The following is a 56796-nucleotide window of genomic DNA, read 5'->3' on the forward strand; positions in this document are numbered from 1 at the left end:
ATCAGCGCGGCGCCGAGCACCAGCACGGCCATCAGCGCCCACGTGAACACGATGGTGGCATTGAGCTTGAAAAAGCCGTACTGCCAGAAGATCCAGGCATCCGGTGTCAGGCGCATGGCGGCGCTCCGGAGGCAGGTGGCGCGTTCAGCGCGGCGCGTGGTTGGGTCATGCGCAGGACGGCGGTGCGGGCAAGCAGGAACCCCAGCAGGCACAGGGCCAAACGCAGCGGCTGGCCGCTACCGACGAAGTAGAACCCCAGCAGCACGATGGCCGTGCGCGCGATCAGGCTGGCGAAGAACCAGAGCGCCGGGTTCGCCGCCCCGGCTCCCCGGCGCACGGTCCACCACAGCCCGCCGAAGAACACCGCGCCCAGCAGGGCGCCGCTCACTACCGTCACGGCCCACATCCAGGGCCCACTGCCAAGGTCAATCATCACCCTCCTCCTTGTCTGCCGATTCGTCGTGCATGGCCTGGTCTTCCCGCGCCACCCAGCGCCAGGCGTTCAGGCAACCGAGGGTTAATCCCGCCACCAGCAAGGCCAGGGTCCAGGAGCGCCCGTTCGAATAATGTTGATCGAGCCACAGGCCAAGCGCGGCGCCGAGCAAGGTCGGCACGACCACTGACCAGCCGATCAGCCCCATCATGCCCAAGCCGAACCAGACCCCGGGCGTGCCATTGCGCCGCGCTTTGAGTTTGCGCGCCGCTTTGGCGCCCACCTGTTCGGCCAGGGTCGGGCTGGCGGTTGGCGCAGGGGGCGGTCTGTCCTTGGCGTCGTGCTTCATCAGCGCTGCTCACGAAACGAAGCGAAGCGGCGCATGAAGCCGGTTTCCAGGCGCCCCATCGCCTCGCGCAGGGCTTGCTCCTGCGCATCGAGGGTGAGGAACTGCTGCTCCACCGCCTCGCGCAGCCGCGACAGATCGGCGCCCCGCAACGCCCGTCGCGCCGAGATCACGACATCGGTTCCGGTCTTGACCAGCACCCCGCCGTCCAGGGCCAGGAACACCTCGCCCTGGGATTCAAGCTCGACACTGAGGATGCCCGGCACCAGCGCCGCCACGCAGTCCAGGCGCCTGGGCAACAGGCCGAATGATCCCTGGGTGGTTTCGACGACCATGCGCGACACCCGAGGTTCGTCGGCAAAGACCTCGAACGGCAGCAGCACCTTAAGTGTCATCCACAGCATGGCGCTGCTCCTTGGGCGTCTGCGCGGCGCCGGCAGATTGGGCGCTCGCCTTGGCTTTGGCGGTGGCCTCGTCGACCGCGCCGATCATGTACAGCGCGCTCTCCGGCAGGTCCTTGAACTCATCCGCCAGAATACGCTCGCAGCCCTGCAGCGCATCATCCAGGCTGACCAGCTTGCCGCGCAGGTTGGTGAACTGTTCAGTGGTGAAAAACGGCTGGGTGAGAAAGCGCTCTAGGCGCCGCGCCCGGGCCACCACCTTGCGGTCCTCGGGCGACAACTGTTCCAGGCCGAGCATTGCGATGATGTCCTTGAGTTCGGCGTACTGGGCCAGCGTACGGCGGATCGCCTGAGCCAGCCGGTAGTGACGCTCGCCAACGATGCCAGGGGTGAGCACCTTGGAGTTGGACTGCAGCGGGTCGATGGCTGGAAACAGCCCTTCACTGGCCCGCTTGCGCGACAGCACGATCGACGCGGACAGGTGCGAGAAGGTGTGCACGGCCGCCGGGTCGGTGAAATCATCGGCAGGCACATACACCGCCTGGATCGAGGTGATCGCGCCGTTGTCGGTGTTGGCGATGCGCTCTTCCAGCGCCGCCAGCTCGGTGCCCATGGTTGGCTGGTAGCCCAGGCGCGACGGCATCTGCCCCATCAGCCCCGAGACTTCCGAACCGGCCTGGATGAAGCGGAAGATATTGTCGATCAGCAGCAGGACATCGCGGTGCTCATCGTCGCGAAAGTATTCCGCCATGGTCAGCGCCACGTGCCCCACGCGAAACCGCGCGCCGGGTGGCTCATTCATCTGGGCGAAAATCATCAGCATGTCGGGCAACACCCCGGCGGCCTGCATCTCGCGGTACAGCTCCTCGCCTTCTCGCGAGCGCTCGCCGATGCCACAAAAAATGCTCACGCCCTCCTGGTGGCCAATCATGTTGTGGATCATCTCCGCCAGCAGCACCGTCTTGCCGACACCGGCGCCGCCAAACAGGCCGGCCTTGCCGCCACGCTCCAGCGGCGTCAGCACGTCAATGGCTTTGATGCCGGTTTCGAACACCTGCGACTGGGTTGAGCGGCGCACCAGCGGCGGTGGCGGCTGGTGCACGGAGCGCCATTGCACCGCGTCCAGCGCCGGCTGGCGGTCGATGGTGTTGCCAAAGACGTCGAACATGCGTGACAAAATCTGCTTACCCACCGGCGCTTGCAACGGCGCACCGGTATTGTGTACCCGCATCCCCCGCTCCAAGCCTTGCGTGGGCGTCAGGGCAATGCCGCGTACGTGATGTGCGTCGCGCTGGGCCAACACTTCTATGGCGATCTGATTGGCTGCGCCGGCGCGTAGCAAGGTGTGGATGTCCGGCAGCGCGCCATCAAAGCGCACGTCGACAACACTGCCGCGCACCGCAGCCACCTCGCCGAAGTTCGCCGTCTGACGGTCGTTGGTAACCGGGCCTTGGGGCATCCGGGCGCCTCCTTGGAATCGTGGTGCCGCGCCTAGCAGCAGGCTTAGCTTAGTCAGTCGGGCCGCACTTTCCACCTGCCCGACCGCGGCAATGGGTCACGCGGCGCTGGTCAGTGGCGGGGCCATCGGTTCATGGCTTTCGCCGGGCGTAGGGCAGCAGCCGCTCGGTTTCTTTTCTGACCACCGCGTAACACTCGCAACTCAACGCCTCAAGCTGCGGTCGGTCGAGCACGGTGATCAGCCCGCGGCAGTACTCGATGACCCCGAGCTTCTGCAACTTGCGAGCCGCCTCGGTGACGCCTTCGCGGCGTACGCCCAGCATGTTGGCGATCAGTTCCTGAGTCATCGCCAGCTTGTTGCCCGGCAGCCGGTCCAGCGAGAGCAGAAGCCAACGGCACAGTTGCTGGTCGATCGTGTGGTGACGGTTGCAGACCGCGGTCTGGGCCATCTGGGTGATCAACGCCTGGGTGTAGCGCAACATCAGATGGAGCATTGCGCCATGGCGGTTGAACTCGTCCTTGAGCAACTGGCCCCGCAGCCGATAAGCATACCCGGCGCTCTGCACCACCGCCCGGCTGGAGGTGCTTTCACCGCCCATGAACAACGCCACACCAAGCAGCCCCTCGTTACCGACCACCGAGATCTCCGCCGATGCGCCGTCTTCCATCACGTACAACAGAGAAACGATGGAGTCGGTGGGGAAATACACGTAGCGCAGCACATCCCCGGATTCATACAGGACGCTGCCCAAATCGAACCTCACCCGCTCCAATTGCGGAAACAGCCGCTGGCGCACTTCGGCCGGCAACGCGGCGAGTAGGTGGTTTTCCTGAGGATGGGGGGATTCAGGCATCGCACTCACCTGGAGGGGCGCAACCAGATGCCTGGTCGGTATCGTGCTCATGATAGCTGCGAGCCATTGCGCTGTGGGGGTGTCGTGGTCCATTGCCAGTCGCGCACGTGGGGCAGGTCTTCGCCATGCTCGCTGATGTAGCGCTTGTGCCTTTGGATCATCGTCCAGTAGCGCTCGCGGGCGCGGGGCACCTCGTTGCGCAGCCGCGCAATTCGCTCAATGGCGTCCAGCGCCAGTCGGTAGCGGTCCAGGTTGTTGAGCACCACCATGTCGAACGGCGTAGTGGTGGTGCCCTCGTCACGGAAACCGCGCACATGAAAGTTGTCATGGTTGGCGCGCTTGTACGTCAGCTTGTGGATCAGCGCGGGGTAACCGTGAAAGGCGAAAATCACCGGTCTGTCGAGGGTGAACAGTTCGTCGAAATCACCGTCCGCCAGGCCATGGGGGTGCTCGCTGCTGGGCTGCAGCACCATCAGATCGACCACGTTGACCACCCGGATGCGGATGTCGGGAATGTACTCACGCAACAGCGTCACGCTGGCCAGGGTCTCCAAGGTTGGTACATCGCCGGCGCACGCCATGACCACATCGGGACCATCCGCCGTTTCATTCCCGGCCCAGGCCCAGATACCGGCGCCGGCAGTGCAATGACGCACCGCCGACGGCATGTCCAGCCACTGCCACTCTGGCTGTTTGCCGGCAATGATCAGGTTGATGCAGTCGCGGTTGCGCAGGCAGTGATCGGTGACCGACAACAGGCAATTGGCATCCGGCGGCAGGTAGATGCGCACCGTGTCGGCTTTCTTGTTGGCCACATGATCGATAAAGCCCGGGTCTTGGTGCGAAAAGCCGTTGTGATCCTGCCGCCAGGTGTGTGACGTCAGCAGGTAGTTGAGCGAGGCGATCGGCTTGCGCCAGGCAAGGCCCTGGGTTTCCTTGAGCCATTTGGCGTGCTGATTGAACATCGAATCAATGATGTGGATGAACGCTTCGTAGCAAGAAAATAGGCCGTGACGCCCGGTCAGCAGGTAGCCCTCCAGCCAGCCCTGGCACAGGTGCTCGCTCAAGACCTCCATCACGCGTCCATCGGCACTGAGATTGATATCGACCTCGCTGGTCGCCGCCATCCAGGTTTTGCCACTCACCTGGTACACCGCGTCGAGCCGGTTGGATGCGGTTTCGTCGGGACCGAACAGGCGAAAGTTGGCCGATTGCAGATTGCGCTGCATGACGTCACGCACATAGGTGCCCAGCACCCGAGTCGCCTCAGCCTTGATCGCACCAGGCGTAACCACGGGCACTGCGTACCGCTGAAAGTCCGGCAGCGACAACGGACGCAGCAGTTCTCCGCCATTGGCGTGGGGGTTGGCGCCCATTCGCTGATGCCCGGTGGGGGCCAAATCAGCCAACTCGCTGCGCAACTGGCCATTGTGGTCGAACAACTCATCGGGTCGATAACCGAGCAGCCACGACTCCAGCTGTTTGAGGTGTTGTGCCTGGCTGAAATCGGCAATCGGCACCTGATGCGCCCGCCAGGTGCCTTCCACCGGCAACCCGTCAACGTATTGCGGTCCGGTCCAGCCTTTGGGCGTTCGCAAAATAATCATCGGCCAGATCGGGCGCTGTGGGTGTTGACTGTCGGGGGCCTGGCGGGCAACGCGCTGAATCTCGGCGATGCGCTGCATCACGCGATCGAGCGTGCTCGCCAGGGCCTGATGCACCGCCATGGGCTCATCCCCCTCAACAAAATAAGGCTCGTAACCGTAGCCGCACATCAGCGCGATCAATTCCTCCCGTGGAATCCGCGCCAGCACGCTGGGGTTGGCAATCTTGAAACCGTTGAGATGCAGAATCGGCAGGACCGCGCCGTCGCGAATCGGGTTGAGGAACTTGTTCGAGTGCCAACTGGCAGCGAGCGGCCCGGTCTCGGCTTCGCCATCGCCAATCACGCAAGCCACGATCAACTGCGGATTGTCGAATGCGGCCCCGAAGGCGTGCACCAGGGAATAGCCCAGCTCCCCACCCTCGTGGATGGAACCGGGCACCTGCGCCGAGACATGACTGGAGATACCGCCGGGCCAGGAAAACTGCCGGAACAGCCGGGTCAGCCCGTTGCGGTTTTGCTCGATCGCCGGATACCGCTCGGTGTAAGAGCCTTCCAGGTAGGTTTGCGCAACGATCCCCGGGCCACCGTGGCCGGGGCCGGTGATGAGGATCATGTCCAGGCCCAGGGCCTTGATCACGCGATTGAGGTGCACATACAGCAAGTTCAAACCCGGTGTGGTGCCCCAATGCCCCAGCAACCGCGGCTTGATGTGTTCGCGCAGCAACGGCGCTTCAAGCAAGGCGTTGGCTTGCAGGTAGATCTGACCGACTGACAGATAATTGGCTGCTCGCCAATACGCATCCATCGCCAGCAACTGCTGAGGAGTAAGTTCCTGACCCATCGTTTGCTCCTTGGCCGAAGGCTCGCTGCGGTAGCGCTCACTGCAGAGTCCTTCAACTTAAGTGCCTGGGGCCCGACTGGATAGCCTCGGAAACTACCCACGCACCGGGCTCAAGAAGGTGCTCTCGGGCAGCGTGCCAAACCGACTGGCGGACGCTTGGGCGTACCAGCTACCGGCCAATACCGCGCCGGGGCCGGCAAACCAGGCGCACGCTGGGGAAACTACCTAGGCCCTGCCCGCCCAGCCCCGAGAACCCGGCGCAGCGCCGGCCAGTGTGGGCTCGAACAAGCCTGGTTTCAGCGGCGCCCCGGGGCAGTCCGTGCGCCGGGCAAGCGTCCCGCCTGCACCAGTGCTGGTGCCTCGCCACCTCGCCCTGCTAGGCTAGCCCGCGCGCTGCCACTATGAGCCAGCGCCACTTGTGGAGCCGCCCATGACCCTAACCGCGCACTTCTGGCGCGACAGCCATCTGCCTTACGTCGAAAGCCGCCGAGCCTGTGACAGCCGCATCAACTACAAGATCCACAGCCATCCCACGCTGTCCATCGGCGCGGTGGATTGTGGCCTCAGCGTGTTCAGCGGCGCCGCCGAGGGACCGATGCTGATCCAGGCAGGCAGCGTGGTGTGGGTTCCGGCCGATTGCGTGCATGCCTGCAACCCCGCGCCCGACAGCGCCTGGAGCTACCAGATGCTGCACCTGGACGCCGACTGGGTGCAGCGCCTGCGCCAGGAGTCGCATCCGGACGCCGGGGCATCGCAGCAGGTGCGGCTTAGCAACGATCGCGGGCTGTACCAACGGTTCTGCCAACTCAACGACCAGCTGTTTTCCACGGCCCACTGGCAGGACAAGGAAGCCGCCCTGATCGAGTTCATCACGGACTTCCCGAGCCAAAACCAGCCAGCGATCAGCCCGGCCGCCGATCCGGCGCGGGCCAGTGCGGGGGTGCGTCAGGTCATGGCCTGCCTGCAACGAGACCCGCAGGCCCTTCACCCTCTGGAGCAATTGGCGCAACAGGCCCGTCTGAGCCGTTACCAATTGATCCGGGCCTTTCGCACGGCCACCGGCATGACGCCCCATGCCTACCAACTGAACCTGCGAATCATCCAGGCCCGTGTCTCGTTGCTGGCCGGAGAAGCCCCGGCAGCCCTGGCCCAGCGCCTGGGTTTTGCCGATCAGGCGCACTTTCAGCGGGTGTTCAAGGCCCATGTCGGAATCACTCCGGGGCGCTACAAGGGCTGAAGGCCGCGCAATTTTATTCAATACCCAGGCCCTGCGCCGCCGCAGACTTGCCGCTACTCAGGTTTGTGGACGTTTTGCTCATGTTTCAACAGTTTTTGCTGGTTGCCGCCGCGCACTTTCTCGCTCTGCTGTCCCCCGGGCCGGACTTCTTCGTGGTGGCGCGCATGTCCATCGCCGCCGGCTGGAGGCCGGCCACCGGCGCTTGCCTGGGCATCGCCCTGGCCAACGGCCTGTTCATTGGCCTGGCGTTCGGCGGGGTCTCGGTGTTTCGCCCGGACAGCTCACTGTTTTTGCTGATCCAACTGGCCGGTTGCGGCTACCTGCTTTACCTGGGCGGGCTGTTTATCGGCCATGCCGGCGGCAGTTCCCTGGCCACCGTGGCCAATAACGGCGCCAGCCGTGGCTTGAACCGCGCCACCTGGTGGCGCGGCCTGGGCATGGGTTTTTTATCCGGGATGCTCAACCCCAAGAACGCCTTGTTCTACGTCAGTCTGGCGTCCTTGCTGGGGGCACAGACCGGCCCCGGCTGGAAGCTGATCTACGGTGTGTGGATGTTCAGCGTGGTGCTGCTATGGGACCTGGTGGTGGCGCTGGCCATCGGCAATGGCGCGCTGCGCGAGCGTTTTTCCCGCGGGCTGCCCTGGTTGGAAAGAATCACCGGAGCGATCCTGATCCTCCTGGCGCTGCTGGTCCTGACAAGCATGGCGCTGGGTTCTTGAGCGACAAAAGCCGGTCAACGACCTGCGACTTATAGCCGCAGGCGTTGGTCTAAATTGCCCGCCGCCGCTTGCGTCCGTTTGCTACCATGCGCGGGTTTTTGCCTGTGAGGCTGTTCAAAGGGCGTTATTTCATGAGTGTTTTGCTGACTCGCCGCACCCTGCTCACCAGCGCCGGGGTGCTCGGCCTGGGCCTGCTTGCCGGTTGCGACAACAGTCCCCGACTGTCCTTCAAGTACGGCAAGGACCTGAGCAATCAGATTCTCGGCCGCACCTTCAAACTTACCGACTCCCAAGGCGAAACCAAGTCGCTGTCCAGCTACCGTGGCCTGATGCCGATGATCTTCTTCGGCTTCACCCAGTGCCCGGCGGTCTGCCCCACCACCCTGGCCCGCGCCGCCCAGGCCAAGAAGCTGATGGGCCGCGACGGCGACCGCCTGAAAGTGGTGTTCATCACCCTGGACCCGGAGCGCGACACGCCAGAAGTGCTGGACGCCTACGTCAAAGCCTTCGACCCGAGCTTCGAGGCGCTGTACGGCAGCCTGGAAGAAACCGCAGCCACCGCCAAAGAGTTCAAGGTGTTCTACGAGAAGATCCCCAGCGGCTCGACCTACACCCTGTCCCATACCGCCACCAGTTTCGTCTACGACTCCCGGGGCACCCTGCGCCTGGGGCTGTCCCAGTCCCTCAACGCCCAAGAGTGCGCGGAAGACCTGCTCACCGTCATGGAGGTTTGTTAATGAATGCCCACCAGCGCCCGTCGCGCCTTAAATCCGCCCTGCTGCTGATCTCTCTGCTGGGCCTGGCTGGCACCGCCGGCGCGGCGACCCAAGTGGACAACGCCTGGGTTCGCGCCACAGTCCCCGGCCAGCACGCCAGCGGCGCCTTCATGGACCTCACCGCCAGCAGCGATAGCAAGCTGGTTGAAGTGCGATCGCCCGCGGCCAAGAACGTGCAGATCCACCAGTCGAGCATGCACAACGACGTGATGAGCATGCAGCAAGTGGACGCCATCGCCCTGCCGGCCGGGAAGAAGGTCAGCCTGGACACCCACGGCTACCACGTGATGCTCATGGAGCTCACCGGCCAGATCAAGGCCGGCGACACAGTGCCTCTGACCCTGATCGTGGAAAACGCCCAGGGCGAGCAGGAAACCATCAAGGTCCAAGCCCAGGCCCGAGCGCTGAATGCGCCGGATCACAGCATGATGAAGCACTGAGTTCGATACACCAGCATGCCCCAAGTCGCCTAAAAGAAGCGCCGGTTCTGTTCGCAGCTACCGGCGTTTTTTGCTCCACGGCTGGGTAAAGGCTTGGCCGGCCTGAGCCTTCAATCGACCGCGGGCCAGCCAAGCGGGAAAAAAGGAGGGGCCAGAGCCTGTTATGCTTGCGCGGTTTGCCGCGTCCTGTACGCCCTTGATATCCCCCTTGCGCCTTGGTGAATGCCCCCCATGTCGTCGATGTCCTCCCCGACCGAGAAGCATAAACCCGGTGCCAGCAGCGCCCTGTCTCGCTTGCTCAAGCGTGGCGCGCTGATCTTCGGCGTTGCCGCATTCACCCTGCTGGCCTGGCGGGTTTACGACAGCGAGCAGGGCCCGGCACTGCAACCCTGGCACCTGCGAGTGCCCCATGAATTGAGCCGTGAGCAGATCGATCGCGCCGACTGGGCGGCATGGCTGCAGGCCGAAAATCGCCTGTTCGCCGAGGTCAAACGCGATGTCACCGATACTCTGGACCCCGCCCAGGTCCCACCCTTCAACCGTTATCGCGTGGACAGCCGGGTCTACCCGCCTCGCTTTGCCACCGACTGGAACCGTTCCTACCTGCTGCGGCCCTCAGGTACGCCTCGCGGCGTGGTGGTGCTGCTGCATGGTTTGACCGACTCGCCCTACAGCTTGCGGCACATTGCCAAACGCTACGTTGCGCATGGCTATCTGGCCGTTGGCCTGCGCCTGCCGGCGCACGGCACAGTGCCGGCGGCGCTCACCGACGCCCACTGGCAGGACTGGCTGGCCGCCACGCGCCTGGCCCTGCGTACCGCCCGAGCCGAAGTCCCGGCTCCGGCGCCCTTGCACCTCGTCGGTTACTCCAACGGTGGCGCCCTGGCGGTCAAGTACGCCCTGGACGCCCTCGGCGATCCGCAATTGCCCCGGGCCCAGCGCCTGGTGCTGATTTCACCGATGATCGGCGTCGCCCCGTCGGCACGCTTTGCCGGGCTGGCCGCCTGGCCGGCGGTGTTTCCGGCCTTCAGCAAGGCCGCCTGGCTGAACCTGCGTCCGGAATACAACCCGTTCAAGTACAACTCGTTTCCGGTCAATGGCGCACGCCAGTCGTGGCTGCTGACCGATGCCGTGCAAAGCCAGCTGCAGGCCCTGGCGGGCGATCCGCGGCTCCAGCAACTGCCACCGGTCCTCGGTTTCCAGTCCCTGACCGACGCCACGGTCAGCACTCAGGCGGTGGTGACGGGCCTGTTCGCCCGGCTTCCGGCCAATGGCAGCGAACTGGTGATCTTCGATCTCAACCGCACCAGCGACTTTGACGGCCTGCTGGACCCGTCCAGCCTTACCTCCCTCACCGGCCTGCTGCCGGCGTTGCCGGGCAACTACGCCACCCAAGTGCTGAGCAACGAAGGCACCGGCACCTCGCAGTTGGAAGAAATCAGCCGCGCTGCCCAGAGCCTGGAGAGCACACGGCGCCTGCTGGATCTGAACTACCCGGCGGGGATGTTTTCTCTGTCTCATGTCGCCTTGCCGTTCCCTGTCGACGACGCCTTGTACGGCACCCAACCCTCTGCCCGCGAGGACTTCGGCGTGCACTTGGGCACCGTCGCCGCTCGCGGAGAGCGGGGCGTATTGGTGGTGCCCATGGATGAACTGATGCGCCTGAGCGCCAACCCGTTCTACCCCTACCTGATCCAGCGCATCGAAGCGCTTATAGATCAAACTACAGTTTCCTCATTGATCCAGTGAATGGGCAGGTGTTAGCGTCAGCTCCCTTTTGCCCCCTTGACTTACGAGGGGCACAACTGCCGCCACGTCCGGGAACCGCAATGAAACCAATGACCTCAACCTGGGCCCTGGGCCTGTCCTCCTTGCAACGTTGGGTGTCTCGCTCCCCTATCCCCCTGGCCTTCGGCTTGCTCGCAGCCGCTGCAACCGCACAGGCAGGTCAACCACAGAACTTCTGGTTGGTGCAGACCAGCGTCTACACCAATCACTGGAGCAACGACCCCGATCACAACAATCATCAGGACCTGATCGGCCTGGAGCGCAACTACGCCGATGGCCAATTGTGGGGGCTGAGCACCTTTCGCAACTCCTTCTCGCAACGCTCTTACTACGCCTATGTCGGCAAAGCCTGGGAAAATGCCGACTGGCCGGTTTACGCCAAACTCAGCGGCGGTTTGATCCAGGGCTACAAGGGGGACTACAAGGACAAGATTCCGCTGAACCACTTCGGCGTGGCTCCCGCGCTGATTCCGTCCATCGGTGCACATTACGGTCCGGTGAACGGCGAATTGGTGGTACTGGGTGCTGCCGCGGTGATGGTTAATGTCGGTTATCGCTTCTGAAGGCGGTGCCCCCCCTGATCGACTGGAACCTGGGTCGAGTATTCCGTCGATTGCCAGATGGCACTGAGCATCACTTTCAGACAAAGGCAAAATGACATCATCAAGCTTTATCGGATCCTTCGTTCTGGTCATTGAAATTTCAAGAGTTTTTCTCATCAGGCAGGACGTGCGACCCACAGTAGCGAGTGTCGGGAGGTACCCAGGGCGTGGTACTGACGGGCTACTGGCACCAGATATTCCAGGTCATGCTGGAGTTCGACACCGTGAACCACCGCGGCTTCAAGAACGGCTCGGCCAAAGGCGCGCAACTGAGCATAGAGCCCAACGGCTCGGTATTCGCCTGCAAGGCTGGCTCGACCTTGCTGGGCAACATTCGTGAAGGTGAAAACCTGCTGGCCTCCAAGCCCGACATCGAACATGCCCGTCTACGGCGCAATAATCCGGCCTTTTGCGAGAGCTGCGATATCGAAGGGTTCTGTGAAGGCTCGTGCCTGGGTCCGCTGGAGAACAAATACGCGACAGTCAATGTGGTTGGGCCCTCGGCCTGTGACTTCGACCGCGGCATCACCCGCAAGCACACCGAGTCGCTCAAACCCTATGAGATCGCCCCATTCGATCTATAACCCATTGATTATTAAACATTTTTAAAAAATGAAGATTGTCCATGCTGACAGTCGTCGCAAAACAACCAGAGCTCGGCACCGCCAACAGCGATTATTTGCACCAAGGTTTCTGCGTGATTGACATGCCCCGCAGGAGCAGGCGCGCCTAGAGCAGGAGGCCGGGTTTTGAGCCCGCACATCCTCATCGACCAAGCCCTCGAAGGCGTTGCCGATCCCAACAGCCAGTCCGACATCGATGCAGTGGTTCAAGGCCTGATCACCACCGCCGCTCTCGGCGCCGCAGCCTACTTTGCGGTGATGCACCTGGCCAGCGTCGGCTGACCTGTTTCTCGTGTACCGCCAGCGTTTGTGCCAGCGCCATCGAGGCGCTGGCAGCGCGTGCTTGCCTGGCATTGCCGAAAGCGATTTCGTTGCGCGGGGCGATTGCCTTGCTCGGTAAGAGCTGAGCGCGACTTGCCCACGGATCAGCGCAGACATCAACGGAATGCCCCCGATAATTTGACGAATTTTTCTGCTTGAGCGTTCTAGATTACAGATGGCCCTCACCTGCCGATAAACGACACACAGGCAATCCGTAACGTCTTGAACAAGGATTGAACGATGACTGATCCTGCCAACAAAGCAGACGACGTCCTGATGATGCAGGCCGCCCATTGGTGCATGCGCCTGCAGGAAGCCGATTGCAGCATTGAAGAGCGCCAGGCTTTCAAGGACTGGCTGCAGAGCGATCCAAGCCACGCGTTTGAATACGCGAAAATGCTCGAGGCCTGGGATCTCACCGCGCAGCTCATGCCCAGCATACCGACGTCCTGAACCGGCGCCACGCTACAGGTCGAAGCGGTCGATGGCGCGACGGCGCTCATTGTCGTCGCGCATGTCATAACTGGCGGTGGTCTGGATATTGGTGTGGTGCGCCAGTTTCTGGGCGATCGACAGGTCGTGTTCCTCGATCACCCGGGTGATGAACGAGCGGCGAAAGTCGTGGGGCATGATCCGCACCCCGACCTGGGCACCCCGCTGGCGAGCGATGTAGTAGATCGCGTGCTTGCTGATGCGCTCACGGGTGATATGACCGCCACGGCGAATCCGGTTGAACAGAAACAGATCGTCCTGCTGCCCTTCGGGCAAGCACGAACGCCGCAGTTCCAGCCAGGCCTGCAACTTGTCGAAAGCCCAGGTGGGCGCGTACTTGACCAGTTGTTTGTTGCCCTTGGCCAGTACCAGCAGGCTGCGCTGGGTGAAATCCACCTGCGCCAGATCCAGGTTCACCGATTCGGACTTGCGCATTCCCGAGCCATAGAGCACGGCAATGATCGCCGCGTCGCGCACGCCCTGGGGCCGCGGATCGGCGGCGCACACCGCCATCAACTCCTGGATCAGGCCGCGCTTGAGGTTACGTCCCCGGGACAGCCGCGTACCGCCAAGGGCCTTGACCGAACGCATTTTCAGCAGGTGGTCCTGGCTGATCAGGCTGGCGCGCCAGGCTTCGTTCATCACCCCGCGCAGGGCATTGACGTACAGCGATGACGTGTTCGGCGCATAGCCATCGCGGCGTAGCGTGGCCACCAACGCGATAACCTGCTCGGGCTGTAACTGGTGCCAGGGAATGTCCTCCAGGTTGCGGTCCTCGTAACCCAGGCGGTCGGCGGCGTCCTGTAGCACATAGCGCAGGGTCGACTGGCTGGAGGGCGCCAAGCGGGCCAGGTAAAGGCACATTGGATTAGGCGTGGCGACGCTGTCGACGGCGCTGTGCCGCAACGAATTCATAGATCCTCCGGAGAGTGGGCTGGCCCGTGACAGGCGCTAAGACCGCCTTCAACGATCATTGAAAAAAACACTGAGACAAGCACTGGCCATCGAGTTGTTAACTCCGTTGTAAGCAAACTGAACACCAGCTGTCAGGCCCTCAGAAAAACGGACTTTTACCTTATTTTTCATATTCGTTTCACATTTTTGCGCTTAATCTCAGCCCCCGACAGCTTGCCTTCACAGCGCAGACTTTTTCTCAGATTGCCAAGATAACACCCTGATCTACGTTTACTTTTCATAAACCTAATCTTTACTGATTCGCAGTATGGAGCGCCCCTTTGGCTCACAACCGGATGTGCCTGAATGACTGCATGACTCCCCTGCGTTCCATGCGCCGCCCGCGCTCTTGCTGCACCCCGCACTTCCAGCTTTTGCACTGTGTAAACCCGAGGTAACCATGAACCAGGCTTTCCTTCCTTTCTCGCGCCCGAGTATCGGCGAAGAAGAGATTGCTGCTGTTGAGCAGGTTCTGCGCTCCGGCTGGATCACCACCGGCCCGAAAAACCAGGAACTCGAACAGCAGTTCGCCGAACGCGTCGGCGCCCGCCACGCCGTGGCGCTGTCCTCGGCCACCGGCGCCATGCACATCACTCTGCTGGCCCTGGGCATCGGCCCGGGGGATGAAGTGATCACCCCGTCGCAGACCTGGGTCTCCACCGCCAACATGATCTGCCTGCTGGGGGCGACCCCAGTGTTCGTCGATGTCGACCCCGACACCCTGATGAGCGACGCTGCCACCATCGAGGCGGCCATCACCCCACGGACCAAGGCCATCATCCCGGTGCATTACGCCGGCGCCGCCTTCGACCTGGATCCGCTGTATGCCCTGGCGGACAAGCACGGTATCCCGGTGATCGAAGACGCCGCCCACGCCGCCGGCACCAGCTACCGCGGCCGGGCCATCGGCGCCCGGGGCACGGCGATCTTCTCCTTCCACGCGATCAAGAACATGACCTGCGCCGAGGGTGCGATGTTCGTCAGCGACGACCAGGCCCTGGCCGACCGGGTGCGCATGCTCAAGTTCCATGGCCTGGGGGTGGACGCCTATGACCGCCTGACCCACGGCCGCAAGCCCCAGGCCCAGGTGATCGAGCCCGGCTTCAAGTACAACCTGGCGGACATCAACGCGGCCATCGCCCTGGTGCAGCTGCAGCGCCTGGACGAGATCAACGCCCAGCGCGAAGTGCTGGCCAAGGCTTACCTGGAGCGCCTCGAAGGCCTGCCGGTGCAACCCCTGCACCTGCCCCAGTACCCGCAGCAGCACGCCTGGCACCTGTTCATCCTGCGCATCGACGCCGAACGCTGCGGCCTGGACCGCGACGCCTTCATGAAGGGCCTGCAGGCGCAGAACATCGGCAGCGGCATCCACTTCATCGCCACTCACCTGCATACCTACTACCGACAGCGCTTCCCTGACGTGCGGCTGCCACACACCGAGTGGAACTCGGCACGGCTATGCTCAATCCCACTGTTTCCGGACATGACCCTCGACGATGTCGAGCGCGTCTCCGGTGCCATTGCCAACCTTCTGGACTGATGCCTTTGAAACCTTACCCAATCCAGTTCGTGTCGATCGTCATTCCGGTCTACAACGAAGAGCAGAGCCTGCCGGAGCTGCTGCGCCGCACCGAAGCGGCCTGCCGCCAGCTCAAGCACGACTTTGAAATCGTCCTGGTGGACGACGGCAGCCGCGACCAGTCGGCGACCCTCCTGCAAGAAGCCGCCGAGCGCGAAGGCAGCCCCGTAGTGGCGGTGATCCTCAACCGCAACTACGGTCAGCACGCAGCGATCATGGCCGGCTTCGCGCAGTGCCGCGGCGACGTGGTCATCACCCTCGACGCCGACCTGCAGAACCCGCCGGAAGAAATCCCGCGCCTGGTGGCCCAGGCCGAGCTGGGCTACGACGTGGTCGGTACTGTGCGCAACAACCGCCAGGACTCGGCCTTCCGTCGCTGGCCGTCGAAGCTGATCAACCTCGCGGTGCAGCGCTCCACCGGTGTGGCCATGAGCGACTACGGCTGCATGCTGCGGGCCTACCGCCGCACCATCATCGACGCGATGCTGGCCTGCACCGAACGCAGCACCTTTATCCCGATCCTGGCCAACAGCTTTGCCCGGCACACCACCGAGGTGCTGGTGGAGCACGCCGAGCGCGAGCACGGCGACTCCAAGTACAGCCCGATGCGCCTGATCAATCTGATGTTCGATCTGATCACCTGCATGACCACTACCCCCCTGCGGCTGCTGAGCATCGTCGGCTTCGGCATGGCCGGCCTGGGCGCGCTGTTCGCCCTGATGCTGATCATCCTGCGACTGATGTTCGGCGCCACCTGGGCCGGCGACGGCACCTTCGTGCTGTTCGCGGTGCTGTTCGTGTTCACCGGTGGCCAGTTCATCGGCATGGGTCTTCTGGGTGAATACCTGGGACGTATGTACAGCGACGTGCGGGCCCGCCCGCGCTTCTTCATCGAAAAAGTCCTGCGCAGCCAGCCGGCGGTCCCCGCCCCTGCTGTGACTGTCGACGGTTTAACTTCCACTCATACTGATCAGGTTTCGCCATGAGCAATAAAGCTGTTGTCTTCGCCTACCACGATATTGGCTGTGCAGGCATCGAAGCCCTGCTCAACGCAGGTTACGAGATCGCCGCCGTGTTCACCCACGCCGACGATCCCAAGGAAAACACCTTCTACGGCTCGGTGGCCCAGCTCTGCGCCCGCAAAGGCATTGCCGTGCACGCCCCGGAAGATGCCAACCATCCGCTGTGGATCGAGCGCATCGCCAAGCTCAACCCCGACTACCTGTTCTCCTTCTATTACCGCAACCTGCTGAGCGAGCCGCTTTTGGCCACCGCTCGCAAGGGCGCGTTCAACCTGCACGGTTCCCTGCTGCCGCGCTACCGTGGCCGTGCTCCGGCCAACTGGGTGCTGGTCAAGGGCGAAACCGAAACCGGCGTGACCCTGCACCGCATGGTCAAGCGCGCCGACGCCGGCGCCATCATTGCCCAGCAGCGCGTGGCCATCGAGCGCAGCGACACCGCCCTGACCCTGCACCACAAACTGCGTGACGCCGCCGCCAGCCTGCTGCGCGACACCCTGCCGGCACTGGCCCAGGACAAAATCACCGAGACCGCCCAGGACGAGTCCAAGGCCAGCTACTACGGTCGTCGCACTGCCGCAGACGGCAAGATCGAGTGGAAGCGCCCTGCCGAAGAGCTGTTCAACCTGGTACGCGCGGTGACCCAACCGTACCCGGGCGCCTTCTGCGCCGTGGGCGAGCACAAGCTGATCGTCTGGAGCGCCGAAGTCGCCAAGGGCAATGAAGGCCAGGCCCCAGGCCGGGTCATCAGTGTCGACCCGCTGCGCATCGCCTGTGGCGAAGACTCGCTGGTGATCACCTCCGGCCAGCGCAACGCCAACGGCCTGTACTTGGGTGGCCCGCAACTGGCCAATGAGCTGGGCCTGGTGGACGGCTCCCTACTGCGCGGCGCGGAATCGGGGCGCAAGCCACGCCGTACCCGCGTGCTGATCCTCGGCGTCAACGGCTTTATCGGTAACCACCTGTCCGAGCGCCTGCTGCGTGACGACAAGTACGACGTCTACGGTCTGGACATCGGCTCCGACGCCATCGAGCGCCTGCGCAGCCATCCGAACTTCCACTTCGTCGAAGGCGATATCAGCATCCACTCCGAGTGGATCGAATACCACATCAAGAAGTGCGACGTGGTCCTGCCGCTGGTGGCCATCGCCACGCCGATCGAATACACCCGCAACCCTCTGCGCGTATTCGAACTGGACTTCGAAGAGAACCTCAAGCTGGTTCGCTACTGCGTCAAGTACAACAAGCGGGTGATCTTCCCGTCGACGTCGGAAGTCTATGGCATGTGCCAAGACAAGAACTTCGACGAAGACACCTCCAACCTGATCGTCGGCCCGATCAACAAGCAACGCTGGATCTACTCGGTGTCCAAGCAACTGCTGGACCGGGTGATCTGGGCCTACGGCGCCAAGGGCCTGAACTTCACCCTGTTCCGTCCGTTCAACTGGATGGGCCCGCGCCTGGACCGCCTGGACTCGGCTCGTATCGGCAGTTCGCGTGCCATTACCCAGTTGATCCTCAACCTGGTGGAAGGCACGCCGATCCGTCTGTTCGACGGTGGCGAGCAGAAGCGCTGCTTCACTGACATCGCCGATGGCATCGAAGCCCTGGCGCGCATCGTCGACAACGACAACGACTGCTGCAACGGCCAGATCATCAACATTGGCAACCCGGACAACGAAGCCAGCATCCGTCAGTTGGGCGAAGAGCTGCTGCGTCAGTTCGAAGCTCACCCGCTGCGCGGCAACTTCCCACCGTTCGCCGGTTTCCGCGATGTCGAGAGCAAGGCCTTCTACGGTGCCGGCTACCAGGACGTTGAACACCGCAAGCCCAGCATCGACAACGCCAAGCGCCTGCTGAACTGGGAGCCGACCGTGGAGATGAGCGAAACCATCGGCAACACCCTGGACTTCTTCCTGCGCGAAGCCATGCTGGAAATCGCCGACCGTTCCAAAGAAGAAGCTCGCTGATGCAGGCAGGTCTGCGCATTGATGTCGATACCTACCGCGGCACCCGGGAGGGGGTGCCACGGCTGCTCGAATCGCTGGACGAAGCCGGGGTCAAGGCCACGTTCTTTTTCAGCGTCGGGCCGGACAACATGGGGCGCCATCTGTGGCGCCTGATCCGTCCGCAGTTCCTCTGGAAAATGTTGCGCTCCAATGCCGCAGGCCTGTATGGCTGGGACATCCTCCTGGCCGGCACAGCCTGGCCGGGTAAACCCATCGGCCGCGACCTGGGGCACTTGATGCGCCAGACCCTGGCCGCCGGTCATGAAGTCGGCCTGCACGCCTGGGATCACCACGGCTGGCAGGCCAACACCGGGCGCTGGAGTCAGGCACAACTGATCGAACAGATCCGCCGTGGCGTCGACAGCCTCAACGATATTCTCGGGCAAGCGGTGAGCTGCTCGGCGTCTGCCGGTTGGCGCGCCGACGAACGCGTCATCGAAGCCAAGCAACAGTTCGGCTTTCGCTACAACAGCGACTGCCGCGGCCAGAGCCTGTTCCAGCCACGACTGGCGGACGGCGGCCTGGGCGCGCCACAGATTCCGGTGGACCTGCCAACCTACGACGAAGTCGTCGGGCCGCTGGTGACCGCCAAGGATTTCAATCGTTTCATCCTCGACCGGTTCAACCCGGCGAAACTCAACGTCTATACGGTGCACGCCGAAGTAGAAGGGATTCTCATGGCCAATGATTTCCGCCAGTTACTGGCCGCTGCCAAGCAGCGCGACATTCACTTCCAACCCCTAGGGCAGATGCTCCCGGCGAATATCGCCAGCCTTCCGGTCGGCCAGGTGGTACGCGGCACCCTGGAAGGCCGCGAAGGCTGGCTGGGAGTACAAGGCGCATGACCAGACGCTGGGCCTTGCCGCTGCTGCTGATCGCTTTCGGTCTGTTCTACCTGTTGCCCATGGCCACCCACGGCCTGTGGATTCCCGATGAAACCCGCTACGCGCAGATCAGCCAGGAGATGCTCCTGAGCGGTCACTGGGCGTCGCCGCACTTCATGGGGATTCGCTATTTCGAAAAACCCGTGGCCGGCTACTGGATGATGGCCATCGGTCAGGCGCTGTTTGGCGACAACCTCTTCGGTGTTCGCGTGGCCTCGGCCCTGAGTACCGGCCTGAGCGTGGTCCTGGCTTACCTGCTGGCCCGGCGTTTGTGGAATGATCCGCGCAAAAGCCTGGCCTGCGCCCTGCTGTACATGAGCTTCACCGTGGTCGCGCTGCTGGGCGGCTACGCCAACCTCGATCCGCAGTTCACCTTCTGGGTCAACCTGAGCCTGGTGGCGCTGTGGTTCACCTTCGACTGCCAGACCCGGCGCGGACAGATCGGCGCCTGGGTACTGCTGGGCCTGGCCTGCGGCATGGGCTTCATGACCAAAGGCTTTCTCGCCTGGCTGCTGCCGGTGCTGGTGGCTCTGCCCTACGCGCTGTGGCAAAAACGCCTGCGCTCGCTGCTGCTCTATGGCGGCATCGGCGTGCTGGTGGCGATCCTCATCAGTCTGCCTTGGGCCCTGGCGGTGCATGCCCAGGAACCGGACTACTGGCGGTTCTTCTTCTGGCATGAGCACATCCGTCGCTTTGCCGGTGAAGACGCCCAGCACGCCTCGCCCTGGTGGTATTACCTGCCGTTGCTGGTGGGCTTCTGCGTGCCTTGGGTGCTGCTGTTGCCAGCCAGCCTGAAGCAGGCCTGGGAACAACGGCGGCTGAACAGCAGCGGTTTCCTGCTGCTGTGGCTGGTGCTGCCCCTGGCCTTCTTCAGCCTGAGCAAAGGCAAGTTGCCGGCCTACATCCTGCCGTGCCTGTTGCCCTTGGCACTGCTGATGGGCCACACCCTGATGGACCGCCTGGCGGCCGGCAAGACGCGGATCATCAGCCTCAACGGTACGCTCAACCTGCTGGCCGGTCTGCTGGGACTGCTGACCCTGGTGTACTTCCAGATAAAGAAGCCGGTGTACGTGGATGAGCCGCAGCACCTGGCGCTGGTGTACGTGCTGCTGCTGGGCTGGATCTTCAGCAACCTGGTCCAGGCGGTGCGCCCCTTGACCCTGTGGGCAGCACCAGCCCTGGGCAGCTTCCTGCTGGTGGCCCTGGCCCCGGCGGCGCTGCCGAACAAAGTGGTCTACAACAAGATTCCCGACCCATTCATCATCGATCATGTCGCCGAACTGGGTCAGGCCAAGGCGCTGCTGAGCAATGACCTGGGCGCCGCATCCGCGCTGGCCTGGCGTCTGCGTCGCCCCGACGTGACGCTGTACAACACCGAGGGCGAAGTGAAATACGGCCTGGGTTACACCGACAGCACCGCGCGCAAGGTCGACCTGAATCAGGTCCAGCCGTGGATCGCCGAGGCCCGCAAACAAGGCTCGATCGGCGTGGTGATGCGGGTCAAGAGCAGCGACGAAGAACATGAAGTCGAGCTGCTGCCCAAGGATGCCAAGCGTTACGAGCAAGGCAATATCGTGATCTTCATCATTCCCCAGAGTCAGCCATGAGCCTGTTGCTGCTATTGCTCGCCTGCGCTCTGACCTGCCTGGGCCAGGTGGCGCAGAAATTCACCGTGGAAAGCTGGCGTGACCAGCCCTCCGACATCCTGCAAAAACTGCGTTCCGGCTGGCTGTGGCTGGCCCTGTTCAGCCTCGGCCTGGGTTTGCTGGTGTGGCTTTTGGTGCTGCAACGCATGGAAGTGGGCGTGGCCTACCCGATGCTCAGCCTGAATTTCGTGTTCATTACCTTGATCGCCCGTTTCGTCTTTCATGAGCCCATCGACCGCCGCCATTGGCTCGGTGTGGCCCTGGTGATTGGCGGCGTGCTGTTGTTGAGTCGCCACGCATGAGCCGGGCCAAGGGATTTGCCTTCGCCCTGGGCAGCGTGGCCCTGGTCAGCGGCGCCCAGCTGGGCATGCGCTGGAGCATGACCCGCCTGCCCGCCCCCGACCAGTGGCTGTCGGCCCTAAGCGCCGGCAACGTCGATCTGGCCGCCCTGGGGGTGGTGATCGCAGCCATCGGTGCCTACGCCCTGTCGATGCTCTGCTGGCTGCTGGCCCTGCGCGACCTGCCGCTGGGCCGGGCCTATTCGCTGCTCAGCATCAGCTACGCCCTGGTCTACCTGCTGGCCGCCAGCCTGCCGCTGTTCAACGAACCCTTCACGCTATCCAAAAGCCTCGGGGTGGCCCTGGTCATCCTCGGGGTCATGACCATTAACTCTCGATCTGCACCCGCGAAAAGTCCCAGGAATACCCCATGAAAATCAGTGTATTTGGAAGTGGTTACGTCGGCCTCGTACAAGCCGCCGTATTGGCTGAAGTCGGCCACGATGTCATCTGCATGGACATCGACGAGCAAAAGGTCAAGCAGCTGCAACAGGGACACGTGAGCATCTTCGAGCCCGGGCTGGCCAGCCTGGTCAGGGAAAACCTCGAAGCCAAGCGCCTGCAGTTCACCAGCGACGAGAAACTCGCGGTGCAACACGGCCAGGTGCTGTTCATCGCCGTGGGCACGCCGTCCAGCGAAGACGGCTCGGCGGACCTGCGCTATGTGCTGTCGGTGGGCGACGCAGTGGCCCGCCACCGTGAGAAGCCGGTGATCCTGGTGGAAAAATCCACGGTGCCGGTGGGCACCGGCGACACCTTGAAGGCGCACATAGAGAAGGTCCTGGACGGCCGCCCGCTGCAATTCGATATCGTTTCCAACCCGGAGTTTCTCAAGGAAGGTTCAGCCGTCACTGACTGCCGCCGTCCGGACCGGATCATCATCGGCTGTGAACGCGAGGAAGTGCGCGACGTCATGCGCGACCTGTACGCGCCGTTCAACCGCAACCACGACCGCATCATGTTCATGGACCTGCGCAGCGCCGAGCTGACCAAGTACGCGGCCAACTGCATGCTGGCCACCAAGATCAGCTTCATCAACCAGATCGCCGAGTTGGCCGAGCACCTGGGGGCCGACATCGAATCGGTGCGCTTGGGCATCGGCGCCGACTCGCGGATCGGCTATCACTTCATCTACCCCGGTTGCGGCTACGGCGGCTCCTGCTTCCCCAAGGACATGCGCGCCCTGATCCACAGCGCCGAGCAAGCCCACTGTTCCAGCGACCTGTTGCAAGCGGTGGAAGCCATCAACGAGCGGCAGAAACACAAGTTGTTCGAACGCATCAAGGCGTTCTACAAAGGCGACCTTGAAGGCAAGACCTTTGCCCTCTGGGGCTTGGCGTTCAAGCCCAACACCGACGACATGCGCGACGCACCGAGCCGGGTGCTGCTGGACGCGCTGTTCGCGGCCGGCGCCGAAGTCCGGGCCTTCGACCCGGAAGCCATGCAGGAAACCCAGCGCCTGTACCCGGACGAATCGCGCCTGATGCTCATGGGCACTCCGGAATCGGTGCTCCATCGCGCCGACGCGCTGATCATCTGCACCGAATGGCAGCAGTTCAAGGCGCCGGATTTCGACCTGATCCAGCAGCGTCTCAAGGCCCCGGTGATCTTCGACGGCCGTAACCTGTACGACGCCGAGCGCCTGGCGCGCAACGGTTTCACCTACTTCCCGATCGGTCGTGGTGAATCGCGCAACCTGCCGATTCCGCACCAGCAGTGGTCCACCGAGGCCTGAATGAACCCGCACTCCAGTTCCCCTTCGAACACATTACTTTGGCAATCGTTGGGGCTGGGGCTGCTGGCCTTGCTGCTGTTCTGCGCCGGCGCCGGCCACGATTCGGTCATCGGCTTCGACTCGCGCTTTGTGCTCTTCGCCAAGGAGATGCTGCGCCATGGGCCGGGGTTCTTCCCTACCACCTATGGCCAGCCCTATGCCGACTATTCCAGCGCCTCGACCCTGCTGGTGTGGCTGTTTTCCCTGCCCACCGGGCAGGTCAGTAGTTTCAGTGCTTGGCTGCCCACGGCCCTCGCCTCGGCGCTGATCGTCAGCCTGATCTATCGCCTGCTGGCGCCCTACTCCCGCACCTGGGCCCTGCTCAGCGTGGCTTTGCTGCTGCTGAGCAATACCTTCATCAGCGAAACCCGCGCCGTCTCCCTGGATCAGATGCTCGCGGCCGTGTCCTTGGCGGTGTTCTACCTGGGCTACGCCCATGATCACTTCGACGCGCCCCGGCGCCTGGGCGGGATCTTCCTGCTGCTGGTGCTGGGCTTTGCCATTCGCGGGCCCATCGGCCTGGTAATTCCCACCGGCATGCTGTGCAGCTACTACCTGCTGGGCGGTCAATGGCGTCGTTTGTTCGGCGTTGGTTTCAGCGCGCTGTTGCTGCTGGTGGCCTGCGTCGGCTTGCTGCTGTGGCTGGCCAAGCTCAGCGGTGGCCAGGCCTTTGTCGACGAGGTGATCCGCATGCAGTTCATGGGACGCATGGACGGCAGCGAAGGCTCCAGCGACGTCTTCTATTACTTCACCAGTTCCCTGGGCAACTACGCCCTGGCCTATCCCCTGGCGATCCTGGCGTGGGTCGCGGTGCTGCTCAATCGCCCCGTGGAACAGGACCCGGCCCTGAAACTGTTGCGTCTGTGCACTGCTGCCGGGCTGATCGTGATGATCGGCCTGTCGATTCCCCAGGCGAAAAAGGCCCGCTACCTGCTGCCGATGCTGCCCATGGCGGCGATCGTTGCGGCTTATCCGTTCCAGGCCGGACGCGGGCGGGTCATGGGCTGGCTGCGGGTACTGATCCAGGGCCTGTGGCTGCTGCTGCCCGGGGTGCTGATGGTGGGACTGCTGGTACTGCGGCGCAAATTCCCTGAACAGCTCACCCACCTCTTGCCCATGCTGCTGATCCTCGGCCTCTTGCAAGCGCTGTCCCTGGGGTTGCTGTGCAAGCGCCAGTGGCGCGCCGTGGGCCTGGCCTACAGCGCGGTGCTGGCGGTCTGGGCCTGTTACATCGGGGTCTTCGAACCGGTGGAGCACCGTCTCTATGACACTCGCGCCTTCAGCCTCGGCGCCATGCAACTGATCGAGGCCGACCCGGCACCAGTGGTCCTGCACCGCATGGGCAAGGACGCCAAGGCAATCAAGTTCATGGTCAACCTGGACCGGGACCTGCAACCGCAGTTCAGTGAAACCCCTGCCAGCCTGGCCCAGATCCCCGGCCCGGCCTGGGTGATCCTTGACCAGAGCGACCTGCCCAGCCTGCAAGGCACACCCCTGGCCGGATTGACTCCGGTGCTGAGCGGGCGTTTCGACAAGAATGACTTTGTGCTCCTGCACCTGCCCAAGGCCACTCAGGCACGACCCTGAAAGCGTTGCGCCCCCCCGGCCGGCTCCTTACACTCGCGCCCATGACCATTCAGATCCGCCGGGCGCGGGTGGCTGACGCGGCCTTCCTGCCCGCTATTGAAACCTCGGCCGCCGAACTCTTTCGCAGTGATCCGCAACTGGCCTGGCTGGCCGACGCCGAAGTGGCCGATGCCCAGAGCCATCGAGAAAACATCCAACACCACCTGGTCTGGGTTGCGCTGATAGAAGACGGCACCCGCTGCGCCTTTCTCAACGCCCAGATCTGCGACCAGGAACTGCATGTGTGGGAAATTTCCGTTGCCACTGGCCACCAGGGCCAAGGCATTGGCAAGCGCCTGTTGCAGGCGGCACGCGAGTTCGCCTTGGAACAGTGCCTCACGGCCCTGACCCTCAGCACCTTCCGCGAACTGGCCTGGAACGAACCTTTCTACCAGCGCCAGGGCTTTGTCACCCTGCAACCTGCACAACTGAGCCCGCGCCTGCGCCAGGTCCTGGCCGATGAAACACAGCACGGCCTGCCCGAATCACGCCGCTGCGCCATGCGCCTGAGCTTGTAAAGACGCACTGCCACTGACCGCTGGAGCTGGCCCAGGGGGCTGGCTGTAGGGGCGGGCTTGCCAGCGAAAGCGCCCTCAAGACCCGCCCCCAACGCCAAGCCCTCTTAGCTCCCTTCGCTGGCAAGCCGGTGCGTCATACAGCAAAATAAATGCACTTAAACGGCATTATTATGAATTTGTCAGCAGCACCAATGCTCGGCACACTGTGCCCGTTCCTCCCCCAAATGTGGGAACGTTCAAGGGCTTTCTGGTGATCCAGGCAAGCCCTTCTTTTTGCCCGTCGTTTAGCCCTGGACCGTTCTTGCCGATGTTTGCCCGCTGGAAACCCGCCGCCATCAATACCCGCCCCCTGGAATGGAGCCGTGCCGCCATCGGCATGGCCCTGGGCACCCTGTTCAGTGTCTGGCTCTGCGCCCAAGTGTTCGGCATGCCCGTGGCACTGCACTTGATCGGTCCGCTGGGGGCCTCGGCGGTGTTGTTGTTTGCCGTGTCTTCCGGGGCCCTGGCCCAGCCCTGGTCGATCCTCGGCGGTTACCTGTGCGCTGGGGTCGTGGCCTTGCTGGTGGCCCATGTCCTGGGCCGGACCCTGGGCAGCGCCTGCCTGGCGGCGGGTATTTCCCTGGTGCTGATGTGCTGGTTGCGCTGCCTGCATCCCCCGGCTGGCGCCCTGGCCCTGACCCTGGTGCTGGCGGACCCGGCCAGCGTGGCTTTGGAGTGGCGGGAACTGGGGCCGGTGATGCTCGCGGCGGCCAGCCTGTTGGCCAGTGCCTTGGTCTACAACAACCTGACGCGGATTCGTTACCCCAAGGGCCCGAGCGATACCCCGGTGCTGCTGCCCTCGGCGGCCCCCGCCGACAGCCTGGCGATCACCGCCGAAGACCTCAAGCAGGCCCTGGCCGAGATGGAAGAATTCTTCGACGTCACCCCTGAAGACCTTGAGCAACTGATCCACGCCAGCGAAGCCCACGCCCGCCGGCGCAGCATTGGCCAGGTCCTGTCCTCGCGGCCCTGATAGCGCCCTAACCTTCGCCCTCGCTGGTGCTGACTTGCCAGCCAAGACAGTTTCAGAAGCGGCGCACGCGTCAAGGACCTGTTCGTTGGCAAGCCGGGGCCTGCAAAGGCATCGTCGATTGCGCGCCAGGCGCAGCCACTGGCTGGCCAGCGCAGGCGCGCTCAAGTGCGGTGGCAGGCTCAAGTCAGTGGGTTCAAACCATCGGCGACCAGCGCTGGGACCAGTCGTGGTCTTGTTCGATCACCTCACGCAATACCGCAAACGCCTGCTGCAGCTGCACCGAGTCGCGCTCCCGGGCATACAGCAGGTAAGTGGGAAAACTGAACTCCGGAGCCTTTTCCACCCGTTCCAGCACACCGCTGTCCAGGTAGCTCTGCACCACCCGGGTGCGGAAATAGCCGCTGCCACCGGCGTCGAGGATGAACTGCAGCGCCAGGGGCCCAAGGTTGAAGCCCACCGCGGCCTTGGCCTGCTCCGGCAATGCGGCGTCGTGCTGACGACGAAAATCCTCGCCCCAATCGATGTACACATACGGATCAGGACGCCCTGCCAGGCGCACCTGGATCAGTGTTTCTTCCAGCAATTGCTCCACCTGCAACCCCGGCGAATACAGCGGCTGGAACACCAGCGCCGCATCCAGTACCCCCAACTCCAGTTGCCGCTGCAGGCTCGCGCCTTCAGCGATCTGGGTGTGCAACGCATGGTTGGGCAGCGCCTGGCGCAAGCGCCGTACCCAGTTGAGCATCAGCGGGTTGCACAGGCTCAGTTCGCCACCGATGTGCAACACATTCCGGTAGCCCGCCAGCAGCGGCAGATCGCGCTGCGCCGCTTCCCAGGTCTGTACCAGTTGATTGGCATAGGCAATGAAGGCTTCGCCATCGGCAGTGGGCCGTGCGCCGGCGCGGTTGCGCACCAACAGTTTGCAGTTGAGCTGGCCTTCCAGATTCTGCACCCGGGCGCTGATGGCGGTCTGGGTCAGGTGCAGGCGCTCGGCAGCGGCGATCAGACTGCCGCTGCGGACGATTTCCAGGAAGGTGCGGGCCAGATCGATGTCCATGGTGCCTCGCCGGCAAAAATTCGAGCGCCATTGTAGCGGCGCTCGTGCCGCCGTGCCGACTCCCCGTCAGCCACCCGGGCCGACGGGGCAACGAACCGGCGACCTGGATGTGCTTGTTTTCGCTCATTGAGGCGCTAAAGCCTGGGCCAGAGCGTTGGAGTACCAGGCAGTGCAGCCGTTGGAGCAGGCAAAAATGCACAGCCAACCTGCAGTTTTCGGGGGTGTACTGGGCAAATTTGCACTGTTACGATCCGCCGATGCTCGCGCGCGAGCGTCCTATGAAAAACAATAAAAGCAGGGAGTTAGTGATGACTGCTCAGGTTTCATCCCAGGCGACTCGGGCGCTCGACGCCACCCCGGACGAAGTACGGGTCGAGGTACGCAACCACATTGGCCACCTGACCCTCAACCGCCCCGCCGGTCTCAATGCGATCACCCTGTCGATGGTGCGCACCTTGCAGCAGCAACTGGATGCCTGGGCGCTGGACCCGGAGGTGCAGGCCGTGGTGCTGCGCGGCGCCGGAGAAAAAGCCTTCTGCGCCGGTGGTGATATCCGCTCGCTGTACGACAGCTACCAGAACGGCGAGACCTTGCATGAGGCGTTCTTCGTCGAAGAATACGCCCTGGACCTGACCATCCACCATTACCGCAAGCCGGTGCTGGCCCTGATGGACGGCTTTGTCCTCGGCGGCGGCATGGGCCTGGTGCAAGGTGCCGACCTGCGAGTGGTCACCGAGCGCAGCCGCCTGGCGATGCCGGAAGTGGCCATCGGTTACTTCCCGGATGTCGGTGGCAGCCACTTTCTTTCGCGCATTCCCGGCGAGCTGGGGATCTACCTCGGGGTCAGCGGCGTGCAGATCCGCGCCGCCGATGCGCTCTACTGCGGCCTGGCCGACTGGTACCTGGAAAGCGAGCAACTGGGCCTGCTGGACCAACGCCTGGATCATCTGCAGTGGGGCCACTCGCCGCTCAAGGACCTGCAGGGCCTACTGGCCAAGCTGGCGGTACAGAGCCTGCCCGATGCACCGCTCAAAGCCCTGCGCCCAACCATCGACCACTTCTTCGCCCTGGCGGACATGCCGAGTATCGTCGAGCAGTTGCGCAGCGTGGCAATCGCCGACAGCCACGAGTGGGCCCTGGCCACCGCCGACCTGCTGGACACCCGCTCGCCTCTGGCCATGGCGGTAACCCTGCAGATGCTGCGCTACGGCCGCCAGTTGAGCCTGGAACAATGCTTTGCCCTGGAGCTGCACCTGGACCGCCAGTGGTTCGAGCGTGGCGATCTGATGGAAGGCGTGCGCGCGCTGATCATCGACAAAGACAAGACCCCGCACTGGAACCCGCCGACCCTGGCCGCCCTTGAGGCTGAGCGGGTGGCGAGCTTCTTCAAGGGTTTCGACGGCATTGGGAGCTGAACTCATGCACGACATTGAATTGACCGAAGAACAAGTGATGATCCGCGACATGGCCCGGGACTTTGCCCGGGGCGAGATCGCGCCCCATGCCCAGGCCTGGGAGCAGGCCGGCTGGATCGACGATGCCCTGGTACACAAGATGGGCGAGCTGGGCCTGTTGGGCATGGTGGTCCCCGAACAATGGGGCGGCAGCTACCTGGACTACGTGGCTTACGCCCTGGCGGTGGAGGAAATCTCCGCCGGCGACGGCGCTACCGGCGCGCTGATGAGCATCCACAACTCGGTGGGCTGCGGGCCGATCCTCAACTACGGCAGCCAGGAGCAGAAACAGCAATGGCTACCGCGCCTGGCCGCCGGCGAAGCCATCGGCTGCTTCTGCCTCACCGAACCCCAGGCCGGTTCCGAAGCCCACAACCTGCGCACCCGCGCCGAGCTGCGTGACGGTAAGTGGGTGATCAACGGCGCCAAGCAGTTCGTCAGCAACGGCAAGCGCGCCCAGCTGGCCATCGTCTTCGCGGTGACCGACCCGGAACTGGGCAAGAAAGGCCTGTCGGCATTCCTGGTGCCCACCGACACCCCGGGGTTCATCGTCGACCGCACCGAACACAAGATGGGCATTCGCGCTTCCGACACCTGCGCCGTGACCCTCAACCAGTGCACCATCCCCGAAGCCAACCTGCTGGGCGAACGGGGCAAGGGCCTGGCCATTGCCCTGTCCAACCTCGAAGGCGGCCGCATCGGCATCGCCGCCCAGGCCCTGGGCATCGCCCGCGCCGCGTTTGAAGCGGCCCTGGCCTACGCCCGGGAACGGGTGCAGTTCGACAAGCCGATCATCGAACACCAGAGCATCGCCAACCTGCTGGCCGACATGCACACCCGCCTGAATGCCGCACGCCTGCTGATCCTGCACGCCGCGCGCCTGCGCAGCGCCGGCCAGCCGTGCCTGTCGGAGGCCTCCCAGGCCAAGCTGTTCGCGTCGGAAATGGCCGAGAAGGTCTGCTCCTCGGCCATGCAGATCCATGGCGGCTACGGGTATCTGGAGGACTATCCGGTGGAGCGCTACTACCGCGATGCGCGGATCACCCAGATCTACGAAGGCTCCAGCGAGATCCAGCGCCTGCTGATTGCCCGCGAGCTCAAGCATTACCAGTTGTAGATAACAGCGCTCAAAGCCCCCAACCAAAAATCGCAGCCCAGGCTGCGATTTTTTTTGCTCGTACGGCCGCCCTCCTCGCCAGCCACAATCTGCAGGGCAGCGCCATAAGCCCTGTTGTGCGCAGTCAAGCAGTTGGCTCCGCGGCAGTGGCTCCCGGTGCTTTCAGAAAAATTCAACGCAAGATCCGGAGTTCAGCGCCGTTCGCAGCGGCCTATGGTTGGCTCAACACTCATGTAAAGGGGGTCAACCATGAAACAACTGCAAGACAAAGTCGCGATTGTCACGGGCGCCACGTCGGGAATCGGTCAGGCTGCCGCCCGACTGTTCGCCCAAGAGGGCGCGCGCCTGATAGTGACCGGCCGTCGGGGCGACGCACTGGATGCGTTGGTCGCCCAGATCCAGCAAGCCGGTGGCCAGGCGCTCGGGGTTACAGGCGACATTCGCAGCGAGGCACTGGCCGAGCGTCTTGTTGCGCTGGCGCTGGAGCGTTTCGGTGGCTTGGATATCGCGTTCAATAACGCCGGAATGACCGGTGAGGCCCGGTCCGTCTCCGAGTTGACCCTGAGCCAGTGGCAGGACGTGCTCGACTGCAACTTGACCAGCGCCTTTCTTGGGGCCAAGCACCAGTTGCCTGCTCTGCGCAACCGGGGCGCAGGGTCGATCATTTTCACTTCCAGCTTTGTCGGGCACCGCGTCGGTTTTCCCGGGATGGCGGCGTATGCCGCGAGCAAGGCCGCGCTGATCGGCTTGACCCAGGTCATCGCGGCTGAAGAAGGTCCCCATGGCATTCGCGCCAACGCGCTATTGCCCGGAGGCACCGACACGCCAATGGGCCAAGCAGCCACCGACACGCCAGAGAAACGCGCCTTTGTCGAAAACCTGCATGCCCTCAAGCGCCTCGCCCGTCCCGAGGAAATTGCCCGGGCGGCGCTGTTCCTCGCGTCGGACGCCGCCAGTTTCGTCAGCGGGACGGCGATGCTGGTTGAGGGGGGAGTCTCCATCAACCGCAGCTAGGGTCTGTTCCCGTTTGGTGACGAGCCGCGTTGCTGGGCCAAACGGTGCGAGGCAAGGCGCGGGATGCCGCCAATGGTTGTTCCCTTGGCAAATCCCGCAACGCAGCCTCGCGCCGTTTGGCACGCAACCCGAAGGGACGGGGCTCACTGGGCACAGGGCGGCGCTGCGGTTGAGGGTATAGGGACGCTGGATGAACGCCGCGTCCTGCCAGGGGCGGTGCAGTTACTGATCCTTGAACTGCGGATCACGCTTGGCGATGAAGGCGGCCATGCCCTCTTTCTGGTCCTGGGTGGCGAACGCCGCGTGGAACACCCGGCGTTCGAAGCGCACGCCTTCGGACAGGCTGACTTCGAAGGCGCGGTTCACGCTTTCCTTGATCATCATGCTCACCGGGATCGATTTTGCGGCAATCAGGGCGGCGACTTTCAGGGCCTCTTCCACCAGCTCATCCGCCGGGACGATGCGCGCGACGATACCGCAACGCTCGGCTTCCACGGCGTCGATAAAACGTCCGGTCAGGCACATTTCCATGGCCTTGGCCTTGCCCACGGCGCGGGTCAGGCGCTGGGTGCCGCCCATGCCTGGCAATACGCCGAGGTTGATTTCCGGCTGGCCGAACTTGGCGTTGTCGCCAGCCAGGATGAAGTCGCACATCAAGGCCAGTTCGCAACCGCCACCCAGGGCGAAGCCGTTGACCGCGGCGATGATCGGCTTGCGCCGGTTGGCCACCCGGTCGCTGTCGCTGAACAGGTCGTCGAGGTAGATCTGCGGGTAGGTGAGTTCGGCCATTTCCTTGATGTCGGCACCGGCGGCGAAGGCTTTCTTCGAGCCGGTGATGACGATGCAGCCGATCTGCGGGTCGGCTTCCAGGCGATCCAGGGCCTGGTTCACTTCACCGACGATCTGCGCGTTGAGGGCGTTCAGCGCCTGGGGACGGTTGAGGGTGATCAGACCGACGCGGTCCTTGATGTCCAACAAAATGGTTTCGTAGCTCATGAATCAGCTCCTGCTAAAAGTCAGAGATTGCGCGAAATGACCATGCGCTGGATGTCGCTGGTGCCTTCGTAGATCTGGCAGATGCGCACATCACGGTAGATTCGCTCCAGCGGGAAGTCACTCAAATAGCCATAGCCGCCCAGGGTTTGCAATGCCGCCGAGCAGACCTTCTCGGCCATTTCCGAGGCAAACAGCTTGGCCATCGAGGCCTCCACCAGGGCCGGCTTGCCGCTGTCGCGCAGGGCCGCGGCGTAGTGCACCATTTGGCGAGCCACGGCGATCTGGGTGGCCATGTCCGCCAGGCGGAAGGCCACGGCCTGGTGCTCGATGATCGGCTTGCCGAAGGTTTCGCGCTCACGGGCGTAGTCACGCGCCGCTTCGAACGCGGCCCGGGCCATGCCCACCGATTGCGAAGCAATGCCCACGCGGCCGCCTTCGAGGTTGGCCAGGGCGATCTTGTAGCCCTCGCCCTCCTCGCCCAGACGATTGGCCAGCGGCACCTTCACATCCTCGAAAAGGATCTGGCAGGTGTCGCTGGCATGCTGGCCAAGCTTGTCCTCGATACGCGCGACCTTATAGCCCGGCGCATCGGTGGGCACGATAAAGGCGCTGATGCCGCGCTTGCCGGCCGCCGGATCGGTGACCGCGAAGACGATCACCGCCCCGGCGTTCTGCCCGGAGGTGATGAACTGCTTGCAGCCGTTGAGCACATAGTGATCGCCGTCGCGGCGGGCCCGGGTCTTCAGGCTGCTGGCATCGGACCCGGCCTGGGGCTCGGTCAGGGCGAAGGCGCCGAGCATGGCGCCGCTGGCCAGGGGCTTGAGGAAACGCTCTTTCTGCTCATCGTTGCCGAACTTGAGGATCGGCACGCAGCCCACCGAGTTGTGCACGCTCATGATGGTGGAGCAGGCGCCGTCACCGGCGGCGATTTCTTCCAGGGCCATGGCATAGGCCAGGTAGCCGGTGTCGCATCCGCCCCACTGCTCGGGCACCAGCATGCCGAAGAAACCCAGCTCGGCCATTTCGGCAATGGCTTCCCTGGGAAAGCGGTGCTCGCGATCCCAGTCGGCGGCGAAAGGCTTGAGGCGTTCCTGGGCGAATTGCCGGGCCGCGTCGCTGATCTGCAGTTGTTCGTCATTGGGCAACATCGGGATTCCTCGTTACAGGCATTCAACGGCCATGGCCGTGGCTTCACCACCGCCGATGCAGATCGCGGCCACGCCACGCTTGAGGCCCTTCTGGCGCAGGGCCGAGAGCAGGGTCACCAGGATCCGCGCACCGGAGGCGCCGATGGGGTGGCCCAGGGCGCAAGCGCCACCGTGCACGTTGACCTTGGCGTGGGGGATGTCCAGCTTGCTCATGGTCACCAGGCTGACCACGGCGAAGGCTTCGTTGATCTCGAACAGGTCGACCTCGCTCAGGGCCCAGCCGGTCTTTTTCAGCAGCCGTTCGATGGCGCCCACCGGAGCCACAGGGAACAGGCCCGGGGTGTCGGCAAAGGCCGCGTGGCCATGGATCACCGCCAGCGGCTTGAGGCCGCGCTTGTCGGCTTCGGAGCGACGCATCAGCACCAGGGCCGCGGCGCCATCGGAGATCGAACTGGCGTTGGCGGCGGTCACGGTGCCGCCCTCGCGGAATGCCGGTTTCAGGGTGGCGATCTTGTCCAGCTTGGCCTTGGGCGGTTGTTCGTCATCACTGATCAGCTTCGACTCTTTGCCGATCATCACGTGCACAGGGACGATCTCGTCCTTGAACAGACCGTCCTTGATCGCTTGCTGGGCGCGGGTCAGGGAGGCCACGGCGAACTCATCCTGGGCCTCGCGGGTGAAACCGTTGGCCTCGGCGCAATCCTCGGCAAAGGTGCCCATCAAGCGGCCCTTGTCGTAGGCGTCTTCCAGGCCATCGAGGAACATGTGATCGAGCACCTTGCCGTGGCCCATGCGGTAGCCGCTGCGGGCACGGTCCAGCAGGTACGGGGCGTTGGACATGCTTTCCATGCCGCCGGCGACCACCACCTCGGCGCTGCCGGCCAGCAGTCTGTCGTGGGCCAGGATGGTGGCCTCCATGCCCGAACCGCACATCTTGTTCAGGGTGGTGCAACGGGTGCCCTTGTCCAGGCCGGCGCCCAGGGCCGCCTGGCGCGCCGGGGCCTGGCCGAGACCGGCGGACAGCACGCAGCCGAACAGCACTTCTTCTACTGCGTCAGCGGCAATACCGGCGCGCTGCACCGCGGCGCGGATGGCCTCGCTCCCCAGTTGGGGGGCGCTCAGGCCTTTGAGTTCACCCTGGAAACCGCCCATGGGGGTGCGGACGGCGCTGACAATGACAATCGGATCGTGGGCAATGGACATGAGAGTTCCTCCTTATTTGGCGGCCATGCGCAAGGCGCCGTCGAGACGGATCACCTCGCCGTTGAGCATGCTGTTTTCAATGATATGCCGCACCAGCGCGGCGTACTCGGCGGGCTTGCCCAAACGCTGCGGAAACGGCACCCCGGCGGCCAGACCGGCGCGCACTTCATCGCTCATGCCGGCCATCATCGGGGTTTCGAAGATCCCCGGGGCGATGGTCATCACCCGAATGCCGAAACGCGCCAGCTCGCGGGCCACCGGCAGGGTCAGGCTGGCAATGGCGCCCTTGGACGCGGCATAGGCGGCCTGGCCGATCTGCCCGTCGAAGGCGGCAATGGAGGCAGTGTTGATGATCACCCCGCGCTCGCCATCGGCATCGGCCGCGCTTTCGGCGATGGCCGCCGCGGCCAGGCGCAGCAGATTGAAGCTGCCGATCAGATTGACGTTGATCACCTGGCTGAAGCTGGCCAGGGCATGGGGGCCGTGCTTGCCCAGAACCTTCTCGCCGCGCACGATGCCGGCACAGTTGACCAGCCCGTTGAGCCCGCCAAAGGCCTTGACCGTGGCCTGCACCGCCGCTTCAGCCGCGGCCTCCTGGCTGATGTCCGCCACCACGCTGTGGCAGCCCAGTTGCAGGGCCCGGGCCGCCACGGCCTCGGCATTGAGGTCCACCAGCATCACCTTGGCGCCGGCGGCGACGAGCATTTCAGCGCTGGCAGCACCCAGGCCGGAGGCCCCGCCACTGACCAGAAAAACCTTATTTTCAATCTGCATCGTTGCAATCCTGTTTACGCGGTAGCTGTTGACGCCGCGGCCTCTTGAGCCTTGGCGATTTCCTGGTTGCGCAAGATAAAGCGCTGCAATTTGCCACTGGGGGTCTTGGGCAAATCGCTGACAAAATCGATTTCACGGGGGTAGGAATGCGCCGCCAGGCGCTTGCGCACATGCTGGCGCAACTCCTCGGCCAACTCCGGGGTGGCGCGGTACTGCTCGCTGAGCACCACGAAGGCTTTCACCAGCTCGGTGCGTTCGGGATCGGGCTTGCCTACCACCGCCGCTTCCACCACCGCCGGGTGTTCGATCAGCGCACTTTCCACATCGAACGGACCGACCCGATAGCCGGAGGTGGTGATCACATCATCGCTGCGGCCGACGAAGCTGATGCTGCCGTCCTGGTTCAGCTCGACGGTGTCACCGCTCAAATAGTAGTCGCCGACAAAGGCCTTGGTCGGCACCCCGGCGTAACCGGCGAACCAGCACATGGGCGACTGACGGCGGTCGATGGCCAGGATCCCCGGCTGGCCGACACCCAGTTCCTGGTAGTCCTCGTCCAGCACCACGATGCGGTGGCCCGGCGAGGCAAATCCGGCGGCGCCGACATGCACCGGGTGGTCCAGGCCGTGGTGGTTGCACAGCACCATGCCCAGCTCGGTCTGGCCATAATGATCGTGGATCACCACGTCCAGTTGCTCGGCGAACCAGCGGATGACTTCTGGGTTGAGCGGCTCGCCAGCGCTGCTGACGACGCGCAGGCGGCCTTTGATCGAGCGGGAGAACTGCTCGCCACCGGCAATCAGCAGGCGGTAGGCGGTGGGCGAACCGGCGAGATTAGTGATGCCGTACTTGTTGATCACCCGGCAGGTGCTTTCCAGGGTGAAGGGACCATCGTAGAAGGTGATGGGATGACCCAGGCCCAGCGGCCCGGTCACGCCAAAATAGATGCCGTAGGCCCAGCCCGGGTCAGCGACGTTCCAGAACGCGTCCTCGGGGCGAAGGTCCACGGCGTCGCGGGTGTAGCTCTGGAACGCGACAATGGCCTTGAGCGGCACCTCCAGGGCTTTGGACGGGCCGGTGGTGCCCGAGGTAAACATCAGCAGGAACGGGTCTTCGCCGCTCAGCAGCACCGGCTCGCACTGGGCCGGGTACTGCTCCAGCTCAGCCCAGAAACTGAAGTCGCCACGCACGATGCCCTGCCCCTTGGCGCCACCGACCGTGACGATGGTCGGGCAGTCGGCGACGTCCGCCAGCTTGGACCGGTTGCCGGCGTCGGTGACCACCACCTTGGCCTGTGAACTGCCGAGGCGGTGCTCGATAGCCTTGGGCCCGAAAGCGGTGAACAACGGCTGATACACAGCGCCAATACGCCAGGTGGCCAGTACCGTGATCAGCAATTCGACATTGCGCGGCAGCAGCCCGGCGACCTTGTCGCCCTTGCCTACCCCCTGGGCCAGGAAGAAATTGGCCAGGCGCGCGGCCTGGTCCTGCAACTGGGTGAAGGTGTAGGTGGCGCTGCTACCGTCGCGGCCCTCCCAGAACAGCGCGATGCGCCCGGGCAATGCATGTCGGTCGCAGCATTCGACACAGGCATTGAGGGCCGACAGCGAACCCGCCAGGGCGGTATCCACGGTGTGCTGATAATTGAAATCGTTGGTAGCGGACAGGTAGTTGCGCATTGCCAGAATCCCTCACTGTTCTTATTAGGATGGGAACCTCATGAAAATCAGGGAAATACTGGCGCCAGAGCCCTCGCGGGACAATGGTCAAAGCTATCAAGTTGCGTGACCGGTTTGGCCAAGAGCCGGCCCCGGCCTTGAAGACCGGCAGACTCCGCGATCGTTGCAGGCGCCGGCTTGTCAGCGCAGGCGTCGGCCGCGACGGTGCAAGGCTGCGGGCCTCTTCGTCGGCAAGCGGGCTCCCACGGGGATGCCGGGTTATTGCGGGTCGTTGAGGATCAGGCTGCGGTAATGCCCGGGATTGAAGCCGGACCACTTGCGAAAGGCCTTGTAGAACGAGCTGGTGTCGGCAAAACCCAGGCGCCCGGCGATCTCGGCAAAGCTGATCTGCGGTTCGGCCAGCCAGACAATCGCCAACTCCTTGCGCACGCCGTCCTTGAGCGCCTGGTAGCTCTGGCCTTCTTCGGCCAAGCGCCGACGCAGGGTCGAGGCCGAAATGCACAGGCTGTGGGCCAGGCTTTCGCTCTCCGGCCACTGCTCCCCCGGCAACTGGCGCAACTGTTGTTTGATGCGACTGGCCAGGCTCTCAGGGTCGCGGTATTTCACCAGGATGTTGGCCGGGGCCTGGGCTAGGAAACGCTTGAGTTCCGCCTCGCTACGCCTGATCGGTAGGTCCAGGCAGTCGGCGGCAATGATCATCCGCGTGCGCGGCCGGTCAAAACGCAGGTTGTCGGAGAACATCACCCGGTAGTCGTCGCAGAAATCCGGCTGCGGGCAGCGCAGTTCGATGGCCAGGATCGGAATCCGCCGCCCCGCCAGCCAGCAGGCCACGCCGTGGACGATCATCCAGTAGGTGAAGTAGCTGAAGGCCCGGCCCGGTGGGTGCTCCTCCAGCAGGACGATTTCCGCCAGGCTCTGCTGGCCCACCAGTTGCGCCGGCAGGCGCTCGAGCATCAGCGACAGAAAGCCCAACATCGAATCCAGGCCAGCGGCCAGGGTCGGCTGGGCCATGGCCGAGCGACAGAGAAAGGCCAGGCTACCGGACTTCAGCCGACGCGGGTCCATGCCGAAAAACTCGTCATCCAGGCGGCGCGCCAGCAGGCGCCAGAGCCGCGCATAGGCGCTGGCCGCAACCCGTGCCGTCCCCTGCTGCAAGTGGGCCGGATCGATCCCGGCCTTGCTCAGCACCTCATCGGTGGCCGCGCCCGGCGCGCAGCTTTGCAGCAGCGCCTCACGCACCAGTTGCATGGAGATGGTGTCTTTTTCCGACATCGGGACCAACGGTTTCCTGGACAAACGACTAGGACGGCCATCTTAGGCAGTGACCGGGAAAAAGCCAGTGGCCTTTGGGCTAAGGAACACCCGCTACCGGGAGTCAAACCGATACGGATTCGCTCACTGCCGACACCAGGCAATCGCAACGATCCCCGACCAGCAGCCACCCGGGGCGTTATCACTCAGCACCAGTCGTGCAGAAAAGTATTGGTTCGAGTGCCGGGGATGATTTGTCTGCATCGCGCTTGAAGGCTGTAATCAGCCCACATTCTTTCCCGTCACACGCACGATATAACAACAATAACAGCCCTTCTGTGGTCGCAAGCGGTGCAGAAGAGGAGTGACCGATGAAGCCATGCCCCCAAGCGCCGTTCGTCACCACTTGCCTGCCCCCCAGAGGCATCACCCTCAGCACCCCGTCCCTGACCATCGCCACGCGCTTACCCTGATGTCGTGCGATAACCTGCCCCACAATGGCGCGGTGACCCGCAAGGCCCTGCGGGCCTTTGCACAGCCTCGCCGGGGCTCGGCAGCGGCTACATGCGTTGCTTGTGTAGCCGTTGGCGCAGGCTGCGAATGGCTTGGAGGGCATTCCGAGAAGCAGACGCGGCGATCCCAAGCGCGCTGTGGGGTTGACTGGAGATCGCCCGGCTTCGCCCTGCAAGGTTCAGAGCAGCGAAAAGTTGTAGCTGACGATCAATCGGGTTTCGTCCATGTCACGGGCGATCTTCTGGTAGTTGCTGCGGTAAGTAGCATTGCGCAAGCGCAGGCTCAGGTCCTTGAAGGTGCCGCTCTGCACCACGTACTTGAGTTCGCTGTCGCGCTCCCATTCACGCCCTTCGCGCAGGCTCCCCGGCACCTTGATGTGGTCGCCGCTGACGTAGCGGGTGAGAAAGCTCAAGCCGTTGAGGCCGATGGCCTTGAAGTCGTAGTCGTAGCGCAGTTGCCAGGACCGCTCCTGGATCGCGGCAAAGTCGTTGACCTGGACGTAGTTCACCAGGTACGGGTTGCTGCCATCCAGGTACGGCATCGAGTTGTCACCGTACATCCGTTGCCAGCCGGCACTGAATGCATGCCCGTCGAGGCCATACCCAAGCAGCCCGCTCAGGGCCCGATGGTCAATGCCGCCAGCGCGCTCGGCGCCAGTGTCGCTGCTCTTGATCAGGCGCAGGTCGGCCTTCAACACGCCCGGCCCCAGGGGGTGCTTGGCCAGCAGGCCGACAAAGTGCTGGCGGTAGATGTCCTGCAGTTCGGCGTAGTGATACTGGCCGCTCAAGTGCTCATTGAACCGGTAGTCCAGGCCGTAGGTGTCGAAGTGATCCGCTGTGGTGTTGCAGGCATAGCGCTTGTTTTTGCAGTGCAGGCGAATGCCCCGGGCATCGCTGGAGTCGCGGGCGGTGTAACGGTTCAGGCGCGCGGCGCTCAAGGTCAGGTCCTTGACCTCACGGGAGGTCAGCACGGCACCATTGAACATCGTCGGCAACAGGCGTCCATCGTTATATTTAAGCAAGGGCAGATCCGGCCGCTGGGCGCCGTATCTGAAGACCGTTTGCGACACTCGGACCTTGGCCGTCAGCCCCAGCTTGGCGTATTGATCCGCAGAACCCCGTGGATCGTGTCCACTGGACGGCAGCAAACCGCTGTTGCTGCGTTCCGGGCTGGAATCAAGCTTGAGCCCCAGCATGCCCAAGGCATCCAACCCCAAACCGACAGTGCCTTCGGTGTAGCCCGATTGCAGGTTGAGCACGAACCCTTGGGCCGACTCCTCGCGCTTGGAAGCGCCCTGCACGGCACTGCTGTGACCGTCACGAAAGTCCCGATTGAAGTAGACCGTGCGCGATTCCAACTGGGCGCTGCTGTCCACGAAAAAACCATCTGCATTGGCCAACGGGGCAAAACCTGCGCACAGGGCCGCAGCTCCAAGGCCCAGCAGCGGGCGCGGATCGAGAAAAGGCAAAGGGGGACGCATGAACAAGCTCCAGCAGAAAATCAGTGACGCGCGGTAAAGAAAGACCCAGGGAGAAATTCACCCTGCAAATCAATGCATACAGGCTGAATTGATTGAATCAATGATGACCGACAATGATGGCACATCGCCAAAATACCCCCCAGTCGACTTTAGTCTGACTCGACGGGCCTGAAAAAACGCTCTTCTACCGCACCGTTTTCAGCCATCACAAACCGCAAAAGTCGATCATTTTCAACACTTTTCAATTCGACAAGAAAGGTTGTTTAGTCAATCAAATCCAGTGCTTCCAACGGCCTTCCATTAGCTGGCAACGGCCAAGAACACCCCGTTTCCTAACGAACACATCTACCGTTCGTCGGTTTTTTTGAAGCACCACAACCCACAAACAACTATTTGACGCTTTCTCTAACCAGTCAAATAATGAGCCTTATCTATTTGATTTATAACATTTTTATACACAATAAAAACCAATGAAAACTGACCGCGCCATTTATGCATCACCCCTAAACGTCAATTAAACGTCTCTTGCCTATGGTAGTGTCAAAAAAAGAACGCAGCAGGGCAATGTGCCAGCTGCGCTTTCCCGGAAGGTGAGCGATGCGCTCGCCCAACACTCATCATGGACGAGGTCGTTCCCTTGGAAGTCAGCGTTTTTGGTACAGGCTATGTCGGTCTGGTGCAAGCAGTTGCCCTCGCCGATGTCGGGCATAACGTGGTCTGTGTCGATATCGACAGCCATAAGATCGCCCAACTGCAACGTTCTATTCCGCCGATTCACGAGCCGGGTCTGGCAAGCCTGATCGAAGAGAATCAAAAGGCCGGCCGACTGCACTTCACCACCCAGGCCAGCGATGCAGTGGGCCATGGTCAGGTGATTTTCATTGCCGTCGGCACCCCATCCAATGAAGACGGCTCCGCGGACCTGGATCATGTCCTGGCGGTGGCGCGTAACATTGCCTGCTTGATGTACTGTGACAAAACCCTGGTGATCAAATCCACGGTGCCGGTGGGCACCGCCGACCTGGTGATCGAGACCGTCGCCGAGCAACTGGCGGACTTGGGCAAATCCGAGCTGCGAGTGCATGTAGTCTCCAACCCGGAGTTCCTCAAGGAGGGCTCGGCGGTGGCCGACTGCATGCGCCCGGACCGGATCATCATCGGCTGCGCCCACGACCTGCCCCGCCAGCAGTTGAGCGACCTGTACGCGCCGTTCAACCACAACCATGACCGCCTGATGTTCATGGACAACCGCAGCGCCGAACTGGTCAAGTACGCGGCCAACGCGATGCTCGCGACCCGCATCAGTTTCATGAACGAAATGGCCAACCTGGCGGAGCGCCTGGGGGTGGACATCAACGCCGTGCGCAAAGGCATCGGCGCCGACCCACGCATCGGTTATCACTTCATCTACCCCGGCGCCGGTTTCGGTGGCTCGTGTTTTCCCAAGGACTTGCGGGCGCTGATTCATACCGCCGAGAGCCACGGGCTGGAACCGCACATGCTCAAGACCGTGCGCGACGTTAACCAGCAACAGCGCCACGTGCTGTTTCGCAAGCTGTCCACGCACCTGGGCGGCAACCTGCAGGGCAAGGTCATCGCCTTGTGGGGCCTGGCCTTCAAACCCAACACCGACGACATGCGTGAGGCCACCAGCCGCTACCTGATGGAAGCGTTGTGGGACGCCGGAGCCACGGTCTACGCCTACGATCCGGAAGCCATGACCGAGTGCCGGCGCTTGTACGGCTACCGCGACGACCTGCACTTGTGCGCGACCCGCGACGACACCCTGCAATGCGCCGATGCCCTGGTGATCTGCACCGAATGGAAGGCGTTCCGGGTGGTGGACTTCAAGCTCCTGCGCGAGCAGCTCAAAGAGCGCCTGATCGTGGACGGCCGCAACCTCTACAACCCGCAACAGGCAGCGGACGCCGGCCTGCATTACCTGAGCATCGGTTTGCCCTACCGCATACCGGAGGTGCTGCGCGCATGAATGTCCTGATCACCGGAGCCGCCGGTTTTATCGGCGCCCATACCGCACTGCGTCTGCTCAAGGATGGGCACCAGGTCACCGGGCTGGATAACTTCAACGACTACTACGACCCTCGGCTCAAGCACGACCGGGTGCGTTGGGTGGAGCAGCAAGTGGGGCATTTTCCCCTGCAGCGCCTGGACCTGGCTGACAGCGAGGGCCTGGAACGACTGTTCGCCGAGATCCGGCCCCAAGTCGTGATCAACCTCGCCGCCCAGGCCGGGGTGCGCTACTCACTGGAAAACCCCAAGGCGTACCTGGACAGCAACCTCTCAGGCTTCCTCAACCTGCTGGAAATGTGCCGTCGCTACCCAGTCGAACACCTGATCTACGCCTCATCCAGCTCAGTGTATGGCGCTAACCAGCAGACCCCGTACAAGGTCAGCGACAACGTCGACCACCCGCTGTCGTTGTATGCCGCGAGCAAAAAAGCCAACGAGCTGATGGCCCACAGCTACAGCCACCTGTTCGGCGTAGCGGCCACCGGCCTGCGTTTCTTTACCGTGTACGGCCCTTGGGGACGTCCGGACATGTCGCCGATCCTGTTTGCCGACGCCATCAGCCAGGGCCGGCCGTTGAAGCTGTTCAACCACGGCATGCACCAACGCGACTTCACCTACATCGACGACATTGTCGAGTCCCTGGTGCGCCTGCTGAACAAGCCGCCCGCCCACGACCCGCTGTGGGACCGCGAGCATCCGGACCCGTCCACCAGCATGGCGCCCTGGCGCCTGTTCAACATCGGCGGTCAGCGTCCGGTGGAGCTCAAAGACTACGTGGCGACCCTAGAAAGGCTCCTCGACCGCCAGGCCCAGGTGGAATACCTGCCCCTGCAGCCAGGCGATGTGCTCAACACCTGCGCCGACGTCAGCGCTCTGGAAAACCTCACCGGCTTCGGCCCCCAGGTAACCCTGGAGGAAGGCTTGAGGAATTTTGTCCAGTGGTACCAGAGCTACTACCCCAGCGGCGCGTCCTGAGCCAACGCCGCGTACGGTTTTCGACCAACCCTTTGCAATGGAAGTATTTCCGGTGGATATGGAAAGATCACTCTCATCGCCTGCAACCGAGGCGCCCGCGCCGACGCGCATCGACCGGCGCAACGATCCGTTTCGTCGCAAGGTACAAGCCGCCATCGAGCTGCAGCAGCATGGCTGGATCAGCGGCCGCAACGGCGGTCGTCCCTGGACCTTGTCACGCAGCAAACGCCTGACCTCGGCGTTGCTGGCAATCGTGCTGCTGGTGCTGCTGTCGCCGGTGCTGCTGGGCGTTGCCCTGTTGATCAAGCTCACCAGTCCGGGCCCGGTGTTCTTCGTACAACTGCGCACCGGTTTTCGCGGTCGGCGCTTTGGCATGTACAAATTCCGCACCATGGTGGTCAACGCCGAAGCCTTGAAGGACTCGGTGCGCCACCTGAACAAGCACGGGGCGGACTCGGTGGATTTCAAGATCGACCGCGACCCGCGCATCACCGGGATCGGCGGCTTCCTGCGGCGCACCAGCCTCGACGAGCTGCCGAACCTGATCAATGTAGCGCTGGGCCAGATGCGCATCGTCGGCCCGCGCCCGACTTCGTTCCACGCCCAGACCTACAAGGAACACCACCTCGGTCGCCTGAGCATCTACCCCGGCATCACTGGGTTGTGGCAGGTGTCCGGGCGCAGCGACGTGGACTTCGACGGCCGCGTCACCCTCGACATGACCTACATCTTCCAGCAGAGCCCCTGGCTCGACCTGAAGATTCTGATCAAAACCCCTTTCAAGGTCCTCAACGGCCACGGAGCAAGTTGAAATGGCGGCAGCAACCTTTGCCAGTCTGAAGATCCAGAGCCCCAGCGAAAGCAATCTGGCCGTGACTGTTCTCGACCAGGAACTGCGGGTGATCCTGCTGACCGCGGCTAACCGCGGCAGCGGCATCACCAGCAGCAGCTTGAGCATGGCCAGCGAACTGGCGCGCAACAGTCGCGGCCGGGTCTTGCTGGTGGACACCAGCCTGTCGGACAACAGCCTGACCCGGCGCCTCGACATGGCCGAACGCGCCGGCTTTCTTGACCTGGTCCTGGCCGATGTTCCGCCCAGCCTGAGCGCGTGCATCGACACCAACACCGGGCAGGATTTCGACTTCCTGCCCCTGGGCCGGCGCCAGCAATACGCCGAGCGTCTGACCCCGGAACTGCTGCGTGAGCAGTTGCAAATGCTCACCAGGCAATACCGCTTCGTGATCATTGACGGCGACCCGGTCTACAGCAGCGGCGACATCCTCACCCTGAGCACTCAGGTGGACGGCGTGGTGCTGGTGGTGCGTAGCGAAGAAACCCGCTGGGAAGTGGCCCAGGCCGCCGCCCAACGCCTGATCCAGGCCGAGGCAAAATTGATCGGCAGCGTGTTCAACGCCCGCAAGTACTACATGCCCAAGTGGGTTTATGACCGTCTCTGACCGGCACAAGGACCGTGTAACCATGAATAAGCCAAGCCTCTCTCTGCTGAGCCTGTCGCTGGTGCTGGCGACCCTGGCCGGCTGCGCCAACCGCGAGCCACTGCAGATGCCGGTGCAGATCCTCAGCGCGCCGGCCGATCAGGCCCAACTCACCGAAGTCATGCCCATCGAACAAGTGCTGCGCCCGCAGGACGTGCTCGATGTGATTTTCCACATCGGCACCACCAGCCAGCAGCGCTATCAGGTGCAGCCCGGCGATCAGGTGGACGTGGGTTTTCTCACCGCGCCGGAGTTGGGTGGCAGCAAGCTGGTGTTGCCCGATGGCAGCATCGACATGCCGTATGTGGGCAATGTCCAAGTCGCCGGATTGTCCGCCGAACAGGCGCGCCATGCTCTGGAAGCCCAGTACGCCAAGGTGTTGAAGAAGCCGCAGATCACCTTCTCGATCTCCCACGCCATGGCCCAGCTGGACAACCTGCGCACCAGCCTGACCAACCCGGCCACCGGCCTGAGCCGCGAGATCGTGGTGGGCTCCGACGGCCGTGCCAGCTTCCCGCTGCTGGGCAGCCTGTCCTTGCAGGGCAAGAGCCTGAGCGAGCTGCAGACCCTGATCAACCAACGCTACGCCAAGGAAGTCGGGTCAGTGAGCGTCGATGTCCTGCTCAAGAGCACCGCGGCCAATGAAGTGTTCGTCATGGGTGAGGTCGGCCAGCCCGGGGCCTACCCGATCCGCCGGCCGGTCTCGGTGCTCGAAGCCCTGACCCTGGCCAAGGGCGCCGGCCCCACCGCGCGCCTGGATTCGGTGGTGATCATGCGGCGCAAGGGCAATCAGGTCGAAGCCCGGGTCTATGACGCCGATGCGGCGCTGGACGGCAAGGCCCTGCAGTTCGCCTATCTGCAGCCGGACGACATGCTCTACGTGCCCAAGACCCGCCTGGCCAAGGCCGGCGCCCTGAGCAAGCAGCTGGCGGACGTGATCATGTTCCAGGGTGTCGGGTTCAGCTTCGGCTACCGCGTCGACAACAAAGAAACGAACAACAACTGAGTTCCCCCTGATGACCAAGATCGAAAACTACCTGCACGAGTTCTTGCTCGTGTTCTTTGTCAATCGACGCCTGATCAAGCGCGTGTTCCTCGGTTTCGCCCTGATTGCGCTGGTACTGCCACTGGTGCTCAAGCAGAGCTTCGAGATCACCGCCGAAGTCATCGTGCAGTCCAAGAAACTGTCGCAGACCGACGCCAACACCGTGCTCACCCCGGACAGCGACAAGTTCATCCCGCCGTCCCTGGCCGACATGGAAACCGAGAGCAATATCCTGCGCTCGCCGACCCTGATCCGCGACACCATCGAGCAACTGCGCCGCGAAGGCCAGTTCGGTGGCAGCGAGGGCCTGCTGACCCGGCTGATCGTCAAGCCGATCAGCAACGGCCTGATCGACCCGCTGCGCAACCAGGTGATCAACCCGCTGCGCGGCTTCTTCGGCCTGGCCGTGGACCCGGTGCGCGACACCAGCCTGGACGCCTTCACCAATCAGGCGATCAAGGACCTGAAAATCGGCACCCTGCCCGGTTCCAACGTGATCTCCGTGGTCTATAGCAGCCCGAATGCGGCCGAGGGCACGCGCTTTGTCGAGCGCTTGTTGGCCAACTACCTGAAAAGCCGCCAGGACCTGCAATCCAGCGACCTGCCCGAAGCCTTCTACGAACAGAAGAAGGCCCAGTACCAGGCGCGCCTGGACGACCTGGAAGGCAAACGCCAAGCCCTGCTGGAAGCGGCCCACGCCTCCGACCCCAAGGAAGAGATCACCTTCCGTCTCAACGCCATCAACACCGAAGAGCAGTCCCTCAACGGCTACCGCGATCAGGCCCTGGAAAACCAGCGCCGCCTCGACTACCTGCAAAAGAACCTGGCCGCCGCACGCAAGGCCAGGCTGACCGACTACACCTTCCCTTTTGCCTTCGCCAACACCGTGGACAACGTGGCCTACGAAGACCGCGAGATCAAGCAACTGGGTGAACAACTGACCAACCTGGTGACCCAGTACGGCACCACCGCCGACACCTACCGCGCCGACAGCGTGCCGATGCAACAGCAACGCGAGCAGATCGTGCGGGCCCGGGCGCAGTTCCTCAAAGTGGTGGAAAACCGGGTGCGCGAGCGCAGCAGCGACCTGCAGATCACTCAGTCGGTGATCACCCAGAAAACCGCGCGGATCAACGACTACAAGGCGCGAGTACGCGACCTGCAAGAAGTGCTGAGCAAGCTGCGCCAGCTAGACACCGAAATCGATGCCTTGCACAAAGCCTTCTTCACCTACACCCAGCGCTACGAAGAAAGCCGTGGCGAGCGTTTGATCAGTGGCGAGCTGTCCAACGCCCGGGTGCTCAGCCAGCCTTACGAGCCCAGCGAAGCGGCGTTCCCCAAGCCGATGCTGATCATCCCTCTGGGCCTGCTCACCGGCCTGTTGCTGGCCATCGCCCTGGGCTATGTCTATGAATTCTTCGACCACCGCTTCAAGCACCCGGCCCAGGTCAGCGATCACCTCGGCCTGCCGGTGCTGATGGTGCTCAACGCGGTCGAACAACCGCAGCTCAACCCTTACCCGCGCTGGACCTGGCGCTGGGCCTGGCATTGGGCCAAACAGTGAGCGACCTGAGCATGACCGCACAGCCCATCGTGCACCTGATCCACAGCGGCGGCTTCTATGGCGCCGAACGCATGCTGCTGGACCACTGCCGGGTCACGCCAGGGCGCCACCGGGTGGTGTTTCTCAACGCCCCCGCCACGCTGCTGGAGCGTTTTGCCCTGGCTGGTGTGTCGAGCCATAACTGCGCCAACCTCAAGGCGCTGTTGACGCATTTGCGTCAGCAGCCGGGGTTGCTCAATGCCCACAACTTCAAGGCCCAGGTGTTTGCCTGGATCTGTGCCCGGCGCCTGGGTCTGCCGCTGGTGCTGACCCAGCACGGTTTTACCCCGCGCAGCCCGAAACAGAAGCTCTACACCTGGATCAGCCTGCGCCTGTGCCGCAGCCGCGAGGTGCGCCGAGTGGCCTGCGTCGCTCAGAGCATCGCCCAGTTGCACCGTCAGGCGGGCGTGGGCGAAGCCAAGTTGCGGGTGATTCCCAACGGCCTGCCGGAGCCCGCACTGGCGCTGAGCAGTACTGAAGCGCCCTCTTGGGAGCCCGAAGTCCGCCGCGATGCCCTGGAGCCGCTGGTGGGTTTCGTCGGGCGCTTGAGCGCGGAGAAAGGCCCGGACCTGTTCCTCGATACGCTGATTGCCCTGTGCCAGCACCGTCCCACCCTCAAGGCCGTGCTCCTGGGCGACGGTGAGCAGAACCTGGCGCTGCGCCAACGCATCGAAGCGGCCGGGCTGGCGACGCGCATCCTGCTGCCCGGCTACCAGAAAGACATGCAGCCCTGGCTCAAGCGTCTCAATGTGCTGGTGCTCAGCTCGCGCACCGAAGGCACGCCGATGATCCTGCTCGAAGCCATGCAGGCCGGGACCCCAGTGGCGGCCTTCGCCGTGGGCGGCATCCCCGACGTTGTGCAGCACGGGCAGAACGGCCTGCTGGCCAAGCCTCTGGACAGTGCTGAACTGGCGCGCTGCGTCGGCCAGCTGCTGGACAACCCGGCCCAGGCCGAGGAACTGGCCCGGGCCGCGCGCGTCACCCAGCGCAAGCACTATCACCTGCCCACCCTGGCGCACAGCTGGGATGAGCTGTATCGCCTTGCCAGAGAGACCACCCCGGTATGATCGCCGCCCCCTTGCTTGGATTTGTCCTGGGCCTGGCCAGCCTGTTACTGCTCGCCAGCCCCTGGCCGTTTCTCGCGCCGTTGGTGGTGGTCGGCCTGCTGGGCCTGAGCGTGCTTTATCGCCGTCCCGGCTGGGGCCTGTTGGGGATTTGTGCGCTGGTGCCCTTCGAGGGTTTGTTCAAAGACACGGCATTTTCCGGGGCCAAGCTGTTGGGCGCCTCGCTGATCCTGATCATGCTGTTCAAGCTGCTGTTGCGGCAGATTCCCGGGACCCGCCTGCGCAGCAACCTGTGGCGCGCCCTCGGGCCCTTCCTGCTGTGCCTGCTGCTGAGCCTGATGTACAGCGAGAACTTGCTGGTGTCCCTGGACAGCCTGCGGGAACTGGCGGTAGGCCTGGTGCTGTTTTTCGTCACCTTGCTGATCGCTCGGGAAACCAACCTGCTGATGCTCTGTCGCCTGTTGGCGGTCAGCGTCGCCATCACCTGCGTGATCGCCTTGATATCCGCCAAGTACCAAGTGGGCGGCCGGGCCATCGGCCTGCTGCAGGACGCCAACTACTTCGCCCTGTTGATCGCCATGGCAGTGCCGCCGGCGATCTTCCTCGCCCTGCGCTCGCCCGACTGGCTACAGCGGCTGTTCTGGGTCGGCATCAGCCTGACCTTGATGGCCGGGATGACCAAGACCGACTCGCGCTCGGGGCTGTTGGTGGTGCTGTTCACCATCGCCATCGGCGCCTGGCACTACCGGGAGCGGCTCAAAAGCCTGCGGCCCAAGCACTTGGGCTTCGCGATGTTCGCCGTGGCAATCATCGTGCCCCTGGGAATCGCCGCGCTGCCGGCGGATTACGTGGCGCGGATTAAGTCCTTGAGCATGCTCAAGTCCGGTTCGCACTCGCAGGACACCTCCCTGGGCCGGCGCACCTCCTACTTGGTGGTGGGCGCGCGGATGATCCGCGAAAACCCGCTGCTGGGCTCAGGCCTGGGCACCTTCCCGATTCATTACGCGCAAACCGGCTTTGCCAGCGGCTTCTCGGAAAACATGAACGAGCCGGATCTGTTTCGCCGGGCCCACAACACCTACCTGGAACTGTTCAGCGAACTGGGCATTCCCGCAGGCCTGAGTTTCGTGGTGCTGATGCTGATGGGCCTGCGCAACTTCGAGCGGGCGCGCCTGGCGTTCCTCCAGCGCGGCGCCCGGGAGCAGGCCGACATCGCCACCCATCTGGGCCTGAGCCTTGTGGCCATGGCGCTGTTCCTGCTGTTTCTCAGTGCACCGAACCATAAATACCTGTGGATCTACCTGGCGCTGTCCAGCGTGCTGCGCCAACAGGCTGAAGAAACCCCGATACCGCGCCCGGCGCCGATCTGACATCGCCGCCGATGTGCCCCGCTGCCGCAGGCTGCGACAAGGCCCGAAGGACCTTGCCAGGCCCCCGGAAGCAGGACCGACAGAACAGCAAGACCGCGCCCTCACCCGGCGCCCATGACCACCACGCCATCTGGCCAAGGGAGGCAAAGATGCAAAGGATCAGCGTGATCGTGCCCATGTACAACGAAGCACGTCACATCACACGGACCCTGGACAGCGTGATCCTCGCCGCCCGGGTCGCCGCGCTCGACTACGAACTGATCGTGGTCGACAACGGTTCCACCGACCAGGGGCCACAACGGGCCCGGGAACTGGGCGCGCGGGTACTGCGGTGCCCGGGCATCAGCATCGGCGCGCTGCGCAATCGCGGGGCGGCGCAAGCCACCGGCAACTGGTTGGCATTTCTCGACGCCGACATCGAGGTGCCCGGCAACTGGCTGCTGCTCTGGCAGCAGGTCCAGGCCGAACAGCGCGCCGAAGTTTTTGCCCTCGATTGCGCGGCGCCGGCCAGCGCGCCCTGGTTCGCCCGGGCCTGGCAGCGACGCAGCCTGGCCGGCGACAAAAAGGCCCGTCTGCTGCACTGGATGCCCAGCCCCAATCTGTGCCTGCAACGGCACTGGTTCGAACGCGTCGGCGGTTTTGACGAACACCTGCGCACCGGCGAAGACAAGGATTTCGGCCTGCGCCTGCACCAGGCCGGGGCCCGCCAACTGAGCCTGTCAGCCCCCCAGGTGCTGCATTGGGGCTTTGAAGGCAGTTGGCGCGAGTGGGCCGGCAAGGAGCGCTGGCGCCAGGGCAGCCACGTGCAACTGCTGAAAAACGGCGGCCTCAACCTGCGCCTGCTGCGCTTTCCCCTGCTGTGCCTGGCCGCTGCCGGGCTGACGCTGGCGGCACTGCTGAGCCTGTTACTGGGGCAACCGGCCGTGGCCGCCGCCAGCCTGCTGTGCAGCGCCTTGGCGCCCCTGGCCCTGGCCTTGCGCCAGGGCTGGCGCCAGCGCGACCCGCTGTTTGTCCTACAACTCTGGCTGCTGCACTGGGTGCGCCTGCACTTGGGGGCCGCCGCACTGCTTCAGGGCCTATTCAACCGTTCCGTCGTGAGACCTGACCGTGGCTAAAACAATTTTCTGGCTGTGCCTGCTGCTGCCCCTCTATGCCTGGATCGGCTATCCGTTGCTGCTGGGCCTGCTCAGCCTGTTCGTGCGCCCGCGCCCGGTGCAAGAAGGCGCGCCGCTGTCGGTCAGCGTGATCATCGCCGCGCACAACGAAGGTCCGCACATCGAGCACAAGCTGCACACCCTGTTGCGCCAGGATTACCCAGCCACCGATCTGCAGATCATCCTGGCCAGCGACGGCTCCAGCGACGATACCGTGGCCACCGCCCTGACCGTGCGTGACTCGCGGATCGTTGTTCTGGACCTGCCCCGGGTGGGCAAGGCCGGTGCCTTGAACGCCGCGGCCGAGCTAGCGCGCAACGACATCCTGGTGTTCACCGACGCCGACAACCAGTGGTCAGACGACACCCTGGGCAAGCTGCTGGCGCCCCTTTGCGACCCCCTGGTCGGGGCGTGCGGCGGGCACATGATCATCCCCAACCCCGGACACAACCTGAGCCTGGGCGACAGCCTGTACCGACACTACGAAGCTTGGTTGCGCCAAGCGGAAAACCGCACCGGCTGCATGGTTTCCGCCGACGGTGCGCTGCTGGCCCTACGCCGCGAGCTGTTCCAGCGGGTGCCGGCAGAGGTCAACGATGACTTCTTTATCAGCACCTGCGCCCCGGTGGCCGGCAAACGCATCGTCTATGTGGAAGACGCCCAGGTGCTGGACCATGGCGTGGACGAAGCGGGCAAGCAGTACCGGCGGCGCCTGCGAGTCACCGTCGGAGGCCTGCAGAGCCTGGCCCAGCGCCGGGCGCTGATGAACCCGCTGCGCCACGGTGCCTACGCCATCGCCCTGATCAGCCACAAGCTGATCCGCCGCCTGGCCCCGGTGCTGTTGTTGCCGCTGCTGCTGAGCAACCTGCTGCTGTGGCATGACGGCACCTTCTACCGCCTCAGCCTGATCGCCCAGTTGCTCGGCTACGGCGCTGGAGTACTGGGTTTGCTGGACAGTCGCGGGCGCCTGCCCAAGGTGTTTCGTCTCGCCGGCTTCGTGCTGGTGACCCTGGCCGGCATGAGCATGGGCCTCTGGCAGTTTCTCCGCGGGCAGCGTTATGCCTTGTGGAATCCACAACAGAACCGTTGACATGACCTTCAAACAATCCTTCAAGTGCCTGTTGGGTCACCTTTATCTGCACAGCCTCGGCCGGGCGCGCTTGAGCGACGCCGCAGTGGTGCTGATGCTGCATCGGGTGCTGCCCGACTCGGCGGCCGCGCGCCTACCCCATCGGGCGCCGTTGTGTGTAGGGCAAACCCAGTTCGAGCACCTGCTGCGCTGGCTGCGCCGGCACTTCGACTGTGTGTCTATGCCGCACTTGCTGGAGCTTCCCGGTGGCGATCGACCCCGGGTGGCCCTGACCTTCGACGACGGCTGGCGCGACAATGCCGAGGTGGCGTACCCGTTGCTGGAGCGTTACCAGGTGCCGGCGAGCATCTTCTTGTCCACTGACTTCATTGGCAGCGGTCAGGGGTTCTGGTGGGAATCGATCGGCGAAACCCTGTGGCAGCAGCCTGACAGCGCCGCGGCGCAACCTCTGTTGATGCAGTTGCGCGCCCAGGCGCTGGCACCGCCTGCCGAGTTGTTGCAGCCCGGCAACAGCCATGCTCGCAGCCGGGCGCTGGGCGCCTATCTACAGCGCCTCAAAGGCTTGCCCCCGGCCAGCCTGCAAGCCTTGGCCGACAGTTGCCCCAGCGCTAGCGCCCCCCACAGCCTGGATTGGGCTCAGGTCCGGCGCCTAGAACGCTCCGGGCTGGTGCGCTTCGGCCCCCACGGCGCCAGCCACAGCATCCTCACCCGCCTCGACCGCACGGCGCTGCGGGACGACCTGCAACGCTCCCACCAGGCCTTACAAGCCCACTGTCAGGCGCCGTTGGGGATCTACTGCTACCCCAATGGCGATCACGATCCCGAGGTGCGTGCCGCAGTGGCCGAGCTGGGCTACCACTATGCCTTGAGCACCCGTTGCGGGCTGATCGAGGCTGACGGCAACCCACGATTGGCCCTGCCACGCATCGATGTCAGCCACGCCAGCGCCGCACACCCGGGGCTGCTGGCGTGGCGCCTGCTCCAGGGAGCCCGGGCATGAAGCGCGGCAGCTACCTCTGGCACCTGGCCCTGAGCCTGGGCACGCGGCTGGCGATGATCGGCCTGCGCCTGCTGCGCAACGTGTTGCTCGCGCGCCTGCTGGGGCCGGCGGACCGCGGCCTGTTCGCCCTGCTCAGCACCTTGCCGGATCTGATCGCCGCGCTCACCAGCGGCGGCCTTAACACCGCCGTCGGTTACCAGGCCGCACGCCAGCGGCCCATGGGCCTGTTACTGACCCAGGTGCTGATCTACGGCTGCCTGCTGGCCAGCCTGTTGACCCTGGCGGGCCTGGCGCTGATGCACAGCTTCGCCAGCCAGTGGGACCTGAGCCTGCAACTGGGCGATCTGGCCTGGCTGCTGCTCCTGGCGGTGCCGATTAGCGTGCTCAAGAGCGGCCTGCTGACCCTGCACAACGCCGACGGCCGGGTCGAAGCGTTCAACGCCCTGCGCTTGTTGGAGTCCCTGGTGCCGCTGCTGCTGTTCGTCGGCCTGTGGTGGATCTGGCGCGACCAGCCGCTGTCGGCGGCACTGGTCAGTTGGTTGGGGGGCACCTTGCTGGTGGTGGTGGTCGGCTGGTGCTGGCTGGCGCGCTATCACAGCCTGCGCCTACGCTGGCAGGCCGGGGAGCAAAGCAAGCTGCTGCGCTATAGCGCCCAGAGCCATCCCGGGGTGCTGTCCCAGCAACTGATGCTGCGCTCGGACTATCTGTTCATCGGTGCCCTGCTGGACCCGGCCGCCCTGGGCTGGTACGCCATGGCCAGCGCCGCCGCCGAGCTGCTGCTGATCATTCCCGAGGCGGTGACCACGCCGCTGATGAAACGCTTGCTGCAACAGGGCGCCGGAATCGAGCAACTCACCGCCCTGGCCCTGCGCCTGACCGCCACCGTGATGCTCGGCGCCTGCCTGGGCATGGCGCTGATTGGCCAGTGGTTGATCGTCAGCTTGTTCGGCAGCGCCTACGCCCCGGCCTACGGCGCCTTGCTGGCGTTGCTGCCGGGGCTGTTCGGCCTGTGCTACGCGAGCATCTTGCGCCTGGACCTGCTGGGCAAGCAGCGCCCCGGCACCTTGTCGCTGCTGCTGGCCGGCGGGGCGCTGCTGAACCTGGTTCTCAACGCGCTGCTGATTCCGGCGCTGGGCATCGTCGGCGCTGGCGTGGCCTCGTCCATCGCCTACCTGGCGGTGAGCCTGGTGATGCTCGGCCTGTATTGCCGCCTCAGCGGCGTGCCCTGGTACCGCACCCTGATCCTGTTACCTGGAGACATTGTCTACGTGCTTGAGTTATTGCGTCCTAAGGAAAAGGTCCGATGAAACCCCGTTCCCTGCTTGCCCTGATGCTGGTTGCAACAGCGTCCTCGCTGCACGCGGCGCCCCTGCACTGGGGCGCTATCCGTGACGGCAGCCTGTACTTGCAAGCCAATGCCGGCGACACCTTGCAACTGCGCTGGAGCCCGGCCTGGCAAAGCGATGCCAATCAGGAGCAGTTGTACCTGTTGCGCCCCGATGGCCAGTTGCTGCAACAACTGGAGATCGGCGCCGATCAGCCTTACGGCGAGCGCGACATCCCATTGCCCGCCGCCCAGGGCGACTATCGCCTGCAGGTGCCGGGTTACAGCTTTCGCAACTTCAAGGTCAGCCACGACAGCGCCACCCTGGCGCAATTCGAACCCGCCAAGGTGCACTTCAGTGCCGACGTGCCCGGCGGCGTCGAGCTGTACTTTCGCGTGGCCGCCGGCGAGCAGGCGCAGTTGGCCGGCAAGTACTACGGCGGCGTCAGCGTGCTCCAGGCCACCCGCCTGAGCGATGGTCTCCAGGTCCACCTCAAGCTTGAGCAACACGCGCTTTACGGGCAATTCGATCAGGCTGCCTTGCCGCAAGCCGCGCAGGACGAAGTCTGGCGCCTGTCGATGGGCGGTTCGGGCAAGGTGGGCTTCTGGCTCGACGGCACCGCCAATCTGTTCGCCCAGGACCTGAACCAGTTGCACCCGCTGCAGTGGCCCCCGAGCCGGATCGAGCTCAACCTGGAGCCGCAACTGCGCGGCCCCAGCCCACACCTGGGGGTCGCCCTGCCTTACGCCCTGCCGCCGCAGTCGACCTTTGAACTGCTGCGAGTCCTGGGACCGAGAGCGGCCAACTTCTACAGTTTTGTCGACGTGATCCAGCAAGATCCCCAACGGGAACTGAGCTTTCGCCGCCTGTACCGCGAGACATTCAAGATCGAACGCGACATTACCCTGCTGGCCGGCACCGGACGCCGGGCCGTGCTGGAGGCCGACCGCGAAAGCTTTGCCGGGCTCGACGCCTGGTTGGCCGACAGCGTGCAGTTGGGCAATCAGGGCCTGCATTACCTGGCCTTTGCCGACGAGCCCAACCTCAACTTCCCCAGCTATGCGGTGTTCGCCAGTTATTTTGCGCAGATGCTGGAGCACACCAAGGCCAACCCCGACGCCCGAGCCGCCGGGGTGCGTATCGCCATGCCGGTGAGTTCGCGCCTGTTGGACGGTCCGTTCCGGATCGGTGCCGAGCAGCGCCGAGGCATCGACTGGGCGCGCCAACTGCTGGCCGATCACGGGGCCGATATCGACGCCCTGGCCTGGCATGAGTGGATGGTTCGTGACCTCCTGGCCACCCGTCGCTACCGCACCAGCGTGCGTGCCGCCGCCGACCTGGTGGGGCTCGACGAACAAGGCCGGCCGCGCAAGGCGCTGCTGCTGAGCCAGACCAACATCTCCAGTGGCCCGGACCTGAGCCCTTACCAGCAAGACACTCACTACGCCGCCCTATGGTGGACCTCGGTGGTGATCAACGCCTCCCAGGACGGTTTGCTGGACATGCTCAACTGGTTTCAGGCCGCCGATGAGCCCGAGTACCCCAAGGGCATGCTGGCCCAGCTGGACGCCCAGCAGTTCAGCCTGAAACCGGTGGCCGGGGCCCAGCAATTCATTCAGCAGCATTGGCTCGGGCAGGTTCAGGCCCTGGACAACCCGGCCTTCGAAGTTGACGCCCTGGCCCTGCGCGACGGCCCGCGCCACAGCCTGTTGGGCGTGGCCAAGACCCCACGACCACACACCATTGAGCTTAAGGGCGCAGCGCAGATCTGCCAGTCCAGCCCTCGCCTGGAACTGCTGGGGGCCGACGGCCGTAGCCGCCAGGCAACGCTGCAGTGCAGCGATGGCCACGCACAGTTCCAACTGCCCGGTGAAACCCTGTTTGCCTTGACCTGGAAAACCTTATGAATCGCTTGACTGGCCTGTGGGCCAAAATCCGCCGCAAAGGCTTGCGCGGCAGTCTGCGCCTGTTCTGTGAACGCTTCTTCTATTACCACTGGGAACTGCTGACCCTGGAGCGCTCATTGGCCCTGCCGGTGCCCTGCCCGATCAACCCCAGCCGCTGGCCCCAGGTGCGCATCACCCGGGACCTGTTGCCGGCCTTCGACAGGTACTTCAAGGCCCAACTGCCAGCCATTCGCGGCCTGCTGGACAAGGGCTGCCGCGGCAGCGCGCACCTGGACGAAGACGGCAACGTGATGATGATGGTCTGGATCAATGAGCGCGATTACTACGACGACCAGCTGTATCGCTGCTGGATGCGCATCCCGCCGGGCTGCCTGTACCAGTTCGCCGGTGAGTGCGCCTTGCCGTATCGCGGTTCGGGGGTGGTGATTCTGGCGCAGAAGATGCTCTGGGACGAATACCGTGAACGTGGTTTCAAGAGCACCCGGGCCCTGGTCAATGTGCGCAACGAGCCCGCCCTGAAAATGCACATGCGCCTGGGGTTCCAGGAAGTCGGCGAATCCCTGCATGTCTACTGCCTGCTGCGTTGCCTGCATTTTCACCGGCGTCGGCCCTATCATCAGCCACGTTTGCAGCACCTGCGCCGTGGGCGTCTGAGCCCGCCACCGCGGGCGCTCGGCCATACCAATGAGGAGCATTCATGAGCCTGCGTTGGCAGTGGTGCACCAGCCTCTGGGTGCAGGACTTCCCGGTGCAA

53 protein-coding genes and 2 pseudogenes (2 of these 55 only partly in view) are annotated in these 56796 nt (G+C 63.8%); 39 read left to right on the forward strand and 16 right to left on the reverse strand.

Annotated features, from left to right (window positions below; translation table 11 throughout):
* The 7 genes and pseudogenes from PLD_RS04795 to PLD_RS04825 form a co-directional block, all read right to left on the reverse strand.
* Nucleotides 1-116, reverse strand: the 5' portion of a protein-coding gene (locus PLD_RS04795) for a F0F1 ATP synthase subunit A (protein ID WP_159890333.1). It extends 586 nt beyond the left edge of the window; only the first 116 of its 702 coding nucleotides appear in the window; its start codon is at nt 114-116; its stop codon lies off the left edge, out of view.
* Nucleotides 107-433, reverse strand: a complete 327-nt coding sequence (locus PLD_RS04800; protein ID WP_159890844.1) for an ATP synthase subunit I — start codon at nt 431-433, stop codon at nt 107-109. Before PLD_RS04800 ends, PLD_RS04795 begins: the two co-directional genes overlap by 10 nt.
* On the reverse strand, nt 426-782 hold the full coding sequence (locus tag PLD_RS04805) for an AtpZ/AtpI family protein (protein ID WP_159890335.1): 357 nt from the start codon (nt 780-782) through the stop codon (nt 426-428). The genes PLD_RS04800 and PLD_RS04805 overlap by 8 nt, the downstream gene beginning before the upstream one ends.
* Nucleotides 782-1183 (reverse strand): F0F1 ATP synthase subunit epsilon, encoded by a 402-nt coding sequence (locus tag PLD_RS04810; RefSeq protein ID WP_159890337.1) that lies wholly within the window; start codon nt 1181-1183, stop codon nt 782-784. The genes PLD_RS04805 and PLD_RS04810 overlap by 1 nt, the downstream gene beginning before the upstream one ends.
* Entirely contained in the window at nt 1164-2639 is a 1476-nt protein-coding gene (gene atpD, locus PLD_RS04815; RefSeq protein ID WP_159890339.1) for a F0F1 ATP synthase subunit beta, read from the reverse strand. The genes PLD_RS04810 and atpD overlap by 20 nt, the downstream gene beginning before the upstream one ends.
* 130 nt (nt 2640-2769) lie before the next feature.
* Nucleotides 2770-3492, reverse strand: coding sequence for a Crp/Fnr family transcriptional regulator (locus tag PLD_RS04820; protein WP_159890341.1), 723 nt, complete (start codon nt 3490-3492; stop codon nt 2770-2772).
* Between the two features lie 47 nt (nt 3493-3539).
* Nucleotides 3540-5948, reverse strand: a pseudogene (locus PLD_RS04825) (phosphoketolase); the annotation flags it as partial.
* 421 nt (nt 5949-6369) lie between these two features.
* On the opposite strand from PLD_RS04825, the gene PLD_RS04830 reads away from it, so the two are divergent.
* The 9 genes from PLD_RS04830 (at nt 6370) to PLD_RS04865 (ending at nt 12898) form a co-directional block, all read left to right on the forward strand.
* Nucleotides 6370-7176: an AraC family transcriptional regulator gene (locus tag PLD_RS04830; RefSeq protein ID WP_159890345.1), complete on the forward strand. Its 807-nt coding sequence runs from the start codon at nt 6370-6372 to the stop codon at nt 7174-7176.
* A gap of 80 nt (nt 7177-7256) precedes the next feature.
* Nucleotides 7257-7895 carry a LysE family translocator gene (locus PLD_RS04835; RefSeq protein ID WP_159890347.1) on the forward strand — a complete coding sequence of 213 codons (639 nt, stop codon included), beginning with the start codon at nt 7257-7259 and terminating at the stop codon, nt 7893-7895.
* A 131-nt stretch (nt 7896-8026) separates the two neighbouring features.
* A complete protein-coding gene (locus tag PLD_RS04840) occupies nt 8027-8632 on the forward strand; it encodes an SCO family protein (protein WP_159890349.1) in 606 nt (201 codons plus the stop codon).
* Nucleotides 8632-9111, forward strand: coding sequence for a copper chaperone PCu(A)C (locus PLD_RS04845; RefSeq protein ID WP_159890351.1), 480 nt, complete (start codon nt 8632-8634; stop codon nt 9109-9111). Before PLD_RS04840 ends, PLD_RS04845 begins: the two co-directional genes overlap by 1 nt.
* Nucleotides 9112-9342: 231 nt before the next feature.
* A complete protein-coding gene (locus tag PLD_RS04850; protein WP_256674548.1) occupies nt 9343-10860 on the forward strand; it encodes a carboxylesterase in 1518 nt (505 codons plus the stop codon).
* An 89-nt stretch (nt 10861-10949) separates the two neighbouring features.
* Nucleotides 10950-11462, forward strand: a complete 513-nt coding sequence (locus PLD_RS04855; RefSeq protein ID WP_159890848.1) for a sn-glycerol-3-phosphate transporter — start codon at nt 10950-10952, stop codon at nt 11460-11462.
* A gap of 185 nt (nt 11463-11647) precedes the next feature.
* A complete protein-coding gene (locus PLD_RS04860; protein WP_159890353.1) occupies nt 11648-12085 on the forward strand; it encodes an SPASM domain-containing protein in 438 nt (145 codons plus the stop codon).
* Between the two features lie 165 nt (nt 12086-12250).
* Nucleotides 12251-12406, forward strand: coding sequence for a hypothetical protein (locus tag PLD_RS30405; RefSeq protein ID WP_178116122.1), 156 nt, complete (start codon nt 12251-12253; stop codon nt 12404-12406).
* Between the two features lie 279 nt (nt 12407-12685).
* Nucleotides 12686-12898: a DUF4880 domain-containing protein gene (locus PLD_RS04865; protein WP_159890355.1), complete on the forward strand. Its 213-nt coding sequence runs from the start codon at nt 12686-12688 to the stop codon at nt 12896-12898.
* Between the two features lie 12 nt (nt 12899-12910).
* Here the strand turns inward: PLD_RS04865 and xerC are convergent, their stop codons facing one another.
* Nucleotides 12911-13852, reverse strand: coding sequence for a tyrosine recombinase XerC (gene xerC / locus PLD_RS04870; protein WP_256674550.1), 942 nt, complete (start codon nt 13850-13852; stop codon nt 12911-12913).
* Between the two features lie 439 nt (nt 13853-14291).
* On the opposite strand from xerC, the gene arnB reads away from it, so the two are divergent.
* The 11 genes from arnB (at nt 14292) to PLD_RS04925 (ending at nt 26296) form a co-directional block, all read left to right on the forward strand.
* Nucleotides 14292-15431, forward strand: coding sequence for a UDP-4-amino-4-deoxy-L-arabinose aminotransferase (arnB, locus tag PLD_RS04875; RefSeq protein WP_159890357.1), 1140 nt, complete (start codon nt 14292-14294; stop codon nt 15429-15431).
* 5 nt (nt 15432-15436) lie between these two features.
* Entirely contained in the window at nt 15437-16456 is a 1020-nt protein-coding gene (gene arnC / locus PLD_RS04880) for an undecaprenyl-phosphate 4-deoxy-4-formamido-L-arabinose transferase (protein ID WP_159890359.1), read from the forward strand.
* On the forward strand, nt 16453-18459 hold the full coding sequence (gene arnA, locus PLD_RS04885; RefSeq protein WP_159890361.1) for a bifunctional UDP-4-amino-4-deoxy-L-arabinose formyltransferase/UDP-glucuronic acid oxidase ArnA: 2007 nt from the start codon (nt 16453-16455) through the stop codon (nt 18457-18459). The genes arnC and arnA overlap by 4 nt, the downstream gene beginning before the upstream one ends.
* Nucleotides 18459-19343 carry a 4-deoxy-4-formamido-L-arabinose-phosphoundecaprenol deformylase gene (gene arnD / locus PLD_RS04890; RefSeq protein WP_159890363.1) on the forward strand — a complete coding sequence of 295 codons (885 nt, stop codon included), beginning with the start codon at nt 18459-18461 and terminating at the stop codon, nt 19341-19343. Before arnA ends, arnD begins: the two co-directional genes overlap by 1 nt.
* Nucleotides 19340-20989 (forward strand): lipid IV(A) 4-amino-4-deoxy-L-arabinosyltransferase, encoded by a 1650-nt coding sequence (gene arnT / locus PLD_RS04895; RefSeq protein WP_159890365.1) that lies wholly within the window; start codon nt 19340-19342, stop codon nt 20987-20989. Before arnD ends, arnT begins: the two co-directional genes overlap by 4 nt.
* A complete protein-coding gene (arnE, locus tag PLD_RS04900; protein ID WP_159890367.1) occupies nt 20986-21330 on the forward strand; it encodes a 4-amino-4-deoxy-L-arabinose-phosphoundecaprenol flippase subunit ArnE in 345 nt (114 codons plus the stop codon). Before arnT ends, arnE begins: the two co-directional genes overlap by 4 nt.
* Nucleotides 21327-21740, forward strand: a complete 414-nt coding sequence (arnF, locus tag PLD_RS04905; protein WP_159890369.1) for a 4-amino-4-deoxy-L-arabinose-phosphoundecaprenol flippase subunit ArnF — start codon at nt 21327-21329, stop codon at nt 21738-21740. Before arnE ends, arnF begins: the two co-directional genes overlap by 4 nt.
* On the forward strand, nt 21737-23101 hold the full coding sequence (locus PLD_RS04910; RefSeq protein WP_159890371.1) for a UDP-glucose/GDP-mannose dehydrogenase family protein: 1365 nt from the start codon (nt 21737-21739) through the stop codon (nt 23099-23101). The genes arnF and PLD_RS04910 overlap by 4 nt, the downstream gene beginning before the upstream one ends.
* Nucleotides 23102-24727, forward strand: coding sequence for a glycosyltransferase family 39 protein (locus PLD_RS04915; protein ID WP_159890373.1), 1626 nt, complete (start codon nt 23102-23104; stop codon nt 24725-24727).
* Nucleotides 24728-24768: 41 nt separating this feature from the next.
* The gene (locus PLD_RS04920) at nt 24769-25284 is read left to right on the forward strand and encodes a GNAT family N-acetyltransferase (RefSeq protein ID WP_159890375.1); all 516 of its coding nucleotides are present in this window, start codon (nt 24769-24771) and stop codon (nt 25282-25284) included.
* Between the two features lie 307 nt (nt 25285-25591).
* Entirely contained in the window at nt 25592-26296 is a 705-nt protein-coding gene (locus PLD_RS04925; RefSeq protein WP_159890852.1) for an HPP family protein, read from the forward strand.
* Nucleotides 26297-26489: 193 nt separating this feature from the next.
* On the opposite strand, the gene PLD_RS04930 is transcribed toward PLD_RS04925, so the two are convergent.
* On the reverse strand, nt 26490-27353 hold the full coding sequence (locus PLD_RS04930) for a LysR family transcriptional regulator (RefSeq protein WP_159890377.1): 864 nt from the start codon (nt 27351-27353) through the stop codon (nt 26490-26492).
* Between the two features lie 308 nt (nt 27354-27661).
* Here PLD_RS04930 and PLD_RS04935 point away from each other — a divergent pair, with 308 nt between their 5' ends.
* From PLD_RS04935 to PLD_RS04945, 3 genes are all read left to right on the forward strand, one after another.
* Complete coding sequence (locus tag PLD_RS04935; RefSeq protein WP_159890379.1) at nt 27662-28768, forward strand: enoyl-CoA hydratase/isomerase family protein; 1107 nt, start codon at nt 27662-27664, stop codon at nt 28766-28768.
* A 4-nt stretch (nt 28769-28772) separates the two neighbouring features.
* Nucleotides 28773-29924, forward strand: coding sequence for an acyl-CoA dehydrogenase family protein (locus PLD_RS04940; RefSeq protein WP_159890381.1), 1152 nt, complete (start codon nt 28773-28775; stop codon nt 29922-29924).
* A 249-nt stretch (nt 29925-30173) separates the two neighbouring features.
* Entirely contained in the window at nt 30174-30938 is a 765-nt protein-coding gene (locus tag PLD_RS04945; RefSeq protein ID WP_159890383.1) for an SDR family oxidoreductase, read from the forward strand.
* A gap of 222 nt (nt 30939-31160) precedes the next feature.
* Here the strand turns inward: PLD_RS04945 and PLD_RS04950 are convergent, their stop codons facing one another.
* From PLD_RS04950 to PLD_RS04975, 6 genes are all read right to left on the reverse strand, one after another.
* Nucleotides 31161-31934 (reverse strand): enoyl-CoA hydratase, encoded by a 774-nt coding sequence (locus PLD_RS04950; protein WP_110595730.1) that lies wholly within the window; start codon nt 31932-31934, stop codon nt 31161-31163.
* A gap of 20 nt (nt 31935-31954) precedes the next feature.
* Nucleotides 31955-33082 carry an acyl-CoA dehydrogenase gene (locus PLD_RS04955; RefSeq protein WP_159890385.1) on the reverse strand — a complete coding sequence of 376 codons (1128 nt, stop codon included), beginning with the start codon at nt 33080-33082 and terminating at the stop codon, nt 31955-31957.
* Nucleotides 33083-33094: 12 nt separating this feature from the next.
* Nucleotides 33095-34285: an acetyl-CoA C-acyltransferase gene (locus tag PLD_RS04960; RefSeq protein ID WP_159890387.1), complete on the reverse strand. Its 1191-nt coding sequence runs from the start codon at nt 34283-34285 to the stop codon at nt 33095-33097.
* A gap of 12 nt (nt 34286-34297) precedes the next feature.
* Nucleotides 34298-35059 (reverse strand): SDR family NAD(P)-dependent oxidoreductase, encoded by a 762-nt coding sequence (locus tag PLD_RS04965; RefSeq protein ID WP_159890389.1) that lies wholly within the window; start codon nt 35057-35059, stop codon nt 34298-34300.
* A 14-nt stretch (nt 35060-35073) separates the two neighbouring features.
* Nucleotides 35074-36738, reverse strand: coding sequence for an AMP-binding protein (locus PLD_RS04970; RefSeq protein ID WP_159890391.1), 1665 nt, complete (start codon nt 36736-36738; stop codon nt 35074-35076).
* Nucleotides 36739-36996: 258 nt separating this feature from the next.
* A complete protein-coding gene (locus PLD_RS04975) occupies nt 36997-38010 on the reverse strand; it encodes an AraC family transcriptional regulator (protein ID WP_159890393.1) in 1014 nt (337 codons plus the stop codon).
* Between the two features lie 439 nt (nt 38011-38449).
* Here PLD_RS04975 and PLD_RS30585 point away from each other — a divergent pair.
* Nucleotides 38450-38527 (forward strand): annotated as a pseudogene (locus PLD_RS30585) (hypothetical protein); the annotation flags it as partial.
* A gap of 153 nt (nt 38528-38680) precedes the next feature.
* Here the strand turns inward: PLD_RS30585 and PLD_RS04980 are convergent.
* Entirely contained in the window at nt 38681-39982 is a 1302-nt protein-coding gene (locus PLD_RS04980; RefSeq protein WP_159890395.1) for an OprD family porin, read from the reverse strand.
* Nucleotides 39983-40619: 637 nt separating this feature from the next.
* Here PLD_RS04980 and PLD_RS04985 point away from each other — a divergent pair.
* The 15 genes from PLD_RS04985 to PLD_RS05055 form a co-directional block, all read left to right on the forward strand.
* Nucleotides 40620-41972 carry a UDP-glucose/GDP-mannose dehydrogenase family protein gene (locus tag PLD_RS04985; protein ID WP_159890397.1) on the forward strand — a complete coding sequence of 451 codons (1353 nt, stop codon included), beginning with the start codon at nt 40620-40622 and terminating at the stop codon, nt 41970-41972.
* A complete protein-coding gene (locus PLD_RS04990; protein ID WP_159890399.1) occupies nt 41969-42988 on the forward strand; it encodes an NAD-dependent epimerase in 1020 nt (339 codons plus the stop codon). Before PLD_RS04985 ends, PLD_RS04990 begins: the two co-directional genes overlap by 4 nt.
* Nucleotides 42989-43046: 58 nt before the next feature.
* Nucleotides 43047-43799: a sugar transferase gene (locus PLD_RS04995; RefSeq protein ID WP_159890401.1), complete on the forward strand. Its 753-nt coding sequence runs from the start codon at nt 43047-43049 to the stop codon at nt 43797-43799.
* 1 nt (nt 43800) lies between these two features.
* On the forward strand, nt 43801-44445 hold the full coding sequence (locus PLD_RS05000; RefSeq protein ID WP_159890403.1) for a CpsD/CapB family tyrosine-protein kinase: 645 nt from the start codon (nt 43801-43803) through the stop codon (nt 44443-44445).
* A gap of 22 nt (nt 44446-44467) precedes the next feature.
* Entirely contained in the window at nt 44468-45490 is a 1023-nt protein-coding gene (locus tag PLD_RS05005) for a polysaccharide biosynthesis/export family protein (protein ID WP_159890405.1), read from the forward strand.
* A 10-nt stretch (nt 45491-45500) separates the two neighbouring features.
* On the forward strand, nt 45501-47093 hold the full coding sequence (locus PLD_RS05010) for a lipopolysaccharide biosynthesis protein (protein ID WP_159890407.1): 1593 nt from the start codon (nt 45501-45503) through the stop codon (nt 47091-47093).
* A gap of 11 nt (nt 47094-47104) precedes the next feature.
* On the forward strand, nt 47105-48199 hold the full coding sequence (locus PLD_RS05015) for a glycosyltransferase family 4 protein (protein WP_178116123.1): 1095 nt from the start codon (nt 47105-47107) through the stop codon (nt 48197-48199).
* Nucleotides 48196-49566, forward strand: coding sequence for an O-antigen ligase (locus PLD_RS05020; protein ID WP_159890411.1), 1371 nt, complete (start codon nt 48196-48198; stop codon nt 49564-49566). The genes PLD_RS05015 and PLD_RS05020 overlap by 4 nt, the downstream gene beginning before the upstream one ends.
* A 149-nt stretch (nt 49567-49715) precedes the next feature.
* Nucleotides 49716-50681: a glycosyltransferase family 2 protein gene (locus tag PLD_RS05025; protein WP_159890413.1), complete on the forward strand. Its 966-nt coding sequence runs from the start codon at nt 49716-49718 to the stop codon at nt 50679-50681.
* On the forward strand, nt 50674-51810 hold the full coding sequence (locus tag PLD_RS05030; protein WP_159890415.1) for a glycosyltransferase: 1137 nt from the start codon (nt 50674-50676) through the stop codon (nt 51808-51810). The genes PLD_RS05025 and PLD_RS05030 overlap by 8 nt, the downstream gene beginning before the upstream one ends.
* A gap of 1 nt (nt 51811) precedes the next feature.
* Complete coding sequence (locus PLD_RS05035; protein WP_159890417.1) at nt 51812-52810, forward strand: polysaccharide deacetylase family protein; 999 nt, start codon at nt 51812-51814, stop codon at nt 52808-52810.
* Nucleotides 52807-54117, forward strand: a complete 1311-nt coding sequence (locus tag PLD_RS05040; protein ID WP_159890419.1) for an oligosaccharide flippase family protein — start codon at nt 52807-52809, stop codon at nt 54115-54117. The genes PLD_RS05035 and PLD_RS05040 overlap by 4 nt, the downstream gene beginning before the upstream one ends.
* Nucleotides 54114-56042 (forward strand): hypothetical protein, encoded by a 1929-nt coding sequence (locus tag PLD_RS05045; protein WP_159890421.1) that lies wholly within the window; start codon nt 54114-54116, stop codon nt 56040-56042. The genes PLD_RS05040 and PLD_RS05045 overlap by 4 nt, the downstream gene beginning before the upstream one ends.
* Complete coding sequence (locus PLD_RS05050; protein ID WP_159890423.1) at nt 56039-56743, forward strand: N-acetyltransferase; 705 nt, start codon at nt 56039-56041, stop codon at nt 56741-56743. Before PLD_RS05045 ends, PLD_RS05050 begins: the two co-directional genes overlap by 4 nt.
* Nucleotides 56740-56796 carry the start of a GNAT family N-acetyltransferase gene (locus PLD_RS05055; protein WP_159890425.1) on the forward strand. It continues 1080 nt past the right edge of the window, so the window shows 57 of its 1137 coding nt (coding positions 1-57); the start codon lies at nt 56740-56742; its stop codon lies beyond the right edge, outside the window. Before PLD_RS05050 ends, PLD_RS05055 begins: the two co-directional genes overlap by 4 nt.

This window comes from Pseudomonas sp. LD120 (genome assembly GCF_009861525.1).
Taxonomy (GTDB): domain Bacteria; phylum Pseudomonadota; class Gammaproteobacteria; order Pseudomonadales; family Pseudomonadaceae; genus Aquipseudomonas.

Excerpts from the sequence above, each read along its gene's own strand:
- PLD_RS05050 (WP_159890423.1), top strand. The coding sequence starts at position 56,039 with ATGAATCGCTTGACTGGCCTGTGGGCCAAAATCCGCCGCAAAGGCTTG.
- PLD_RS04800 (WP_159890844.1), bottom strand. The coding sequence starts at position 433 with ATGATTGACCTTGGCAGTGGGCCCTGGATGTGGGCCGTGACGGTAGTG.
- PLD_RS04805 (WP_159890335.1), bottom strand. The coding sequence starts at position 782 with ATGAAGCACGACGCCAAGGACAGACCGCCCCCTGCGCCAACCGCCAGC.
- PLD_RS04935 (WP_159890379.1), top strand. The coding sequence starts at position 27,662 with ATGACTGCTCAGGTTTCATCCCAGGCGACTCGGGCGCTCGACGCCACC.
- PLD_RS04980 (WP_159890395.1), bottom strand. The coding sequence starts at position 39,982 with ATGCGTCCCCCTTTGCCTTTTCTCGATCCGCGCCCGCTGCTGGGCCTT.
- PLD_RS05015 (WP_178116123.1), top strand. The coding sequence starts at position 47,105 with ATGACCGCACAGCCCATCGTGCACCTGATCCACAGCGGCGGCTTCTAT.
- PLD_RS05035 (WP_159890417.1), top strand. The coding sequence starts at position 51,812 with ATGACCTTCAAACAATCCTTCAAGTGCCTGTTGGGTCACCTTTATCTG.
- PLD_RS04820 (WP_159890341.1), bottom strand. The coding sequence starts at position 3,492 with ATGCCTGAATCCCCCCATCCTCAGGAAAACCACCTACTCGCCGCGTTG.
- PLD_RS04915 (WP_159890373.1), top strand. The coding sequence starts at position 23,102 with ATGAACCCGCACTCCAGTTCCCCTTCGAACACATTACTTTGGCAATCG.
- PLD_RS04925 (WP_159890852.1), top strand. The coding sequence starts at position 25,592 with ATGTTTGCCCGCTGGAAACCCGCCGCCATCAATACCCGCCCCCTGGAA.
- arnF (WP_159890369.1), top strand. The coding sequence starts at position 21,327 with ATGAGCCGGGCCAAGGGATTTGCCTTCGCCCTGGGCAGCGTGGCCCTG.
- PLD_RS04920 (WP_159890375.1), top strand. The coding sequence starts at position 24,769 with ATGACCATTCAGATCCGCCGGGCGCGGGTGGCTGACGCGGCCTTCCTG.
- atpD (WP_159890339.1), bottom strand. The coding sequence starts at position 2,639 with ATGCCCCAAGGCCCGGTTACCAACGACCGTCAGACGGCGAACTTCGGC.
- arnD (WP_159890363.1), top strand. The coding sequence starts at position 18,459 with ATGCAGGCAGGTCTGCGCATTGATGTCGATACCTACCGCGGCACCCGG.
- PLD_RS04835 (WP_159890347.1), top strand. The coding sequence starts at position 7,257 with ATGTTTCAACAGTTTTTGCTGGTTGCCGCCGCGCACTTTCTCGCTCTG.
- PLD_RS04910 (WP_159890371.1), top strand. The coding sequence starts at position 21,737 with ATGAAAATCAGTGTATTTGGAAGTGGTTACGTCGGCCTCGTACAAGCC.
- PLD_RS04975 (WP_159890393.1), bottom strand. The coding sequence starts at position 38,010 with ATGTCGGAAAAAGACACCATCTCCATGCAACTGGTGCGTGAGGCGCTG.
- PLD_RS05020 (WP_159890411.1), top strand. The coding sequence starts at position 48,196 with ATGATCGCCGCCCCCTTGCTTGGATTTGTCCTGGGCCTGGCCAGCCTG.
- PLD_RS05025 (WP_159890413.1), top strand. The coding sequence starts at position 49,716 with ATGCAAAGGATCAGCGTGATCGTGCCCATGTACAACGAAGCACGTCAC.
- PLD_RS04830 (WP_159890345.1), top strand. The coding sequence starts at position 6,370 with ATGACCCTAACCGCGCACTTCTGGCGCGACAGCCATCTGCCTTACGTC.
- arnB (WP_159890357.1), top strand. The coding sequence starts at position 14,292 with ATGAACCAGGCTTTCCTTCCTTTCTCGCGCCCGAGTATCGGCGAAGAA.
- arnT (WP_159890365.1), top strand. The coding sequence starts at position 19,340 with ATGACCAGACGCTGGGCCTTGCCGCTGCTGCTGATCGCTTTCGGTCTG.
- PLD_RS05040 (WP_159890419.1), top strand. The coding sequence starts at position 52,807 with ATGAAGCGCGGCAGCTACCTCTGGCACCTGGCCCTGAGCCTGGGCACG.
- PLD_RS05010 (WP_159890407.1), top strand. The coding sequence starts at position 45,501 with ATGACCAAGATCGAAAACTACCTGCACGAGTTCTTGCTCGTGTTCTTT.
- arnE (WP_159890367.1), top strand. The coding sequence starts at position 20,986 with ATGAGCCTGTTGCTGCTATTGCTCGCCTGCGCTCTGACCTGCCTGGGC.
- PLD_RS04810 (WP_159890337.1), bottom strand. The coding sequence starts at position 1,183 with ATGCTGTGGATGACACTTAAGGTGCTGCTGCCGTTCGAGGTCTTTGCC.
- PLD_RS05005 (WP_159890405.1), top strand. The coding sequence starts at position 44,468 with ATGAATAAGCCAAGCCTCTCTCTGCTGAGCCTGTCGCTGGTGCTGGCG.
- PLD_RS04945 (WP_159890383.1), top strand. The coding sequence starts at position 30,174 with ATGAAACAACTGCAAGACAAAGTCGCGATTGTCACGGGCGCCACGTCG.
- PLD_RS04840 (WP_159890349.1), top strand. The coding sequence starts at position 8,027 with ATGAGTGTTTTGCTGACTCGCCGCACCCTGCTCACCAGCGCCGGGGTG.
- PLD_RS04995 (WP_159890401.1), top strand. The coding sequence starts at position 43,047 with ATGGAAAGATCACTCTCATCGCCTGCAACCGAGGCGCCCGCGCCGACG.
- PLD_RS04960 (WP_159890387.1), bottom strand. The coding sequence starts at position 34,285 with ATGTCCATTGCCCACGATCCGATTGTCATTGTCAGCGCCGTCCGCACC.
- PLD_RS05045 (WP_159890421.1), top strand. The coding sequence starts at position 54,114 with ATGAAACCCCGTTCCCTGCTTGCCCTGATGCTGGTTGCAACAGCGTCC.
- arnA (WP_159890361.1), top strand. The coding sequence starts at position 16,453 with ATGAGCAATAAAGCTGTTGTCTTCGCCTACCACGATATTGGCTGTGCA.
- PLD_RS04855 (WP_159890848.1), top strand. The coding sequence starts at position 10,950 with ATGACCTCAACCTGGGCCCTGGGCCTGTCCTCCTTGCAACGTTGGGTG.
- PLD_RS04940 (WP_159890381.1), top strand. The coding sequence starts at position 28,773 with ATGCACGACATTGAATTGACCGAAGAACAAGTGATGATCCGCGACATG.
- PLD_RS04865 (WP_159890355.1), top strand. The coding sequence starts at position 12,686 with ATGACTGATCCTGCCAACAAAGCAGACGACGTCCTGATGATGCAGGCC.
- PLD_RS05000 (WP_159890403.1), top strand. The coding sequence starts at position 43,801 with ATGGCGGCAGCAACCTTTGCCAGTCTGAAGATCCAGAGCCCCAGCGAA.
- PLD_RS04930 (WP_159890377.1), bottom strand. The coding sequence starts at position 27,353 with ATGGACATCGATCTGGCCCGCACCTTCCTGGAAATCGTCCGCAGCGGC.
- PLD_RS04845 (WP_159890351.1), top strand. The coding sequence starts at position 8,632 with ATGAATGCCCACCAGCGCCCGTCGCGCCTTAAATCCGCCCTGCTGCTG.
- PLD_RS04955 (WP_159890385.1), bottom strand. The coding sequence starts at position 33,082 with ATGTTGCCCAATGACGAACAACTGCAGATCAGCGACGCGGCCCGGCAA.
- PLD_RS04965 (WP_159890389.1), bottom strand. The coding sequence starts at position 35,059 with ATGCAGATTGAAAATAAGGTTTTTCTGGTCAGTGGCGGGGCCTCCGGC.
- PLD_RS04970 (WP_159890391.1), bottom strand. The coding sequence starts at position 36,738 with ATGCGCAACTACCTGTCCGCTACCAACGATTTCAATTATCAGCACACC.
- PLD_RS04990 (WP_159890399.1), top strand. The coding sequence starts at position 41,969 with ATGAATGTCCTGATCACCGGAGCCGCCGGTTTTATCGGCGCCCATACC.
- PLD_RS04850 (WP_256674548.1), top strand. The coding sequence starts at position 9,343 with ATGTCGTCGATGTCCTCCCCGACCGAGAAGCATAAACCCGGTGCCAGC.
- xerC (WP_256674550.1), bottom strand. The coding sequence starts at position 13,852 with ATGAATTCGTTGCGGCACAGCGCCGTCGACAGCGTCGCCACGCCTAAT.
- PLD_RS04950 (WP_110595730.1), bottom strand. The coding sequence starts at position 31,934 with ATGAGCTACGAAACCATTTTGTTGGACATCAAGGACCGCGTCGGTCTG.